At 49.9% G+C, this 55257-nt stretch carries 61 protein-coding genes, 1 pseudogene and 2 riboswitches; of the genes and pseudogenes, 24 read left to right on the top strand and 38 right to left on the bottom strand.

What is annotated here, in order from left to right; translation table 11 throughout:
• The first annotated feature begins 180 nt into the window (after positions 1–180).
• A complete protein-coding gene (locus ACTRXG_RS08570) occupies positions 181–609 on the top strand; it encodes an Arm DNA-binding domain-containing protein (RefSeq protein WP_474284651.1) in 429 nt (142 codons plus the stop codon).
• Positions 587–1300: a tyrosine-type recombinase/integrase gene (locus ACTRXG_RS08565; RefSeq protein WP_474284650.1), complete on the top strand. Its 714-nt coding sequence runs from the start codon at positions 587–589 to the stop codon at positions 1298–1300. The genes ACTRXG_RS08570 and ACTRXG_RS08565 overlap by 23 nt, the downstream gene beginning before the upstream one ends.
• A 109-nt stretch (positions 1301–1409) precedes the next feature.
• Here the strand turns inward: ACTRXG_RS08565 and glnA are convergent, their stop codons facing one another.
• From glnA to hflX, 4 genes are all read right to left on the bottom strand, one after another.
• Complete coding sequence (gene glnA, locus ACTRXG_RS08560) at positions 1410–2756, bottom strand: type I glutamate--ammonia ligase (protein ID WP_322524915.1); 1347 nt, start codon at positions 2754–2756, stop codon at positions 1410–1412.
• Positions 2757–2844: 88 nt separating this feature from the next.
• Positions 2845–3240, bottom strand: a complete 396-nt coding sequence (locus ACTRXG_RS08555; protein ID WP_474284649.1) for a MerR family transcriptional regulator — start codon at positions 3238–3240, stop codon at positions 2845–2847.
• A 179-nt stretch (positions 3241–3419) separates the two neighbouring features.
• Positions 3420–4658, bottom strand: a complete 1239-nt coding sequence (locus ACTRXG_RS08550) for a methionine gamma-lyase family protein (protein ID WP_474284648.1) — start codon at positions 4656–4658, stop codon at positions 3420–3422.
• Positions 4655–5944, bottom strand: a complete 1290-nt coding sequence (hflX, locus tag ACTRXG_RS08545) for a GTPase HflX (protein ID WP_474284647.1) — start codon at positions 5942–5944, stop codon at positions 4655–4657. The genes ACTRXG_RS08550 and hflX overlap by 4 nt, the downstream gene beginning before the upstream one ends.
• 106 nt (positions 5945–6050) lie before the next feature.
• On the opposite strand from hflX, the gene ACTRXG_RS08540 reads away from it, so the two are divergent.
• The 5 genes from ACTRXG_RS08540 to ACTRXG_RS08520 all read left to right on the top strand — a co-directional run bounded on the left by ACTRXG_RS08540 (position 6051) and on the right by ACTRXG_RS08520 (position 10767).
• Positions 6051–7016 (top strand): tyrosine-type recombinase/integrase, encoded by a 966-nt coding sequence (locus ACTRXG_RS08540; RefSeq protein WP_474284646.1) that lies wholly within the window; start codon positions 6051–6053, stop codon positions 7014–7016.
• A gap of 856 nt (positions 7017–7872) precedes the next feature.
• Positions 7873–8373 (top strand): hypothetical protein, encoded by a 501-nt coding sequence (locus tag ACTRXG_RS08535; protein WP_474284645.1) that lies wholly within the window; start codon positions 7873–7875, stop codon positions 8371–8373.
• A 167-nt stretch (positions 8374–8540) separates the two neighbouring features.
• A complete protein-coding gene (locus ACTRXG_RS08530; protein ID WP_474284644.1) occupies positions 8541–8789 on the top strand; it encodes a hypothetical protein in 249 nt (82 codons plus the stop codon).
• 154 nt (positions 8790–8943) lie between these two features.
• Positions 8944–9849 carry a universal stress protein gene (locus ACTRXG_RS08525; protein WP_474284643.1) on the top strand — a complete coding sequence of 302 codons (906 nt, stop codon included), beginning with the start codon at positions 8944–8946 and terminating at the stop codon, positions 9847–9849.
• Between the two features lie 36 nt (positions 9850–9885).
• Positions 9886–10767: a glycosyltransferase family 8 protein gene (locus ACTRXG_RS08520; protein ID WP_474284642.1), complete on the top strand. Its 882-nt coding sequence runs from the start codon at positions 9886–9888 to the stop codon at positions 10765–10767.
• Between the two features lie 137 nt (positions 10768–10904).
• Here ACTRXG_RS08520 and ACTRXG_RS08515 read toward each other — a convergent pair whose 3' ends face one another.
• Positions 10905–11813: a universal stress protein gene (locus tag ACTRXG_RS08515; RefSeq protein ID WP_474284641.1), complete on the bottom strand. Its 909-nt coding sequence runs from the start codon at positions 11811–11813 to the stop codon at positions 10905–10907.
• 64 nt (positions 11814–11877) lie between these two features.
• On the opposite strand from ACTRXG_RS08515, the pseudogene ACTRXG_RS08510 reads away from it, so the two are divergent.
• A pseudogene (locus tag ACTRXG_RS08510) lies at positions 11878–12279 on the top strand (YrhK family protein); the annotation flags it as partial.
• Between the two features lie 24 nt (positions 12280–12303).
• On the opposite strand, the gene ACTRXG_RS08505 reads toward ACTRXG_RS08510, so the two are convergent.
• Positions 12304–12711, bottom strand: a complete 408-nt coding sequence (locus ACTRXG_RS08505; RefSeq protein WP_474284661.1) for a hypothetical protein — start codon at positions 12709–12711, stop codon at positions 12304–12306.
• Positions 12712–13160: 449 nt separating this feature from the next.
• Between ACTRXG_RS08505 and ACTRXG_RS08500 the strand changes: the two genes are divergently transcribed.
• The 7 genes from ACTRXG_RS08500 (at position 13161) to ACTRXG_RS08470 (ending at position 18683) form a co-directional block, all read left to right on the top strand.
• Positions 13161–13619 (top strand): hypothetical protein, encoded by a 459-nt coding sequence (locus ACTRXG_RS08500; RefSeq protein WP_474284640.1) that lies wholly within the window; start codon positions 13161–13163, stop codon positions 13617–13619.
• 21 nt (positions 13620–13640) lie between these two features.
• A complete protein-coding gene (locus ACTRXG_RS08495; RefSeq protein ID WP_474284639.1) occupies positions 13641–13964 on the top strand; it encodes a hypothetical protein in 324 nt (107 codons plus the stop codon).
• Between the two features lie 51 nt (positions 13965–14015).
• Positions 14016–14246, top strand: coding sequence for a hypothetical protein (locus ACTRXG_RS08490; RefSeq protein ID WP_474284638.1), 231 nt, complete (start codon positions 14016–14018; stop codon positions 14244–14246).
• Positions 14247–14303: 57 nt separating this feature from the next.
• Positions 14304–15212, top strand: a complete 909-nt coding sequence (locus tag ACTRXG_RS08485; protein ID WP_474284637.1) for a universal stress protein — start codon at positions 14304–14306, stop codon at positions 15210–15212.
• A 206-nt stretch (positions 15213–15418) separates the two neighbouring features.
• Entirely contained in the window at positions 15419–16645 is a 1227-nt protein-coding gene (locus ACTRXG_RS08480) for a GTP-binding protein (protein WP_474284636.1), read from the top strand.
• A 69-nt stretch (positions 16646–16714) separates the two neighbouring features.
• Positions 16715–17557: a ZinT family metal-binding protein gene (locus tag ACTRXG_RS08475; protein WP_474284635.1), complete on the top strand. Its 843-nt coding sequence runs from the start codon at positions 16715–16717 to the stop codon at positions 17555–17557.
• A gap of 43 nt (positions 17558–17600) precedes the next feature.
• Positions 17601–18683 carry a metal ABC transporter solute-binding protein, Zn/Mn family gene (locus ACTRXG_RS08470; protein ID WP_474284634.1) on the top strand — a complete coding sequence of 361 codons (1083 nt, stop codon included), beginning with the start codon at positions 17601–17603 and terminating at the stop codon, positions 18681–18683.
• A 56-nt stretch (positions 18684–18739) separates the two neighbouring features.
• On the opposite strand, the gene ACTRXG_RS08465 is transcribed toward ACTRXG_RS08470, so the two are convergent.
• Positions 18740–21289 carry a heavy metal translocating P-type ATPase gene (locus ACTRXG_RS08465; protein WP_474284633.1) on the bottom strand — a complete coding sequence of 850 codons (2550 nt, stop codon included), beginning with the start codon at positions 21287–21289 and terminating at the stop codon, positions 18740–18742.
• Positions 21279–21650 (bottom strand): ArsR/SmtB family transcription factor, encoded by a 372-nt coding sequence (locus ACTRXG_RS08460; protein ID WP_474260766.1) that lies wholly within the window; start codon positions 21648–21650, stop codon positions 21279–21281. Before ACTRXG_RS08460 ends, ACTRXG_RS08465 begins: the two co-directional genes overlap by 11 nt.
• A gap of 240 nt (positions 21651–21890) precedes the next feature.
• Between ACTRXG_RS08460 and ACTRXG_RS08455 the strand changes: the two genes are divergently transcribed.
• Positions 21891–23228 (top strand): alkaline phosphatase, encoded by a 1338-nt coding sequence (locus ACTRXG_RS08455; protein ID WP_474284631.1) that lies wholly within the window; start codon positions 21891–21893, stop codon positions 23226–23228.
• A gap of 131 nt (positions 23229–23359) precedes the next feature.
• Here the strand turns inward: ACTRXG_RS08455 and ACTRXG_RS08450 are convergent, their stop codons facing one another.
• From ACTRXG_RS08450 to ACTRXG_RS08405, 10 genes are all read right to left on the bottom strand, one after another.
• Entirely contained in the window at positions 23360–23644 is a 285-nt protein-coding gene (locus tag ACTRXG_RS08450) for a hypothetical protein (protein ID WP_474260764.1), read from the bottom strand.
• Between the two features lie 567 nt (positions 23645–24211).
• The gene (locus ACTRXG_RS08445) at positions 24212–24424 is read right to left on the bottom strand and encodes a hypothetical protein (RefSeq protein WP_474284630.1); all 213 of its coding nucleotides are present in this window, start codon (positions 24422–24424) and stop codon (positions 24212–24214) included.
• Between the two features lie 54 nt (positions 24425–24478).
• Positions 24479–24910, bottom strand: a complete 432-nt coding sequence (locus ACTRXG_RS08440) for a hypothetical protein (RefSeq protein WP_474284629.1) — start codon at positions 24908–24910, stop codon at positions 24479–24481.
• 113 nt (positions 24911–25023) lie between these two features.
• The gene (locus ACTRXG_RS08435; RefSeq protein WP_474284628.1) at positions 25024–26058 is read right to left on the bottom strand and encodes a zinc-binding dehydrogenase; all 1035 of its coding nucleotides are present in this window, start codon (positions 26056–26058) and stop codon (positions 25024–25026) included.
• A gap of 246 nt (positions 26059–26304) precedes the next feature.
• Complete coding sequence (locus ACTRXG_RS08430) at positions 26305–28035, bottom strand: PrpR N-terminal domain-containing protein (RefSeq protein WP_474284627.1); 1731 nt, start codon at positions 28033–28035, stop codon at positions 26305–26307.
• Between the two features lie 65 nt (positions 28036–28100).
• Positions 28101–29096 (bottom strand): 4-hydroxythreonine-4-phosphate dehydrogenase PdxA, encoded by a 996-nt coding sequence (gene pdxA, locus ACTRXG_RS08425; RefSeq protein WP_474284626.1) that lies wholly within the window; start codon positions 29094–29096, stop codon positions 28101–28103.
• A complete protein-coding gene (locus ACTRXG_RS08420; protein WP_474284624.1) occupies positions 29093–30382 on the bottom strand; it encodes a four-carbon acid sugar kinase family protein in 1290 nt (429 codons plus the stop codon). The genes pdxA and ACTRXG_RS08420 overlap by 4 nt, the downstream gene beginning before the upstream one ends.
• Before the next feature lie 71 nt (positions 30383–30453).
• The gene (locus ACTRXG_RS08415; RefSeq protein WP_474260748.1) at positions 30454–31428 is read right to left on the bottom strand and encodes a 2-keto-3-deoxygluconate permease; all 975 of its coding nucleotides are present in this window, start codon (positions 31426–31428) and stop codon (positions 30454–30456) included.
• A gap of 334 nt (positions 31429–31762) precedes the next feature.
• Complete coding sequence (locus ACTRXG_RS08410) at positions 31763–32035, bottom strand: hypothetical protein (protein WP_474284623.1); 273 nt, start codon at positions 32033–32035, stop codon at positions 31763–31765.
• A gap of 80 nt (positions 32036–32115) precedes the next feature.
• Complete coding sequence (locus ACTRXG_RS08405; RefSeq protein ID WP_474284622.1) at positions 32116–32865, bottom strand: helix-turn-helix transcriptional regulator; 750 nt, start codon at positions 32863–32865, stop codon at positions 32116–32118.
• A gap of 414 nt (positions 32866–33279) precedes the next feature.
• Here ACTRXG_RS08405 and ACTRXG_RS08400 point away from each other — a divergent pair, with 414 nt between their 5' ends.
• The gene (locus ACTRXG_RS08400; RefSeq protein WP_474260745.1) at positions 33280–34602 is read left to right on the top strand and encodes an endo-1,4-beta-xylanase; all 1323 of its coding nucleotides are present in this window, start codon (positions 33280–33282) and stop codon (positions 34600–34602) included.
• 123 nt (positions 34603–34725) lie between these two features.
• On the opposite strand, the gene ACTRXG_RS08395 is transcribed toward ACTRXG_RS08400, so the two are convergent.
• Entirely contained in the window at positions 34726–35796 is a 1071-nt protein-coding gene (locus ACTRXG_RS08395) for an aldo/keto reductase (RefSeq protein ID WP_474284620.1), read from the bottom strand.
• A 248-nt stretch (positions 35797–36044) separates the two neighbouring features.
• Here ACTRXG_RS08395 and ACTRXG_RS08390 point away from each other — a divergent pair, with 248 nt between their 5' ends.
• Both ACTRXG_RS08390 and ACTRXG_RS08385 read left to right on the top strand, forming a co-directional pair.
• Positions 36045–36587 (top strand): GNAT family N-acetyltransferase, encoded by a 543-nt coding sequence (locus tag ACTRXG_RS08390; protein WP_474284619.1) that lies wholly within the window; start codon positions 36045–36047, stop codon positions 36585–36587.
• A gap of 243 nt (positions 36588–36830) precedes the next feature.
• Positions 36831–37121: a hypothetical protein gene (locus ACTRXG_RS08385; protein WP_474284618.1), complete on the top strand. Its 291-nt coding sequence runs from the start codon at positions 36831–36833 to the stop codon at positions 37119–37121.
• Positions 37122–37200: 79 nt separating this feature from the next.
• Here the strand turns inward: ACTRXG_RS08385 and ACTRXG_RS08380 are convergent, their stop codons facing one another.
• The 6 genes from ACTRXG_RS08380 to ACTRXG_RS08355 all read right to left on the bottom strand — a co-directional run bounded on the left by ACTRXG_RS08380 (position 37201) and on the right by ACTRXG_RS08355 (position 42798).
• A complete protein-coding gene (locus ACTRXG_RS08380) occupies positions 37201–38844 on the bottom strand; it encodes a catalase (protein ID WP_474284617.1) in 1644 nt (547 codons plus the stop codon).
• 192 nt (positions 38845–39036) lie between these two features.
• Positions 39037–40770 (bottom strand): SulP family inorganic anion transporter, encoded by a 1734-nt coding sequence (locus ACTRXG_RS08375; RefSeq protein ID WP_474284616.1) that lies wholly within the window; start codon positions 40768–40770, stop codon positions 39037–39039.
• Positions 40771–40930: 160 nt separating this feature from the next.
• Entirely contained in the window at positions 40931–41104 is a 174-nt protein-coding gene (locus ACTRXG_RS08370; RefSeq protein ID WP_474260737.1) for a hypothetical protein, read from the bottom strand.
• A gap of 34 nt (positions 41105–41138) precedes the next feature.
• Positions 41139–41705: a hypothetical protein gene (locus ACTRXG_RS08365; RefSeq protein WP_474260735.1), complete on the bottom strand. Its 567-nt coding sequence runs from the start codon at positions 41703–41705 to the stop codon at positions 41139–41141.
• Between the two features lie 47 nt (positions 41706–41752).
• A complete protein-coding gene (locus ACTRXG_RS08360; protein WP_474284615.1) occupies positions 41753–42172 on the bottom strand; it encodes an RDD family protein in 420 nt (139 codons plus the stop codon).
• 113 nt (positions 42173–42285) lie between these two features.
• Complete coding sequence (locus tag ACTRXG_RS08355; protein ID WP_474284614.1) at positions 42286–42798, bottom strand: GNAT family N-acetyltransferase; 513 nt, start codon at positions 42796–42798, stop codon at positions 42286–42288.
• Positions 42799–42953: 155 nt separating this feature from the next.
• A riboswitch (glycine riboswitch) is annotated at positions 42954–43058 on the top strand.
• 3 nt (positions 43059–43061) lie between these two features.
• Positions 43062–43139, top strand: a riboswitch (glycine riboswitch).
• A gap of 78 nt (positions 43140–43217) precedes the next feature.
• Here ACTRXG_RS08355 and ACTRXG_RS08350 point away from each other — a divergent pair.
• From ACTRXG_RS08350 to ACTRXG_RS08340, 3 genes are read left to right on the top strand one after another with little or no spacing between them, the layout of a single operon-like run.
• Positions 43218–43715: a serine dehydratase beta chain gene (locus ACTRXG_RS08350; RefSeq protein WP_474284612.1), complete on the top strand. Its 498-nt coding sequence runs from the start codon at positions 43218–43220 to the stop codon at positions 43713–43715.
• Positions 43712–44596, top strand: coding sequence for an L-serine ammonia-lyase, iron-sulfur-dependent, subunit alpha (gene sdaAA / locus ACTRXG_RS08345; protein WP_474284610.1), 885 nt, complete (start codon positions 43712–43714; stop codon positions 44594–44596). The genes ACTRXG_RS08350 and sdaAA overlap by 4 nt, the downstream gene beginning before the upstream one ends.
• 36 nt (positions 44597–44632) lie before the next feature.
• Complete coding sequence (locus ACTRXG_RS08340; RefSeq protein ID WP_474284609.1) at positions 44633–44773, top strand: hypothetical protein; 141 nt, start codon at positions 44633–44635, stop codon at positions 44771–44773.
• A 440-nt stretch (positions 44774–45213) separates the two neighbouring features.
• Here ACTRXG_RS08340 and ACTRXG_RS08335 read toward each other — a convergent pair whose 3' ends face one another.
• On the bottom strand, positions 45214–45696 hold the full coding sequence (locus tag ACTRXG_RS08335) for a universal stress protein (protein ID WP_474284608.1): 483 nt from the start codon (positions 45694–45696) through the stop codon (positions 45214–45216).
• 271 nt (positions 45697–45967) lie between these two features.
• Between ACTRXG_RS08335 and ACTRXG_RS08330 the strand changes: the two genes are divergently transcribed.
• A complete protein-coding gene (locus ACTRXG_RS08330) occupies positions 45968–46105 on the top strand; it encodes a hypothetical protein (protein WP_474260726.1) in 138 nt (45 codons plus the stop codon).
• A gap of 51 nt (positions 46106–46156) precedes the next feature.
• Here the strand turns inward: ACTRXG_RS08330 and ACTRXG_RS08325 are convergent, their stop codons facing one another.
• The 5 genes from ACTRXG_RS08325 to ACTRXG_RS08305 form a co-directional block, all read right to left on the bottom strand.
• On the bottom strand, positions 46157–46729 hold the full coding sequence (locus tag ACTRXG_RS08325; protein ID WP_474284607.1) for a nitroreductase family protein: 573 nt from the start codon (positions 46727–46729) through the stop codon (positions 46157–46159).
• Positions 46730–46770: 41 nt separating this feature from the next.
• Entirely contained in the window at positions 46771–47637 is an 867-nt protein-coding gene (locus ACTRXG_RS08320; protein ID WP_474284606.1) for a pirin family protein, read from the bottom strand.
• 131 nt (positions 47638–47768) lie between these two features.
• Positions 47769–48206: a MarR family winged helix-turn-helix transcriptional regulator gene (locus ACTRXG_RS08315; protein ID WP_474260723.1), complete on the bottom strand. Its 438-nt coding sequence runs from the start codon at positions 48204–48206 to the stop codon at positions 47769–47771.
• Between the two features lie 69 nt (positions 48207–48275).
• Positions 48276–49181 (bottom strand): aminoglycoside phosphotransferase family protein, encoded by a 906-nt coding sequence (locus ACTRXG_RS08310; protein WP_474284605.1) that lies wholly within the window; start codon positions 49179–49181, stop codon positions 48276–48278.
• Positions 49182–49308: 127 nt separating this feature from the next.
• Entirely contained in the window at positions 49309–49764 is a 456-nt protein-coding gene (locus ACTRXG_RS08305; RefSeq protein ID WP_474284604.1) for an Lrp/AsnC family transcriptional regulator, read from the bottom strand.
• Between the two features lie 184 nt (positions 49765–49948).
• Between ACTRXG_RS08305 and ACTRXG_RS08300 the strand changes: the two genes are divergently transcribed.
• Positions 49949–50851: a DMT family transporter gene (locus ACTRXG_RS08300; protein WP_474284603.1), complete on the top strand. Its 903-nt coding sequence runs from the start codon at positions 49949–49951 to the stop codon at positions 50849–50851.
• Between the two features lie 13 nt (positions 50852–50864).
• Here ACTRXG_RS08300 and ACTRXG_RS08295 read toward each other — a convergent pair whose 3' ends face one another.
• From ACTRXG_RS08295 to ACTRXG_RS08265, 7 genes are all read right to left on the bottom strand, one after another.
• Positions 50865–51737 carry an SDR family oxidoreductase gene (locus tag ACTRXG_RS08295; RefSeq protein WP_474284602.1) on the bottom strand — a complete coding sequence of 291 codons (873 nt, stop codon included), beginning with the start codon at positions 51735–51737 and terminating at the stop codon, positions 50865–50867.
• An 89-nt stretch (positions 51738–51826) separates the two neighbouring features.
• Positions 51827–51970 carry a hypothetical protein gene (locus ACTRXG_RS08290; protein ID WP_474260715.1) on the bottom strand — a complete coding sequence of 48 codons (144 nt, stop codon included), beginning with the start codon at positions 51968–51970 and terminating at the stop codon, positions 51827–51829.
• Positions 51971–52016: 46 nt separating this feature from the next.
• Complete coding sequence (locus ACTRXG_RS08285; protein ID WP_474284601.1) at positions 52017–52523, bottom strand: GNAT family N-acetyltransferase; 507 nt, start codon at positions 52521–52523, stop codon at positions 52017–52019.
• 186 nt (positions 52524–52709) lie between these two features.
• Positions 52710–52874: a hypothetical protein gene (locus tag ACTRXG_RS08280; protein WP_474284599.1), complete on the bottom strand. Its 165-nt coding sequence runs from the start codon at positions 52872–52874 to the stop codon at positions 52710–52712.
• Between the two features lie 91 nt (positions 52875–52965).
• On the bottom strand, positions 52966–53631 hold the full coding sequence (locus ACTRXG_RS08275) for a 3D domain-containing protein (RefSeq protein WP_474284598.1): 666 nt from the start codon (positions 53629–53631) through the stop codon (positions 52966–52968).
• Between the two features lie 469 nt (positions 53632–54100).
• Complete coding sequence (locus tag ACTRXG_RS08270; protein ID WP_474284597.1) at positions 54101–54541, bottom strand: Hsp20/alpha crystallin family protein; 441 nt, start codon at positions 54539–54541, stop codon at positions 54101–54103.
• A gap of 136 nt (positions 54542–54677) precedes the next feature.
• Complete coding sequence (locus ACTRXG_RS08265; RefSeq protein ID WP_474260707.1) at positions 54678–54959, bottom strand: hypothetical protein; 282 nt, start codon at positions 54957–54959, stop codon at positions 54678–54680.
• Between the last annotated feature and the right edge of the window lie 298 nt (positions 54960–55257).

Genomic DNA, 55257 nt, shown 5'->3' with positions numbered 1-55257 from the left:
TACACAGACTTAGAAACCATCGTTGATAAAAAGCATCGCTCATTGAATCATACTTGCATTAGTGATATCGCTCTAGCTATGATAGCGCTAAAGACCGGGCTTTGATGTAACGTTCCGTACGTTACGTAAAGGCCCATACCGCTGCAATAAAATTGATTTAATATTACCAAGAGGGATAGTATGATTACATACCGCAAACGAGGCAAGACCTGGGAGTACCGCATCCGTGTCAAGAATCCCATCACCGGTAAACGTCAGGAAACCATGAAAGGTGGGTTTCGCACCAAACAGGAAGCCGTTGTGGCAGCAAATAAGCAGGAATTAGACTTTCTCCAGCAACCGCAGGCAGACCTGAGCCTTCACCATTGGCTCGAGGAATACATGAAGTTGTACCGGGAAGACAAGGTCGCTCTCAATACCTACCTGGTGGATCTAGAGTTCATCAAACGGATCCTTCCTTACTTTCAACAGATCACCCTGAAAAAAACTGACGCCGGAGCTCTATCAGCATTTCCTCAACGATCTGCAGAAACGTGGCTATGCCCGCTCCACGATTCGGAATACCCATACTCTCATGCACGGGGCGATGCAGCAGGCGAAGATCAATAACCGTATTTCTCAGACTCCCTGTATGGATGCGAAGCTCCCGCCGAAGCAATTCCAGGACAAACTGCAGTATCTTCCCTCGGCTGCCATTGCACCGTTTTTGGACTTCATCAAACAGCTGAACCTGAAACAGTATTTCTTCTTCAAAGCCCTGCTGGAGACCGGCATGCGGAAAGGCGAAGCGTTGGCGCTAACTTGGGAAGACGTGGATCTCGACAACCAAAGTCTTCATATTAATAAATCGTATACGGTAAAAACCAAACGGATCGGCCCGACGAAGAACGGCAAGTACCGAACGATCCGATTTAGCAGCGCTCTGAAACAGGACCTGCTCGCCCTCTCCAACCATCATAATCAGCAAAAATTCATGCTGGGAGAGTTCTATAACAAAAAGAGCAATCTCGTTTTCGCTGCGAAAGACGGCACGCCTTTGAAAAACTCGACCCTGTTCAACACCATGAAGCAAGCCTGTGCGTTTTTGGAGATCGAGCCCCTTCCTATCCACAGCCTGCGTCATACCCATGCCGTAATGCAACTCGAAGCCGGCACCAACATGAAAGTCATTCAGGAACGGCAGGGACACGGCAGCTTAGAGATCGCCTCGAACATTTATGCCCGCGTCTCTGAGACGCTAGAAACCGAATCCATGACTCGCTACGAAGAAGCCACCAAACGATACTTTGAATCGTCCTAAAAATTTTTGGGGCAGTCAGGGTAAATTCGTTGGGGCAGTACTTCAATAACCTATGTTCTTCAAACACAAAAAACCCTCCAGCCATTGCGGCTGAAGGGTTTTCTTCATTTTAGTACGTGGAGAGATACTGTTCGCGTTCCCAAGGGTGAACCTGGCTGCGGAACATGTCCCACTCGATTTCTTTGGCTTCGGCGAAGTGCTCGATGGCGTGAGGCCCGATCGCGTTGACGAGAACTTCGTCGTTCAGCAGGTGCTGAAGCGCTTCGTTCAAGTCCGCTGGAAGGTCCTCGATGCCGAGTTCTTCACGTTCTGCTTTTTCCATCACGTAGATGTTGCGGTCTGTCGGCTCTGGAGCGTCGAGCTTCCGCTTGATGCCGTCCAGGCCAGCTGCAAGCATTGCTGCGATAGCAAGGTACGGGTTCGCAGATGGATCCGGGCTGCGCGTTTCAATACGCGTGCTCATGCCACGGGAGGACGGAATACGTACGAGCGGGCTGCGGTTACGCAGGGACCATGCAACGTATACTGGTGCTTCGTAGCCTGGCACAAGACGCTTGTAGGAGTTGATGATTGGGTTAGTGAGCGCTGTGAACGCCTTCGCGTGCTCGAGTGTACCTGCTAAGAACTGCATCGCCGTTGTGCTCAGCTGAGAATCGGTCTTCTTGTCGTAGAACGCGTTCTCTTTGCCTTTGAACAGGGACATGTTGCAGTGCATACCGGAGCCGTTTACACCGAACAATGGCTTCGGCATAAAGGTGGCGTGCAGACCGTGCTTACGCGCGATTGTTTTAACAACGAGCTTAAACGTCTGAATGTTGTCGCACGCCGTTACAGCGTCTGCGTATTTGAAGTCGATTTCGTGCTGTCCCGGCGCCACTTCGTGGTGGGAAGCTTCGATTTCAAATCCCATGTCTTCAAGCTCAAGCACGATGTCGCGGCGGCAGTTTTCACCGAGGTCTGTCGGCGCAAGGTCAAAGTAACCGCCTTTGTCGTTCAGGGTTGTGGTCGGCTCGCCTTTTTCATCGTTTTTGAAAAGGAAGAACTCAGGCTCAGGCCCGATATTGAAGGCGTTGAAGCCTAATTTCTCTGCGTCTTTAAGTACACGCTTCAAAATGCCGCGCGGGTCACCCGCAAATGGTGTTGGATCTTCGCCAGGCTTGCCCGGCTCATATATGTCACAAATTAAACGTGCGACTTTGCCCTTTTCCGGGGTCCATGGGAATACGATCCAGGTATCAAGATCCGGAAAGAGGTACATGTCGGATTCTTCAATACGAACAAAGCCTTCGATGGAAGAACCGTCGAACATCATCAGGTTGTCCAGGGCTTTATCAAGCTGGTCCACCGGAATCTCTACGTTTTTAATAATTCCTTGCAAGTCAGTAAACTGAAGACGGATAAACTTAACGTTTTCCTCTTCTGCAAACTTTAAAATGTCTTTTCTCGTGTTTGCCATGTTAATTGTGACTCCTCTCTAAAAAACTAGAATAGTGAATTATTATATCTTTCCCCCGGCCGCAGCCGGGAAAAAGTTAATCCTGCTGTTAGTCGAAAAACCGCGACAGCTGTCCCTGAATCATGGACGGCCGTGAGTATTTGCCTGCCATCATCACTTCCTTGCGGAGGTGCTTGCGCAGTTCACGGTCGGTCATATCGTGATTTCTGGGTGCTCTTGGCTGCTTCGGTTCCTCTGAATACGTTTTTAACTCATAGATTTCCTTGATGCCTGAAAGGTTTACGCCCCGCTCCATCATCGCTTTGATTTCAAGCAGACGGTCCACGTCGCGGAAGGAAAACAACCGCTGGTTGCCTTCGGTCCGTGTCGGAAACACCAGGCCATGCTCTTCGTAGTAACGAATCTGCCTTGGGGTGAGTTCCGTCAGTTTCTGGACGATACCAATCGGAAATAAAGGGGTATTTCGGCGTACATGATCATTCATGCGTTACGCCCCCTTTCATTGAAACTAAGTATATCCTACATGATGTAAGCTTTTCCGTCAAGTTCATGTAAGCTATTTTTACATCAAAATTTTCAGAACTTATTGTATCTTTTATATTTTCGTCTATTTTCCAGCAAATGTACAGAAAAAACAGGCCCTCTCACGGAGAACCTGTCCTTCTATCGTTCTTGTATCGCTTTTAATGCTTCGCTTACGGCAATTTTCACGTGCGTATACGTTAATCCGCCCTGAACGAAGGCCGTATACGGCGGCCGGATTGGGCCATCGGCAGAAAGCTCGATGCTTGAGCCCTGGATGAACGCACCGGCAGCCATGATCACTTCATCGCTGTAGCCGGGCATGGCACTCGGCTGCGGCGTTACGCCGGAGTCGACCGGGGAATACTTTTGCACCGCCTGGCAGAACCGGATCATTTTCTCCCGGTCGCCAAACTGCACGGACTGGATCAGATCGGTCCGCTCCTGTCCGGAGGCAGGGGAAGCCTGCAGACCGGCGTCCTCCATCAGCGCTGCGGTCAGCACCGCTCCCTTATGAGCCTCCGCCACGACGTGCGGTGCAAGAAACAGCCCCTGAAACATTTCCTGGAGCATGCCGAGCGTCGCGCCGCCTTCCAGGCCGATGCCGGGGGCGGCAAAGCTTGCGCCCGCCCTTTCAATCAGGTCGCTTCTGCCGGCAATGTAGCCGCCGGTACGGGTAATGCCGCCGCCCGGGTTTTTAATGAGCGAGCCCGCCATCAGGTCCGCGCCGATATGGCCCGGCTCGGTCGTTTCCACGAACTCGCCGTAGCAGTTGTCCACAAACAGCACAACGTCAGGGTACGCCGCTTTAAGCTCCGCCATGTACTTCTTCATTTCCCCGAGGCCAATCGACGGACGATCGTCGTAGCCGCGCGAGCGCTGAAACGCAATCACCTGCGTGTCCGGCGTCACCGCCTCGTGCACGGCGCCCATGTCCACTCGGCCGCCGTCGAGCGGCACCACGTCACAGCCGATGCCCCATTCGTTCATCGTCCCTGCTTCGCTGCCGTCGAGGCCGATCACCGTGTTCAGCGTGTCATACGGCGTGCCGGTTGCGTATGAAAGCCGTCCACCCGGACGGAGCGCCGCAAACAGCGCCGTACTGATCGCATGCGTACCGGAAATAAACTGCTGGCGCACCATAGCTGCTTCGGTGCCGAACACATCGGCATACACCCGGTCGAGCACCTCGCGCCCGGTGTCGTCATAGCCGTACCCGGTCGAATGCTGAAAATGAAACGCCGACACGTTGTGTGTGCGGAAAATATCGAGCACCCGCTGCTGGTTCACAAGCTCGCGTTCCGCAATTGCTTCAAGCTGCGGCGCAATCCGGCGCTCGGCCTGCTGCAGCTGCTTTTGTTCCATCGTATCGCGTGTCATTTCGCCCCGGCATCTCCTTTAGCATACTGCTTGATCTCCCGGTGGATCGCCTGGTCGCTCTGCACGTACCCGGAGAGAATCCAGCTTTCGTTTTCTTCATCGAGCGTTTCCTCACGCACGACGGTTTCATGCTTGAACCGCTGCATTACGTGGCCATCAGCGAGCGGAATTTCCACGTGGTACGGCTGCAGCTGCTCGAGCAGCACGTTCTTCATCGACTCCCGCAAAAGCTCCACGTCTTCGTCCTTACGGGCCGAAATGGAGATCGACGGCTTGTCTACCGCCACAACCGGGCCGTCTTCCACGGCGTCGCGCTTGTTGACGACCGTGAGCGCCGGAATGTGGCTTGCCTCGAGCTCCTTTAACAGCCGGCGCACCGTGGCGGCCTGTTCGGCCGCCCTCGGGTGCGAGCCGTCAATCACGTGAAGCAGCACGTCTGCTTCCTTTACTTCCTCAAGGGTCGCCTGAAACGCCGCAATCAGCGCCGTCGGCAGATCCTGAATGAACCCGACCGTATCGGTGACGAGCACCTCCAGGCCGGACGGCAGCTCCACCCGGCGCGTTAATGGGTCAAGTGTGGCAAACAGCGCGTTTTCCTCGAGCGTATCCGCTTCGGTGAGCGCGTTTAAAATCGTGGATTTGCCGGCGTTCGTGTAGCCGACGAGCGCAAACTGCAGCACGTTCTTTTCCTTGCGCCGTTCACGGTACTGCTCGCGGCGGTTTTTCACCTGCTTGAGCTTGCTGCGCACGTCATCCATCCGCTTCTGGATGTGACGACGGTCGGTCTCAAGCTTCGTCTCCCCCGGTCCGCGTGTACCGATGCCGCCGCCGAGCCGGGAGAGCGATTCGCCCTGCCCGCGGATGCGCGGCAGCATGTAGTTCAGCTGGGCAAGCTCCACCTGCATTTTCCCTTCGTTCGACGCCGCACGTCCGGCGAAAATATCAAGTATCAGCTGGGTGCGGTCAATAATGTATAATCCGGTCTGGTTTGTAATCGTGGAAATCTGGCCGGGCGAGAGCTCATCGTTAAAAATCAGGAGATCCGCCTCCTGCTCTTCAGCGGTTGCCACCGCTTCCTCGAGCTTGCCTTTGCCGACGTACGTTTTCGAATCGAGTGAACGCCGGTTCTGCGTCAGCACAGCCGTGACCGTCCCCCCTGCCGTTTCCACGAGCTGTTCAAGCTCGGTAAGGGACGCTTCAAATGTTTCCTGATCGGTATCATCCTTATGGACGGCAGTTAGTACAACCCGTTCTTTATCTACCTGTTGGTTCTCAAATTCCTGCAATAGTTTAGATCCTCCTGTTTTTCCTGTCCTCTACATACTATAATATGGGTTAAGTGCCAAACAAACAAGCCGCGATGCTTGATCGACAGACAAAGCAGGAGGAATAATGATGAATTTGCAACCCGAACTTCTTCCGGACGGCATGCAGGCCTTTCTTTCCTTCCTGCAGTCCCGGGGGCGCAAGCCGAGCACGCTGAAGCGCTACGAATACGACCTGGCCGACTTTCACCGGTTCATCGATGTGGTGCTCGACGGCGAGGAAGCGGCCGTCAAACCCGACGACATTACCACCTATTTTCATATACTGGTCGAGGAGCGCCACTACCAGCTCCGGACGCTGAAGCGCCTCCAGACCGTGCTTGTCCGCTACTTCCGCTTTCTCCGTGATACGAAACGGATCGCCTCCAACCCGATGGCAGAGCTTCCGGTCGATGACAGCGTCTGGAACGTGTTAAAGGAGGAGGAGCTGATTGCCCCGAAGGAAATGAAGCGGCTCATGGATACGCTCGAGTCCGATTCCGGGCTGTCGGATAAGCAGCAGGCCGTGCGCCCTATGCTTGCTCCGCGAAACATCGTGATTTTAAGGCTGTTTTACGACTACGGCCTCCGCATGCACGAGCTGGCCTCGATCCGGATCGAGCACCTGCACCTGACCCGCGGGGAGCTCGACATTACCGAGGGTAACCCGCGGACGCTCAAGCTGACGAAGGAGCTGCAGAAGCAGCTGTACTATTACCTCGACGTGATTCCGCAGGCGGTGCGGCCGTCCTTTGACGGGGAGCCGCTGTTTGTCGCGTTCGACTTTCAGCGCCAGACGTACCGCTGGAGCTATGAAAACGACCAGCCGAAAAATTTAACCGAGGTCGCGATCCAGAAAATGATCCGCGAGGAGCGTAAGCGTGCCGGCATCGAACGGGCGATTTCCGCCACTCATTTCCGCAACAGCTACATCGCGCGCGAACTCGAAAACGGTGTCACGCCGGAAGCGCTCATGGACCGGCTCGGGCTGCAGTCGATGCTTACGCTCACCAAATACATCCGCTATGTGAATGAAAAAGAAGCTGCCGGCTGAGCTGGCGCTTCTTTTTTACCGTGGCTTAAGTTAATGAGCCAGACGAAAATAATTGTTTTTTCATCAATTCCTAAATTAATTTTAACTAATGTGCCTCTTTTTTATCCAGCCGTCGAGCGGGCGAAGCGCTTTATCATTTTTTTGCTTCTGCGGCGCCAACCATTCCACCTTGCAAACGTATGCTCGTAGGCATAAAGTAATTTTTTGACAAATAAAGACTCAGGGCCCAGGACAAAAAGCGATTTTTCTGTATAATAACAGTATCATCCTTACTCAACTGACGCTTGGCAGGTTTCTCCTTACTCCGATAAAGAGCGATTGGCTCCCCTGCATGGGCGCAGGGCTTTTTTTTGTTTTGTGCGCAATTCCAGTAATTCCAAGAGCCGGCGTTATAACCGACGAAAAATCCCGCCCGCTTCTATAAAGCTCCGCCAGCATCCTCCCCTTCTACGAACGCTCTCTTCTCAAGCTCCCATGAATTTTATTGATCTCGCAGATGAAATAGTCCGTCAATTTGATACAAGCCCCTCCCTCTTTCAGTCCAAATGAAACACTGTACATACTCCAGGTACCTTCTGCTGCCATTATTTTGATTCGTTGAAGTACACACTTCAATGCCTGAGTAGTGACTCATAATTCAAGAAAACCACTCCTCCTATGTGCCTCAAGTCTTCGCCCAATTTTCTTCCTTCTGGCGAAATAAAAATATATGCGTCGTTAGTACTTATTTTTAATATATCCATATATCCCAACTTTTGGCTGATGAAATAAATGGATATTTTTATATAATAAAACCAAATCGGACCTAAAGACCTCGTTATTATCTCACATTCACTAATGGACCATGAGAAAAATCATGAAAAACGCAAAGAACAGGAAGGAGCATATCATGCCCCGCACCATGCGCTATGTTGTTTGGAACGAGATCACTCAGGCCCTTGAAGACTATCAGCCGGCAAGCATTGAACGGTTTGTCCAGCTCGCCTACGCCCACCGGCCGGCAGCTCTGCTGCTGCCATTCTATATGTACCACTGGCATCCCCATGAATGGCAGGAGTATACCCTATGGGTGGCCGATCCGTTACCATCCTTGCTTAACCATGCCACGTACATCGCGGTGGATGCGCCCGCGCTGAACGCCTCCCCATCCATTAAACGCTATTTTTACAGTGCCTCCTTGATTGCACCGCTGCCCGAGACCAATCCCACGGCGAGCCCCGTGGAATACTGGGTCTACCACCTGTCCCGTCAATACTATCGCCTGCAGAAGAAAGCCAGGTTAATCGACACGCATCACCGGGTACCCTCCACCTGGATTTCCCGCCGGCGGGCCGACCTGAAGCACAGGGAGGGCTGAATACATGGACGAGGGCTCCTTTGCCATTACATGCGACACCCGGATTCGCTTTCTCATTTCGCATATTTAGAACCGCTTATGCAGCAGGCTAGAGCGGCTGCCATCACATCCTGGCCGGCGGAGCGGTAAATATTTTTTAACATCACTTATGGAAGGAAGGGGCTGTGTTGTCTATGATCCGCCTGCACCGCCAGAGCCGCGGCATTTGTTTTATCCGAAACGATCAGGGTGACCTTCTTGCATACCGGACTTCTCCCAGTGGCTTCGGAACGATCGTTCATGTATGGAATCTTTCCGTCCCTTCCCAGTCACCAGTTTCGACGTACGTACCTCACAATCAACGAACCGTCACGATCCATCAAATAACCTATGACCTGGGAGAAAATAAGATACCCCCGGCACGAATCGACTTCTAAAGAATGCTTCCCGTGACAACGAAAAGCACGCAGAACACGTGGAGTATTGACAGTCATTATGCCCAAACCAGTGACAGATCATGATAGCGCTATTTGCCATCAGCTTCCCACCGATGATTGATTTTTTTAAAAACCGGGACCGAAAGGAACGACCATGATGCCCTATCGCTACCGCCGGATTCTTGTTGCCTTCGACGGCTCGGACGAAGCTTCAGCTGCCCTGGCCCGCGGCACCGAGACAGCCCTGGCGCATGACAGCGTACTCGCCCTCTGCCACGTTTTGGATAACCAGAGCTTTCGGGAATTGCAGACCGGGGTTTCGGATGACCTGACAGAAGCACTGGCCCAGCAGGGAGACAATGTGGTGCTTCAAGGGAAAGCCCAGGCCAAAGAGGCAGGTGTCCGGGATGTTCGTATATTTATCCGGCGCGGCATACCGAAAATGACCATCCCGGAAGAAGTGGCCGAACAGTTTCAGGCAGACCTTATTATTGCCGGGGGCTCCGGAGCCGGCACCATCGAAAAAAAACATCTGGGGCGCGTGGCTGTTGGCATCGTCCGCCGGGCCCCCTGCGACGTCTGGATCATCAAAAATGAACGCCGCCCAGCCGCTTCTTATCGATCAATTTTCATTGCCGTAGACGGCTCTGACGCTTCCGTCAACGCTTTTTACGCCGGTCTTCATCTGGCGCACCGTCACCGCAGCCGCGTTCAGGTGGCCTATGTGTTAAATACCCCGGCTCTCGCATCCATGGAACCGTTTGCCTCGGATATGATCCGCACGTATCAGAAACGGGCCATGATGCTGCTGGACCGTTACCGGGCCCTAAACGACACAAGCGGTCTGTCACCGGGTTCTGTTCATTTTTCCGTAGAGCGGGGCGCACCAAAAACCGTGATACCCCTCAGTGCGCCAAAAAAATACCAGGCTCACCTGGTCATTCTGGGAGCATCTGGTATAGACCGGATCCCCCGGTTCCTGCTGGGAAGCATTGCAGAAAACACGGTGCGCCATGCCCGGAGGGATGTGCTTGTAATAAGGAATTCTCATCGACCATAACGATTCATTGCCTGGCTTTACAGGAAAGGAGCGCCTATGAAAACCCATCAACCCTATGTAATCGCTTCCGTCGCCGATCATCATTATGCTGATTCGCTGGGGGTCGCTATGATGTCCCTGCTGGCTAATACCACGCAGCCGGAGCGCCTGGTCTTTTGTATTGTGGACGGAGGCCTTTCGCTCAAGAACAAATGCTACCTGGAGCAGCTCGCGCAGCATTTTCATACCACCATCCGTCTGATCCCGGATGAATGGGATTTTTACTCCGACCGGTACTGGGCCGACCTGGAGCATTACCGCCACGTCCCCCGGGCGGCCGCCTACCGGCTGCTGCTTCCATACCTGATCGAGGGAGGGGTCGACCGGGTCCTGTATCTGGACAGCGACACCCTGATTCGCACGGACATCACCGCCCTGTGGGACGAGCCCCTGGGGGACTGGGCGGTGGCCGTGGCAGAACCACGGCCTGACGCCGAACGGGCAGCAGTCCTGGGGCTGCCGCGGGTGCACGGCGGTCTCGATCCGGGCCTGATGATGATCAATGTGCCGCAATGGAAGGCCCGGCACCTGTCCACCGCTGTCTTTACGCAGATGACCCGCCGGGGGCATTCCTTCGCCGACAGCCTGCATGCCGTGACGTACCCGGAGCAGTGGTGGTGGCATCCCCGGTGGAACACCACCACCGAGATGTTTACGCAGCCTCTCCCCTCCCAGGCCTATGGGGAACGGGTGGTGGAGGCCCTCAAGGCCCCGGCCGCTGTTCATTTTAACGGCCCGGTCAAGCCGTGGCACGCCTACTGTCCGCACCCGTACAAGTATGAATACACCTATTACCGGTACCAGTGGCTGTCGCTGGTCACCCTGACATCGCCTGTGTGGGAGCCGTCCTCGTCCCAGGGAAGTGAGCGACGGGCTTGAGTCTTTTTAGAGCTGCTCATCCGCTGTTTCATGTTTATGCAGGAGTAATTTTTTTCCGGCTTGAACCGTTTTTCTAAAACACCTCCCGCGAATGAGCGCAGCCCGCTTTTCCTGTATGGAAAAGCGGGCTTTTTGCGTCAGCTGAAAGCCTTTTTCTGCGCCGGCCCGCGATGACGGATAAGAAGCACATCACAGTCGGCTTTTCGGACCACTGCCTCCGATAAACGGTTCAGATGCTCCTTTCGCTCTGTACCGAAGCCAATGGAGCCAATAACCAGAAGATCCGCCTTGTATTCCCGGGCCGCTTCTTCGGGAAGCATTTGCTGGGGTGCCCCGTACCTTATGTCCATCCGAAAATGCTGTATGCCTCCCTCCTTCGCCAGGCGTTGATAACGCTGCACCAGCGGATCTTCCTGTACCCCTTTCTCCTTTTGGGAATCGACCAGCTCTTCCTCGGCGGCGAGTGCCTTCCGTGGTGGAATGACCCGGACAGCCGCCAGGCTGGAGCCGTGCTCTTGAGCTATCGCCATGGCCACTTCATAAGCTTCCATCGCCAGTGACGAGGAATTGATACCCACCAATATGCTGCGGTACCGTTCCTCGAAGGAACGATTTTTCACTACCAGCACATCGCATCCGACAGCATGAGCAATGCCGGCGGATACACTGCCGAGCATACGCCGGTCGCCTCTTCCTGCACCCGATGCACCGGCGATGACCATGTCTGTATTGTATAATGGCGCAATTTCTCTGGCGATATGTCGGGCTGGAGCATCTCCGTGATTCATAATGATCGCGACTTTTTCGACCCCGGCTTCTTCCGCTGCTTTTTTGCCTGCTTCCAAAAGACTTATTCCATTATCTACTGCCGCCTGCCGGATAGCATTCCGATACACCCGCACCCGGCTGTAATCATCGCTGGTGATGATATGGCAAAGTAAAAGCTCTCCTTCCATCTGCTTGGCCAGGGAGATGCCGCGCTCCAGGGCATGGCGGGCTTCTTCAGAGCCGTCTACCGCTATCATGATGCGTTGATACCGTTTCATCCTTGCTTATCTCCTTTCGTCAGGTATCCGCCTTCAGCAACAGTGAAACTTTTTTAACCAGCCGATGGACGTCTTCCATAAAGGACTTTTAAGCAGTGATTCGCAAACTATTATCACGATTTTTCACCTTTATTATATCATGATTTTACGAAGGAACAGCCAAACGATAAGTGACCAATTTCATCCCTGCTTCGACTTAAGTTTTAACACTTTTAAATTTGTTAATACATGTATGGAATACTGTAAAAAAGAAAGGAGACTTAGCATGCGTACTGAAGCACGCGATCAAAGCAACCAGGAGACCGCCTCCAGGAATGCTTATATAGAAAGCCGGATGCAGAGCCACACTCTTTTCTTTAAGAAAATTTACAACACGCTGTATACGCTTAACGATTTTTTATTAGGGTTGTGGTTTTTTATCGGAAGCATCTGCTTTTACTTTGAAGGCCCGTGGCGGATTCTCGGAGTAACGCTGTTTGGTTTCTTCCATTTACTCCAGCCACAGCAGGGTCGCGGTAATTCCTGCTGCGATCACAAGCAGCGTCCCTCCCTGCACGAACCACTCATACCGGTAATCTTCGGGATTGCCGCTTTCCTTTTTCCACAGATGCACACTTATTACCGTATATAAGGCGTAAAACGGTAACAAACCAGCCAAAACGGAGGGCCCTAAAAATTTCTGAAAGGCATTTACCAGAATAATTCCTGCTAAAAACAAACCGGAGAATATGTATCGGATGATAAGATGCCCCCTGTTTGCATAGCCTTTCGTTCGAGGACCGCCGTTTCGTTTGATATACCATTTCCTGCTCAGCCAGTGGATGGCGAAAATGGCGGCAATCATTACGACCACTGTTAGAACCAGCAACCGTAAACCCAATGCAGCTTCGGACGGCATCGCCTCACCCCTTTCCATACAATTCCATTTTCCACCGTCATTTTACCACACAATACTGCCCCCCCCCCCTTAATTTAACCTTTCACCCTTTCTCAAATGATATTATTTTTACACAATGTCTCCTGGTTTTTGATAGCCTGCTCCTGCTTTTGCTTTTTTATCTCCTTAAAACAGATGCTTTCAGGCAAAAGCGTTTCTTCCTCACCTCCGGTTTTAAAAAGGTAATTATTTTTCTATGTATTTAGTTGCAAGTCATGACTAAAGGACTTATTGACGGTGTAATTACCTTTTTTACGTGTATAATGGTAATTATAAAGGTAGTAAGGCCCTGGCATTTGTTCCTTAATTTAATCTAATCATTGTTTTCGACTTCTAGACTGTCTCAGCATTTTTATTCCATTGATCCCGTTTCCCCCTTGTAAAAAGCCGTTTATAAAAGGAGGAGGATTATGAAATATGAAATGAAGCACGCCGCGTTTGAAGAAATGTTTCAGGCCATGGGTGGACGGATTCCGGAAAGCATGGAAGAACTAATAGATGCAGCACATCAAAATATCAAAACGGCGGTTCTTCTGCCCTTTTACGTGTACTGCTTTCATCCCCTTGAATGGCAGGAATACACCCTTTCGACGGATGACCCGCTGCCCTCCACTTTAAATCACGCGGCCCGGCTTGCGCTGGACGCCCCCGCCCTGCATGCAGACCGTGAGGCCAAACGTTATTTCTGCAAGCTCTCGGCTCTTGTCCGTTATCCCAACCATACCTTTTCGCGCCCTTCTCTTGAAGAATGGACCTATTATCTATGCCTTCAATACTGTCGGCTGTACCAAAAAACAAGCTTTTTTGAAAACCGCGTGACGGTCAAAAGCCGTAATCCGAAAGACTGGCTGGTTAAAATTACTTTATAAACCTTAAAAGGAGTGGACCGAATGGAGGTGTCGGAACAAAAGCTACCAGAGAATCCGTTTTACGTGGGACGGCATTCCCTCATTCGCATTGTTTTTTTGGCTGCTGATGACACGCAGGCTAACGAATTGTGGTTTCTCGGCAGTGCTATAGAGCTTCAGGAGGAATTGTTTCTGGACCACTGCCGCCAGGTTCGTTTCGATCTGGGAGACGAAATTCATTTCCGCCAGCTGGCAATGAAGATCGTAGCCATCGAGTCCGCCCCCTTTTCCTTCGCTCCGGCTTGTTATCCGGAAGAGACATTGATCACCTACTACGTTGCCTCGTCAGACTTTCCATTAATGTAAGGGGCATTTAGCATTGTAATAAATAATGGAGACCACTCAGAAAGGAGCTTTATGATGAAGGATTTTATCAATCGCTTGTATGAAGCTGCCCGAGCGTATTCCATTGCAGATTTTGGGGTTTTGAAGCTCTGTTTATTTGCCATAGGTGTCTGGACCGGCGTTTCCAATGCCCGGATTCTCCGGCCTGAACTTCGGCTGGTCCGGCTTGTGGCTATTACTTCCTACGCATATATTATGTATACCACCTTCAGAAAAATGTGCCGGGACTCCGGGAAGAAATAATTACCCTATCTCACGCCTCCCATGCTGTTAACCACCATAGGAGCAGGAAAGGAATGAATGCCAATGCCTCTTTCGTACCGACGGATACTCGTAGCGCTGGATGGATCGGAGGAAGCTGAAGCTGCTTTAGCCAAAGGCATCGATACCGCATTGGCTCATGAGAGCGACCTGGGGCTTTGCCATATTGTTGATTACCATAATATTAAAGAGCTGCGGAAGCAGCAGCCGGATTTAATGCTTCATGCCCTGAATAAAAAAGGCAGTGACATCATCACCCGGGGAAAGGAACAAGCCGAGAACGCCGGTATCTACCACGTGCGCGTGTTCATTAAAGAAGGCATTCCAAAGACAGCTGTTGCAGATGATATTGCAAGATCCTTCGGGCCGGACCTGATCGTAACGGGCGGCTCCGGCGCCGGCACAGGCGAAAGGAAGCGGCTTGGCAGTGTTTCCGCTGGTATCGTCCGACGCGCCTCCTGCGACGTCTGGGTGGTGAAAAACAGCGCGCCGAAAGCTTACCGGTCGATACTAATCGCTGTCGATGGCTCAGATGCATCCAGAAATGCCTTCTATGCCGGCTTAAATATGGCCAAAAGAAACCACAGCGCGGCCCGGGTGATTTACGTGCTGAACACGCAGTCCCTTTCCTCGCTCGAGCCCTACACCAAAGACATCATCAGCGTATATCAAAAGCGGGCGGATGAGCTGCTTGCCGAATACAAAGCCTGGAGTGAGGCAGAAAATCACGGGCCGGAGCCTCTTCATTTTTCCATAGAACGCGGCACGCCCAAAACGGCTATTCCGGTGGAGGCCGCCCAAAAATACGGAGCTGACCTGATTGTTGCCGGGGCGTCCGGAATGGGCCGGACGCAGCGGTTTATTCTCGGTAGTGTATCTGAGAGCATCATGCGCCGGGCTTCCTGCGATGTGCTGGTGGTTCGGAACCAGCACCAGCCAAAGGCCTGACATTTGCTTCACGTATTAAAAAATTATGTTGATCCAAATTCTGATAAAACCCTTTTCGCCAAAGGGTTTTTCTTTTTGAGTCGATTTGTTTTTGTTAAAAAAATACATAAACAGACGTTGACATTATAAAAAATGTTTTATAAAGTAGTTGAAGCACACAAATCGTAACGTTTACGATTTACATTTTACATAAGGAGGAGTCAAACATGTCTTCAGCCATTCCGGTTACTGTCCTGAGCGGATATTTGGGTTCCGGCAAAACGACACTGCTGAATCACCTGCTCCATGAGCAGGCCGACTGGAAGGTGGCAGTGATCGTTAACGATATGAGCGAAATCAATATCGATGCCGGTCTGATTGAACGCGGCAGCTCTCTTTCCCGTACGGAGGAGAATCTGGTGGAAATGTCGAACGGCTGCATCTGCTATACGCTGCGGGATGACCTGCTTCAGGAGGTGCAGAAAATTACTGAGCGCGGCGGCGTGGATTATATTTTAATCGAATCCACCGGCATCAGCGAACCCATTCCCGTCGCCCAGACATTCACCTATGAGGACGAGGAATCGGGAATCGATCTTACCGGCATCTGCCGGCTCGATACCATGGTCACGATGGTTGACGCAGCCCGGTTTTGGACCGATTATATCTCAGGCGAAACGCTGCAGGAGCGCAGACAAAGTGCAGGAGACGACGATGAGCGTGAAATTGCCGATCTGCTGATTGAGCAGATTGAGTTTTGCGATGTGCTGGTTTTAAACAAAACAGATTTGCTCACCCAGGAGCAGATCCAGCATTTAACAAGCATCCTGCGGGCTCTTCAGCCGAAAGCTGAAATCATTGAAACATCGTATGGCCGCGTCGCTCCTTCCAGGGTACTTGGAACCGGCAGATTTTCATTTGATGAAGCTCTCCAGGCGCCCGGCTGGCTGCAGGAGCTTGACCAGGAGCACGAGCCTGAAACGGAGGAATACCATATTTCTTCGTTCGTTTTCCGGAGCCGGGTCCCCTTTCATTCCGAACGGCTGCTCGAATACTTAGAGGAATTCCCCAAGCAGGTGCTCCGGGCGAAGGGCATTATCTGGTGCGTCACCCGTAATGATACGGCGCTTTTATTGTCTCAGGCCGGTACATCCATTCAGCTGGAACCGGTGTCCTACTGGGTCTCCTCCCTCCCTGCCGGCGAGCAGCAGCGTATGCTCGAGGAACAGCCCGAGTTAAAGGACAGCTGGGACCCGGCAGTCGGCGACAAGGCCACCGAGCTGGTGATTATCGGCCAGCATCTGGATCAGCAGAAGGTAACCAGGAAACTGACGGCGTGCCTGTTGACCGAAGAGGAACAGCAGCTGGGCGAAAATGACTTTCATGACCCTTTCCCGTGGCTTGTTCCTGCGCACGATTACGCGCATGCCGGGGACGAACATCCTCATGCTTGAATGGTACGTGCATTTTTTTAACCAATAAATCGTAATAATTACGATTAACTACAAAAAGGAGTGGTATTCATGAGAAAATTTCCATTAAAAGGGTTAAGTGCCCTCACGGTCAGTGCAATGATTATGACAGGGTGCGGCAACGACTCGGAGGAAAACTCGGGAAGCGAAAATGCTTCGGAGGCCGAGGAGCAGAACCAGGAACATTCGGATGAAGAATTCCAAAGCGATGAACAGGAACAGGCTGACGAAAATGACAGTGATAATAACGAGGAGCATGATCACGATCACAGTCATAACGAAGAAAGCCACGACCACAGCCATGATGAGGATGAAAGCCACAGCCATGATCACAGCCATGGCCAGGACACCGAATCCGAGCGCATTTATAATGGCTTTTTCTATAATGATGAAGTAGAAGATCGCCCGCTTTCCGATTGGGCCGGCGACTGGCAGTCCGTTTACCCTTATCTGGAAGACGGCACGCTCGATGAAGTGTTCGCCCATAAGGCGGAGGAAGACAAAGAAATGTCGGAGGAAGAATATAAGGAATACTACGAGGAAGGCTATCAGACAAATGTGGACCGAATCACGATTGAGGACGGCACCGTTACCTTCTTCCAGGACGGAGAAGAAATGAGCGGCGAATACGTTTCGGGCGGCCATGAAATTTTAGAGTATGAAGCAGGCAACCGCGGGGTCCGTTACATCTTTGAACTCGAGCAAGGAGACGAAGGCATGCCGCAGTACATTCAGTTCAGCGACCATGATATCAATCCGACCGATGCCGGGCACTACCACCTCTACTGGGGCAATGACAGCGACGAGCTGCTCGAGGAAGTGGAAAACTGGCCAACCTACTACCCGTCAGACATGGACGGTGAAGAAATCACCCATGAAATGATCGCGCATTAAGCATTTCCCAAACATCAAGCTACTGACGAAAGGAACGAATACAATGAAAAAACAAACTGCTTTAGGCGTCTCATTAGTTGCCGGTGCTCTCATGCTCCAGGCCTGCAGCACCAGTGACAATAATCAGCAAAACGCCTCCGGTGACAGTAATGAAGATCAGCAGACACAAAACGAAAAGCTGGATGTCTACACTACCCTGTTTGCCTGGGAGGATTTTGCCAAACAGATCGGCGGCGATTACGTGAATGTTGAAAACGTTGTTCCGCCCGGCTCCAATGCCCATTCCTTTGACCCAACCCCTCAGACCCTGACCGATATTGCCGAGAGCGACATGTTTATTATGACCGGCAGTGGTATGGAAGGCTTCGCGGATGAAGCAAAAAGTACGGTAAATGGCGAAAATGTGAAGGTGCTGGAGCTGACAAATAACATGGACCTGCTGGAATCGTCAGAGGAGCACGACCACAGCCATGAAGACAGTCATGAACACAGCGACGGCGAAGAGAGCCACAGCCATGAGGAAGAAGAGCACGATCATGACCACGGCCATGATGAAGAAGAACATGATCACAGCCACGGTGAAGAAGGCCACAGCCACGGCGGCGTGGACCCTCACGTATGGCTTGATCCGGTCCGGGCCCAGCAGGCTGCTGAAAGTATTAAAAACGAGTTGGTCGAACAAATGCCGGAGCAGCAGGAAACGTTTGAGGAAAACTATGAGGCACTCGTGTCTGACCTTGAAGACATTGACCAGGGATTCACAGACGTTGCCGAAAATAGCGATCAAAATCAGTTTATTGTTTCTCACGCGGCTTACGGCTACTGGGAGGAGCGGTACGGCTTCGAACAGATCCCGGTCAGCGGCATTAATGCTCAGGATGAGCCTTCCGTTCAGGAAATCAATGATATAGTGGCCACGGCAGAAGAAAATGATATTAACACGGTGCTGCTTGAGCAAAACATCCCATCGAAAACAGCAGAAACCGTCCAGGACGAAATTGGCGCAGATGTTGCCTATCTGCATAACCTTTCGAGCGTCATGAAGGAAGATGTCGAAAATGATGCCACCTACGTTTCGTTAATGGAAGATAACATTAAAAGCCTCGAGCAGGCGTTAAATCAGTAAACAGCAAAAAGCCAGACGGGCGGCCCGTCTGGCTTTTACGTTTATATCACAATCGTTTATCCCCGCAGCCGGAACAGCCTCAGGCTGTTGGCGACAACAATGAGTGCCGCTCCGGTATCGCTCAGCACCGCCATCCACAGCGTCAACAGGTCCGGCACGATCAGCGCCAGTGCGGCCACTTTAATCAGCACCGCAAACCAGATGTTCTGCTTAATGATGCCAAGCGCCTTCCGGCTGAGCCGGATTGTATACGGAAGCTTGTCAAGATTATCCGCCATCAGAACGATGTCGGCGGCCTCCATCGACGTGTCTGCCCCGGCTCCTCCCATCGCAATACCAATATCCGCGGTGGCAAGCGCCGGCGCGTCATTGATGCCATCGCCTATCATGCCGACACGGCGGCCCTCTTGCTGGAGGGTGCGCACGGCTTTAGCTTTATCCTCCGGCAGCAGCCCGGCCATGTACCGGTCAATGTTCGCCTGGCCCGCAATTTTCGCAGCGGTGCCCTCATTGTCACCGGTAAGCACGGTCAATTCACGGATGCCGTTGTTATGAAGCGACTGTACCGCTTCCGAGGACATCGGCCGGATTTTGTCAGCAACGCCTACATAGCCCAGAACGCTCTCCCCGTCGCCGATCAACACCACGGTCATGCCTTCGTTTTGAAGCTTTTCGACTTCTTCTTCGAACTCTTGCGTCTGAGCGCCCTGCTCCTTCAGCCACTCCGGCTTTCCGGCAGCATACGCTCTGCCTTCGATGGTACCGGCGACGCCTTTCCCCGGTTCCGCGTAAAAATTCGTTCCATTCAGGGAGGACACCTTCTGTTCCCCAGCATACGCTGTAATTGCGCGGGCGATCGGGTGGCTGGAGTATGCCTCCAGGGTCGACGCAATCGACAGCAGCCGGTCCTCGTCGCCGTTTGCCGCGTAAACCTTTTCCACAACGGGTCTGCCTTCGGTGAGCGTGCCCGTCTTATCAAAGGCCAGGGCATTCAGGGTGCCAGCGGCTTCAAGAAAGGCTCCGCCTTTAATCAGCACGCCCTGCTTGGCCGCATTGCCGATAGCCGACACGATGGCGACCGGTGTCGAAATGACGAGCGCACACGGACAGGCCACCACGAGCAGTGCCAGCCCCCGGTACACCCAGTCCGCCCAGCCGCCAAAACCAATGACCGGCGGTACGACAATAACGGCGATCGCAGCGGCAAACACAATCGGCGTGTACACGGCGGCAAACCGGTCCACGAAGCTCTGGGTCGGTGCCTGCTGCTCCTGCGCCTCTTCGACTAAATGAATAATCCGTGCAAGCGTCGTATCCTCCGGACGTGCAGTCACCTCGACCTCCAGGCTGCCGAAGTCATTCAGCGTGCCGGCATATACTTTATCTCCGGATGCTTTATCAATCGGAAGCGATTCCCCGGTAATCGGGGACTGGTCGACCATCGATTGTCCTCCGCGAATCGTGCCGTCCAGAGGAATCTTTTCTCCCGGCTTAATAAGCATCGTCTCGCCAAGCCGGACCTCCTCCACCGGGCGCCGGATCCATGTGTCCCCAGCCTTCACCCAGGCCTCCGCCGGCGCCAGATCCATCAGATGGCTGATGGATTTGCGCGTTTTAGCCACCGAATACTGCTGGAGGGCGTTGCCAAGCGCAAACAGCCAGACGACGAGCGCCCCTTCAAAGTATTCCCCGATGAGCGGAGCACCGATCGCAGCTCCCATCATGAGCACGTTCATATCAAGCGACCGGCTTTTAATGGCAAAATAAGCACTATTCGCCGGCTTGTAGCCTCCGACGACAATAACAGAAAGATACAGCATGATTGAAATGATCGCCGGGACCGGCATCAGCGAGCCCGCAATACCGGCCAGCAGGAGCACGCCGGAGACGATCGTATTCGTCATTCCGCGCAGCGGAGAGGCTTCCGGCCGGCTCGCAGACGAACTGCGATCGTTGACTGGCTCCGCTTCAAACCCGAGCCGGCGGACCTCCTCTTTCACCGTTTCCTGCGGCAGCTCGTGATCGAGCGTCATTTTTCCCGTCGCGAACTGCACCTGCACGTCCCTCACACCGTCGAGCTGCGCAAAGTGTTTGCTGACGGTCGCGGCGCACGAGCCGCAGTCCATGCCGTAAATGTTATAGGCCTCTCCGGTATCTGCTGCCGGCAGCTGGGTATCATATCCGAGCCGCTGCACTGTTTGCCTGATCATTGCCGGAGCCAGCGTCCCGTCGGTGGACACCTGCATGCTGCCGGTCGTGTACTGAACCCTTGCCTCCTGCACCCCGGGCAGACGGTACACGCCCTTTTGAAGCGTAGACGCACATGAAGGACAGTCCATACCCTCCACCTGAAAGGTGTATTCGTTTGCTGGAGCATTTTTGCCTGGCTCCCTCTGGTCTGCGGGCGCCTCCGGGGCGCAGCAGCTTCCCTCTTCGTTTGCATCATCCGAACTGCAGCAGGACGTTTCTTCGACCGGGGTTAAATTGATCGAAAAGCTGCGGGAGCCAGTGCCCGTTACTGATGAAGAACTCGTATTTTCTTCGCTGCAGCACGAGCATCCTTTCTCCTCTGATTTTCGTTCAAGGGTTTCCTCTTTAGATGCCAAGGGGCTTCTCCTCCATTCCCGGTGCCATGCCTCCGAGCAGGTGAGTAATCTGATTTCCGGCGAGTGTGTAGAACACCAGCTTACCCTCCCGGCGGTAGGTGACGGCGCCTGCCTGGCGGAGGATTCGCAAATGATGAGAGACCGTGGCCGTCGAGGTTCCCAGAATATTGGCCAGATCACAGCCGCAAAGCTCGCCTTCGACGCTGAGGGCGTAGGCTACCTTGTACCGGGTTTCGTCGGCAAGTACTTTAAACCACTGCGAAGCGCTGCGCGCATCCACCTGCCCGACCTGATTCTGGACGCGGGCCACCTTTTCCGGGTCAAAGCAGTATATTTCACACTGATCGTTAGTTTTAGCCATACAAATCTTCCTTTCATTCTTACAATTAAATGTTTGTTTAATTGAATCTTATACTTCTTTGATCAAACAGTCAAACATCTGTTTAATTGAAGCAATAAATTTCAAATGTAAATTATTTAACACATTTCCATTATTTCCTTTACAGGAAGTTTAAACACCGCTAACACCTGCTTCATAAAATAACCCTATAGTGGGGGACGTGGAGTTATCCACGGCTAAAACTATTTAGGGGGTCATTGAATGATGAAGTGGAAGCGTCCGACGAAAGCAGCCTTACTGCTGGGGGCAAGCGGACTGGTTGCAAGCACCGCGATGGCATCGGAAAACGACGAAAAAGACGATTCAGCCGGAAGCACGAAACCGGCTGCTGAAGAAGCGCAGGCACAAAACGTTATTCTCATGATTCCCGACGGATTCTCGGACAGCGTATCGAAAAATTACAGTCTTTATAAGGACGGCGAGCCGGTGTGGGAAGAGCGGGACATGACGACCGGCAAGGTGGACACTTCTTCTGCTGACGCTGTCGTGACGGACTCTGCGGCTGCCGGTACGGCTTATGCCATCGGCGAACGGACGAATAACGGAATGGTTGGCATGACACCGGACGGCGAATCCAAATCCTCAATTCTGGATGAGGCGGCCGACATGGGGAAATCCACCGGGCTCGTAGCGACCTCGACAATTACCCACGCAACTCCGGCTGTGTTTGCTTCCTCGGTGGATGACCGGAACAACTACACCGAAATCGCGAAGCAGATGACTGAAAATGATAACCTGGACTTAATGTACGGTGGCGGCCGGGAGCACTTCCTGCCGGAAGCGGAGGGCGGCATCCGGGAAGACGGCGAAAACTACATTGACCACGCCACGGACGCCGGTTTTGAATATGTGGAAACCGAGCTCGCCATGAATGATGCAGACGGTGACCGGATCCTCGGGCTGTTCGCCGATGATGCCATGAATACTTCCCTGGAGCAGAGCCCCGTTCAGCCATCCCTTTCAGAGATGACCTCCTCGGCGATTGACCACCTGTCCCAGGATGAAGACGGCTTCTTTCTTATGGTGGAGGGCAGCCAGATTGACTGGGCCGGGCATGCCAACGACCCGGCATGGATGATGTCTGATACCGAAGCTTTTGAACAGGCGGTCGAAGAAGCAACGGCTTACTCCGAGGAGCACGAGGACACGCTCGTGGTCGTCGCGAGTGACCACGACACAGGCGGAAGCGCCAGCAAGGCTACGGAGGATAACCATCCGTCGCTTCTGAATAACGTGGAGGCCACCGGCGCAGACATGCAGGAGCAGGTGCTTCTCGGTGAGGAGACTCCTTCCGAAGTATTTGAAGAGCATACCGGCATGACCTTGACCGGTGAGGAACAAACCATGGTGGAGGAAGCCGAAACGCTCGAGAGCGGATTTAACCACGTATTGAGCGAACGCGCCGGCTTCGACTGGACGAGCACGGACCATACCGCGGTGGATATTACCGTTTATGCTGAAGGCCCGGGCGAAGAAGCCTTCTCCGGAAATCTGCAGAACACGGAAGTATTTGACGCCATGCAGCAGGCAATGAAATAACTCACCTTTTCAGGAAGCGGCCTCCAAAACGGGGGCCGCTTTTTTGCGCATATAAAAAGCAGAGACCCCCCGGAAGGAAGCCTCTGCCTGTCTATCATTAATCTTCATTTAAATACTTCATTCTATTTTTATTAATTATCAAAAGCCCACTTCCACTTTTTAAGTCTCAGCTTCACCCGTTCGAGCAAATTGCTTCTATATGAAGCGGTTTGTGGTTTTTCAACAACGCTCAGGAAATTCCAGCCGCCCCGGCCGTTATCTGCATAAATCCATTGCGTTTTTTTATCGTAGTAATAGCGGAAGCCGTCATTGTCCTTCAAGTGCAGTGACCGCTCTCCTTCCATTACTACATGTAAGTATCCGTCACACGTTAACATAATGTCGTCCAGCGTGATATTTTCGCATTGCTCCTGCATAAAAAATACCCCTTTCCATAGCACAAAGCTATAGCACGATTCGCATGCTTCTTTGTTTCCCATTACTTTTTACGTAATGTCTTTTCCGCTCCCCCATTGTCATATTTGTATAATGCGCGCCTGCTTAATTTCCTTCGTCTTCCAGCTCCGTTGTCTGCTCACTTTAATATCTTTATATATAACCTCTGATGAATATAAGTAAACATGATAATTATGATGGCGTGTTTATTCAGTGACAGGCAGGGAGTTTACTGGAATAATATGCCGGGTGAGAAGCTTGGCTGCTTAGTATTTTTATATACTCTCACAGGTTTATTAGTGATTTCAACAATGCACATTTGAAAAATATCCGCAACCGATAAAAACTGGAAGAAGTCCGCCAGGAAATGGAATAATTAAATTTTTTATGCAGTAAACTGAACGTTTGTTATAGCTGGATATTTATCAGACATCTACTGCAGCATTTAGACTCCGAAGGTAATAAATGGCATGATAAGCAGTAAAAGCGTAAGCCAGCTTCTCCAGCATAATAACGCCCTCCTCTTTATTAAGTTTGAGGTATTGGCACTAACTACTCGATGCGCTCCCCGTCCAATAGAAAGCTCCTAACGCAATCAGCGGGGCCAGCGGCAGAAGCAGTCCGCCTCCGGCTAAGTACAGCAGCGGAGCTACTGTGCCCAGGGCTCCGACAAACACTCTCATCCGTGATCCTTTCTTTCGGCCGCGAACCCACAGCCCTGCTCCCGCAGACATGATACAGAGCAATATAATAGTAACCATATATACTCTCCTTTGCTGGTACGTGCTTCTGGATAATATACGTAAACAGCCACGTCAAAATATAAATACGGTCCATACCAGTATAAGCAGGCCTCCCCCGATCACTGATCCCCCGTTAACCAGCATCTCGTAGCGGTAATCGTCTTTATTGGCGCTCTCTTTTTTCCATAAATACGCGCTCCCTGTAATGTAAATGACCAAGCAGCCAAGAAACAGAATTAAAACCAAAACCCAGGGCAGCAAATCAGAGGCATTCGCAAATATCAAAATCACAAGGTTTGCTGTCACAACCCCAAATGTCAATTTTCGATGAGTATCATTGGCGTGCCTTTTCTCTCTTGGATGTCCGTTTCGCCTTATATACCATTTGCGGGCGAGCCAGGGAACCAATACTCCAATGACAATAAAAATTGATAAAAGCAGCAGCAAAAAGCGTAAAAATATAGTATCAGCAGTCAATAGATGCCCCTCCCCTTTATCCATCATTTCGTTTATCATCCCATAATATGGAATTTCTTCCAAGCGCATTTACAAACATTAATATAAAAAAGGGAAAACACAAATGAATGTGTCTTCCCTTTGGCGGTTATTCGCTTATCTTACGGCTTCACCAGTACTTTAAGTGCTTCACGGTCATTCATCGCCCGGTAGCCTTCCGGAACGTCTTCGATTCCCATGGTGACATCAAACACGCGGCCCGGATTAAGGGTGCCGTCGAGAATGTCCGGCAGCAGCTCGTCCATATATGCACGGGTCGGAGCTGGACCGCCCGTCAATGTAATATTGTGACGGAAAAGACTTGTAAACCCGACCGGCGCCTCCTCATACTGCGGCGCGCCCACACGGCTGATCACACCGCCCGGGCGGACAGCGCCCACGCTCATGTCATAGGCCGGCATCAGCCCGACACACTCAAGCACGACGTGGGTCCCTTCACCGTCTGTCAGTTCGCGGACTTTGGCAATGCCTTCCTCCCCGCGCTCTGAAACGACGTCAGTGGCACCGAATTCCACTCCAAGGTCGGTGCGTTCCTTATGGCGTCCCATTAAAATAATTTTCGGTGCGCCGAGCTTTTTCGCAGACAGCACAGCAAGCAGTCCGACGGCTCCATCACCCACCACGGTGACGGTCGTATTTTCGTTCACACCGCCCATAACGGCTGCATGGTAGCCGGTGCCGTAAACGTCCGAAATGGTCAACAGGGACGGAAGCAGCGGTGAATCGTCATCGATGTGGTCCGGCAGCTTAAACATGCTCCCCTGCGCCTGCGGGATGCGTACATATTCTGCCTGGCAGCCGTTCATAAATCCGCCGTTCACACACGACGTCTGCAGCCCTTCCTGGCAGTACGGGCACGTATTATCCCCATACGCGAATGGCACGACGACGAGATCTCCCTGCTTAAAATCGGTTACGCCGGAGCCCATTTCATCGATGCGGCCAATCACTTCGTGTCCCATCGGCTCGCCTTCCCCGTGATCATGGGCATGCATGTGACGGTACGGATGCAGGTCACTTCCGCAGATGCACGCAGCAACAACCTTCAACACGCTGTCCGTCGGCTCCTGCACCTCTGGCTTCGGTACGTCTTCCACACGGACATCGCCCGCTTCGTACATGATATTTGCTTTCATAGCTGATTCCCACCTTGTCATAAATATGTTTTCGCTTATTCTCACCTCTCTAAAATTTATAGATGAGTGATGCGTACAGTGTAACCCGGGAAGCGGGATTTAAAGCAAGAAAAAGGGGTTACCCTTCTTTACGTCATAATCTTCCTGTCATTTCATTTCCATAAAAAAACACCTCCATCTGCCGGTTTCACTTGGAAAACGACGTTAGAGGTGTTTTACTTATTCTTATTTCGTTCCATTTAATCTTCAGCTTTTGAGCTTACGCCATAATGTTGATCGGTTAATGTTCAATCGTTTGGCAGCCCGGGTCTGGTTCATGTTTTCTTCCTGAAGCACTAAGTTGATCACTTGTTTCTCAATGTTATCCAGTGGCTGATTCAGATCCAGCACTTCACCCCTTCCATCAGTGGATTCAGCATTAGTCAGAATGGCTTCTCTGGAAATATACGGACCGTCGGAGTTCCGTACACCCACTTCAACCAGTTCCTGCAGTTCATGCAGATTCCTCGGCCAGTGATAGGCTTTCCATTCTAACAAAAGGCCGCTTTCCACTCCCACAATCTGTTTCCCGTATTTTGAATTGTTTCTGGCAATGAATGTGCGTATATATTCCGGTAAGTGCTCGATTCTCTCACGTAAAGGAGGCAGTGAAAGCACCAGGCTTTCTTTTTGAAATTTCTCCTGAAGCAAAGGCAGCTCAGTTTGCCTGGCAGCAAATATAATTACAGAAGCGGAAGCAGAGGCAATTTGAAAAAGTTGTTCAAGCCTATCTTTTGAAAGAGCCTCCCAACTTTTAATGTAAAATGTGCCACTTCCCGATACAATCATAGCTTCGAGCCGCTTCATCGCAATTTCGCCGAAATCTTCGTCCAGTTTTACTTCCCATTGATTTTCAATATAGTTATTACGGTAATGATGCAGCGCGGTAGCAATGGAACGCTTACCCGTCCCATTTTCCCCCTGGATAAAATATACGGATTCAGTAAACTTTTTCGCCTTTTCCACAACGGAACGTACTCGTTCATCAGCTGTAGAAATTTGGCCAAAGGAAACAATGTCTGATTGTAACGGCTGAATGGATAAACCATCTTGTTCTATTTTGTATCTGTTTTCATCACTGATTTTCAAAAAATACAGTCGTTCTTTTCCTTCAACTAAAAATTCTCCTTCTACAATTACACTGCGTCCCTCAAAAACGAACGTCTCCTGAAGAAAAGAATAATTCAGCATTTTTTGATGCAAGCTCTGCAATGTATTGCTCTTCTCAGCATTTTGATTTACATACGAGGTCAATCGAAAGAGATTTAAAAATGACTGGTTAGCAAATATTAATTCCCCGGTATCTTTGATTAAAGCAATATTTTCCGGTAAATGCTCCAGTAAATGATGATAGCTTCTGTGCATCGAGTCCTGATAAAGCACTAGTCTTCCAACTTCTTTTGCCTGAAAGACAGCCTGTTCCACAGACTCCGGACCAGAGGTTATCATAATCCCCTCCAGCCCAAAACGCCGGGCTGTCGTCAAAGTTACTGTGTCTCCAATAATAACTTGAATGTTCCGGCTGATAGCATCCTCTACTGCCTGATGCACTTCTGAAGAGCTGTGAATAACCTGATAGGAAATGGATATACCCAATAGTTCCGCCACCTGATTCACCCCATGGCAGACGTTGGGAAACCCGATTAACTCTATAGGCTCTTTAGAGTCTTTGAAGAGCAGCAGCGTACGCAGTATATCGTAGCCGGAAACATCTATTTCCACTACTGGAAGAGAAGTTCGTTCACGCAAAATTTGTGCCGTTCCGCCCCGGCTGATCAATACATGGTAGTTTTGCTCCTCAAACTGGCGGGCAGGTTCTACAGCTTCTTCCAGATCAGCTAACTGTACGTCTATAATCACTTCCTGGTGAGCTTCACTGACCTTGTTTGCTACTTCTTTTAAGCCTTGATACGGAGCTATAATCCCTATTTTCAACATTTCCTTACTCCCTTTAATGCAATTTCTTCATATTTTACATGAAAATGCAAGGTTCGGAGAACAAGTTATTTAGGTGCCAGCTCCGCAGCGATAGTGAGCGCTTCAAGAAGACTCCGCTCATCCGCGATATTTTTTCCGGCTATATCAAAAGCTGTCCCATGATCGACCGAGGTTCGTATGACCCCGTAATTTAAACCAACCGTAATATTCACTCCAGCTTCAAGTCCAAGAACCTTCACCGGAGCGTGGCCCTGGTCATGATAGCATGCTACGACAACGTCAAAATCGCCCCGGCCTGCACGAAAAAACAGCGTATCTGCCGGATAAGGCCCTTCCACGTTGATATTTTCCTCCTGAGCCTTCTGAATGCCAGGGAGCAGTTGCTTTTCTTCTTCTCCATATCCAAACAAACCGTTCTCCCCGGCATGTGGGTTAATACCGCATACAGCAATTTTAGGATTGGAAAAGCCGGCCTTTGAGAGTGTGCTGTGAGCGAGACGAATGACGTTATACGTGCGTTCGGGCGTTATTGCTTCAATGGCATCCTTCAACCCCAGATGGGTTGTGAGATGAATAACCTTCAGATTGGGCGCAGAAAGCATCATGGAATAATCCTTCGTGCCTGTCAAATCAGCAAGAATTTCTGTATGTCCCGGATAATTGTATCCTGCTCCCTGAAGAGCTTCCTTATTTAACGGAGCCGTACAGATAGCATCAATACGCTTCTCCATAGCAAGCTGCACTGCTCTTTCCAAATATAAAAATGCATGCTTGCCTGCCTCGAAGGATAACTTACCAAAGGGAAGATCAGGGTCTAAATCACCTACCTGGAGGCAATTAATTACTGAAGGATCCACTTTCGCCTCTGAAGGATCTGATATGGACACTACTGTCTGGCCGGTGTTCGTAATTTTTATTACGTCTTCAAGACGTCCAGTGTCACCGATGACCACGGGCGTGCAATATTCATAAACAGAAGCACCTGCCAGAGCTTTCACAATAATTTCTGGTCCTACTCCTGCAGCATCTCCCATCGTAATTCCAATAACTGGCTTTGTCATTTTAAAATCTCTCCTCTCAGTGTTTCGACCGCATGAACGAACGTATTTTCTGTACCAAAAGCCCCTGCTTTCGTAATGGCAATAGGATTATAATACCCGCGCAGTCTGCCCAGGGGTATACCAGGCTCAAATTCCTGAAACAATTCAAATTCTATGCTTTCCAGTGAAATGCACACCGCTCTGGCTACGTCCCCGCCCGTCATTAAGACCGAATCGAACGTTTCAATATCGAAAATCAGGCGTGTTAACCTTCCCAATCCTTCAGCAATTTTTTTCGTAGCTTCTGCCATCGGGATGTTTATTTCTTCTGCTTTTTCCTTCACGTTCTTAACAGCCATTTGAGTTGTATCCGTGGAAATAAGCATTACTGGATGACTACGCTCTGAAACAGCCTGAAGAATTTCTTTGATGGAAGGATCATACTGCCATTCAGGATCCAAAAAAATTTCCGGCCGCACCGACCACCCGGGATAATCCGCCTCCAGGCGGGCTTTCTGCTTTTGAGTTATACTGCTGCGGCTTCCAGCTACAAGCAAAACGGACTCACACTCATTTAACCCTTCTGCTTTTTCGGGGGAGGGTTCGTTCCCGCTTAAACCGTAAACATCAGGTAAAAATTTCATGAGACCGGCAGAACCAGCCCAGATAAAATCGTTCCCGGTAGCTGCAAGCGCCCGGCTCTGGCTTAACATCAGCTCCTCCGTTTCCCCATCGAAGCTAAGATATACTACGCCTTCACTTTTTAAACGTTTAAGCAGCTCTGTAAGTTCACCGGAGTAAATTTCATCTTCCTTAAGGTGATAAGCTTTATAACTGCTTTGCAATTGAAGAAGAGCAGTAACTTTTGAAGAAATGACGCTCTGGTTCGGAAAAGTAGATATTCCGGTTTCTTTTAAAGCTTTGTCATTAACATATAAATCGCCGTTCACCACCGCTCTACCGTTCTCCGGATAAGCGGGATTAATCAGGATAAAATCCGGTGAAAACGCATCATACAGCGCGTCCAATTCACTTCCAATATTTCCCCTCATCGTAGAGTCAATTTTTTTATACATTAATGCCGGGGGGCTTACAGCAAATGGCCCAACAGCTTCCTTCACCGTCCGGTAGGCTTCATCGGAGGTTATTTCTCTTGAATCTGTGTCGATGATAAGTGCTTCTTTATTTACAAAAGCACTTGTATCACGTGCATTTACAGCTACCGAGGGCCGATAACCATATTGGGCGCACTGTACCCCGGAGTCATTTGCTCCCGTTAAATCGTCAGCCACAATACATATATCCATATTAAAGTCACCTCGTCTGGCAAAAATAAGAGGACTTCATGTTCTGAAATCCCCTCATTTTACGTTGAATGTCATTGAAGATACGTTTGAAGCTTTCCTTTTTTCTCCAAACGCTTTACAAGAAAGCCTACATAAATAGGCAATAGTATAGCAGTAGTCACGACACTGGCTGCCACCTGGACGGTAGCCACGGATTCCACACTGGCGAAGGCGGCATTGGCGGAAGCTATCGCTGCCGGAGTCGCAACTGAGTTACCTGCTGAGGAGCCCTCCGAAGCCCCTACAATCGGGTTCCAGTTGAACAGCTTGAACACCCAGTAGCCAGCGGTTCCGGTTAGAAATACAGTCATAAATCCAAGGACGATGCCGCCGAGTCCCCCCGCTAAAATGTCCGCAAAGTTAATTCCCATACCCAACGCGAAGGCGAAAAACGGAATCAGCATGTTGCTCCCAGAGTCCAGAAAGTCTCTCATTTCTTCATCCAGATTTCCTAAAACCGCCCCAATCACAATTGGCAAAAGCACCGCAACGAAATCAATGACCGAAAATAAACCGTCTACAAAGCCCATTGCACCAAAAATCGATAACGCCACCATCGTAAGAAAAGGGCCGTCATTAAGCGCCAGTATGGAGTAGGCCGCCCTGTCGTCTCCTTTGCCGTACTGCCCGACAAGCGCTACATACAATCCACCATTACTATTTGTCATGGCTGCGATAATAGCTAAAGGGGCAAGCCCTAGAAATAAACCATCCGTACCGGCAAAAGCATAAGCAATCAAGCCGAAAGCAGCCCCTACCGCCCATTTGACTGTCAATAACGTGACACCTTTACCTATCGTGGTTCCTACGTTCCTTACGTTTATTTGCGCTCCCGCACAAAGTAAAAATAATGCAATTAGCACTAACGCACCGTCAACAAAAAGTTCTTGAGTAAAACCTCCGATACGCAGCATACCAGGGAAAAAGGTGTTAATCAGGGCCCCAAGTAACAAAGGAACTACCATCATGCCTCCAGGAATTTTCTCCATATTCGCTTTAATACGCATTATACAACCTCCTTTTTATTTTTGCAATTTGCAACAGTATATATAATAGCGCTTACATGTTGAAATATAAAACATATCGACTATTTTTTCAACTGCAAATACAAAAATTCAAAAAACAGTTGCAAAATAAAACAAATCATATAGTGTAGTCAAGCGCAATGGAAAAATGGGCAAGCAATTCCTCGTCTGCTGCATGAATCTCGGATTCGTTCAAACCTGTGCCAATCCTTCTATATGAACCATGAGAAGCAAACCGACTTTATTAAGACGAAGGAACTTCCTTAGAAATTTAAATACTTAGATGACAATAATATAAAAAAGCCACCTCTATTAGTTAGAGACGGCTCTTATGTAGGCTTTCGATAAAATAACCAGCGATGCTGGATGCGTCTTTTCGTAAAACTACCGCTGCTGACCCTGACGAAGATCTCACCTTTTTGACAGCACCAGTCTGCTCTAATCCGTTGACACAATCGTCTAGTTCCTTGGCGTGTACGGGAAATGACAGCTTGCGGGTTACCTGCCTCACCAGCGCAGACATTTCCATTTCATCATCATTTGCTGCCAGGCAGGTGATGACCGCCTGTTTTAAATTTTGCGTGCGCATTCATTTTCCCTCTTTCTCTTTCTTTGCCAGGAGCGGCTGGCCGCTCCTATCTTTATCCTTGTTAGCTGCGTTAATCTTTTTTACCGCTGGGCTGCAAATATACGATACTGCCTTGGCGTGCAGCCATGAATGCTTTTAAAGCACACCCCAAAATAGCTGGCGCTCGAAAACCGCAGGCGCTCAGCGATTAATTTCACCGGTTGGGCGGTCGCCTGCAAAAGGTATGCCGCCTCCTTGGCCCGTTTATAAGTCACGTAGTTCGGAATGGACGTTCCCAGTTCTTCGTTGACCAGCCGGGAAATATGACTATGGGAGATGCCGAGCTGATTGGCCAGTATCTCCGTATTCAATTCCTGGTAGATCTGCTGATTTACGAGTGTAATAAACCTTGAAATGATCGGGTTATTGTAGGACTGGAAATCATCGTTCCAGGTCGTATCAAGCATACCATCTACCAGCACGTTGATTCCTTCATAAAAATCCTCTTCCCGCTCCCATTCTTCCATGACATTGATCAGGGCTACCGAAGCGGCAAGCGCCTTTTTATTATAAGAAAATGTCTGGGTGTACCGGTCCAGAAAGCCGCCAATCAGAAAGAAGTAATACTGTTTCAGCACCAGCAGGCGTTTGTCGTCCTCCGGCTCCAGCAAAATGATCCGGTAAATGGCTGCCAGTTCTTTTTTGGCCTCTTTTTTGCGGCTGCGGAAGATGCAGTCGAAAAAGCGGTTCTGTGCCATATACAGCTGCACCAGATCTTCGTTTTCGGCCTGTTCCATTTTCTTTATCTCCCGATCATACAGCGAACGGAACCGTTCATAATTCATGCTCATCGCAGATGTTCCTTTATCTTATGTATTAGGATATCCTTATAAACATACTACATTTTGCGTTCATTATCTATTAATTATAATTCATAAAATATCAATAATTCATCTTTTCTGTTAAAAATAGCGGATTTTTGGGTGGCTTTGTTTTGCGGTGGGGAGCTTTCTGCTTTTATTTTTCAATACATAATTTATCCGGTAATTAAAGAATAAAAACCAATTAATGATAATTTAACTAATATTAATTCAATATACTTATTATTTTCCTATTTTTCATATTTTTAAGAAAACTTTGTTTATTAGGTATACCAACTTATTATTCTATGGTAGTATGGCCTTGTATTGAAATCGCTTTCATTATTGAAGGGGGGTCAGCTTACATCACTTTGAATCTAGGGCTTCATAATTAAGGGGGATATTATGAAAAACAATAAACAATTTATCGCTTCCGGACTGGCTGTGGCTTTAATCAGCAGTGGCGCAGCTACTGCTTCCGCTGACGAAGGAGAAAATGTATCTGCACTGGATGTACCTGCATTAAAAGACAGCTATAATGATTCTTTTCCCATGGGTGCTGCCGTAGAGCCTGAGCATTTGACCGGCACGCAGGGAGAAATTCTTGAAAAGCATTATAATAGCCTCGTTGCTGAGAATGTGATGAAGCCTATCTCTTTACAGCCGGAGGAAGGGGAATTTGATTGGGAAGAAGCCGATCAGATCGTTGCTTTTTCCAAGGAACATAATATGGAGCTTCGTTTTCATACACTGCTTTGGCACGAACAGGTCCCGGATTGGTTTTTTATCGATGAAGATGGTAATGAAATGGTAGAAGAAACAGATCCGGAGCAGCAGGAAGCCAATAAAGAATTGCTTTTAGAGAGACTTGATACACACATTGAAGCTGTCATGACCCGTTATAAAGATGATATTGACGCCTGGGACGTTGTAAATGAAGTTATTGATCCGGAGGCTGAAAACGAGGAAGGGCTCCGCGAGTCCCCGTGGTATCAAATTACGGGCAAAGAATACATTAAAACCGCGTTTGAGTCGGCACGCGAACACGGCGGCGAAGATGCCAAGCTGTATATAAACGATTACAATACCAATGAATCTCCAAAAAAAGAGCACCTGTATGATCTTGTCACCGAATTGCAGGACGAAGGCGTACCAATTGACGGAGTCGGTCACCAAACACACATTAATGTTTCCTGGCCCGAAACGGAAAGCATCGAAGACTCTATAGAGCTGTTTTCGGACCTTGGCCTGGATAATCAGATCACCGAATTGGATATGAGCGTTTACCCGTATCCTCCAAGCGGCGAGTACAAAAGCTATGAGGAAATTCCGGATGACGTACTAGCCCAGCAGGCGGATCGCTATCAGGAGTTGTTTCAGTCATTTACAGATTTAGACGACCAAATCAGCAATGTCACCTTCTGGGGGATTGCCGATAACCATACCTGGCTCGACGATCAATTCGATGATCAGGAAACACCTGGCAAAGATGCACCATTTGTATTTGATGTCGATTATAACGTGAAGCCGGCATACTGGGCATTAGACGAAACGCCTTCCTCTCCGGCTGAGCTTGAAGATAATGCTGCAGCCGCAGAATCTGAGGATACGGAGGGCGGAGAACTTCCTGAAACGTCCACCAATCAGCTTGCTTATGTGCTTGCAGGAGGCCTTCTTACGATCGCTTCGATAACCGGACTTCTCTATCGGCGCAGGAAAGCAGTTTAACCCACCCTATTTATAACAGCAAATCAAACAAAACGAGTGCGGGAGCATGTCATTATTACTCCTGCACTCGTTTTTTCAGTTATTTTCGGAATAGCTCAAAAGCATGGCGCTGATTTTTTACCTTTATTCATCCATCCCCATCGACTTCTTGTATCCTTCCAGATACGGCATTTCGGAAGGGCTTCCCATCTCAAAGCCGCCCATTGTCCGGTGCCACAACGGGTAAATCGGTGCCGGACGCGCGACGGATTCGATCCGGTCATGCTCATCCTGCGTTAAATACATATCTGCCGACGCCAGATTTTCGCGCAGCTGCTCTTCGTTGCGGGCCGCGATCACGATCGGGCCGACATTCGGACGGTCCTTCACCCACGCGTAGGCGATTTGCGGCACGGTGGCGTTTCGTCCTTCGGCCACTTCCTCGAGCGCCTCAATCACCTGATACAGGCGTTCTTCATCCTGAATCCACGGCTCCGGCCACCCGCCGCCCTGGCGGGTATTCGCCGGTGCTTTTTTGTTCCGTCCGATTTTTCCCGTCAGCAGTCCTTCCCCAAGCGGGCTCCAGATCATTGAACTCACGCCAAGCTCCCCGCCTGCCGGCAGCAGCTCATATTCCGCTTCACGAGCCTCCGGCGTGTAGTAGATCTGCTGAGTGACCGGCGGAATGTAGCCCGGACGCTCTGCGACGGAAAACGTTCTTGCCAGCGCCCATCCGCTGTAGTTGGAAACGCCCCAGTACCGGATTTTTCCGGATTTCACGAGGTTGGTCATTGTTTCCACGGTTTCCTCCACCGGCGTGCGGCCGTCCCAGAGGTGGACAAAATATACATCCAGATGATCGGTGCCCAGCCGTTCCAGCGTCCGATCGATGGAAGCTTCAATGTTGCTTCGGGATGCACCGAAAGCGTTCGGATCATTATCAAAATGAAAGCCGGTTTTAGATGTCAGAAGCACTTCGTTCCGCCGGCCTTTAATGGCAGACCCCAAAACGCGCTCGGCATCGCCCTTCGAATACAGATTCGCGGTATCAAACATGTTCATGCCTGCCTCAAGCGATATATCCACGATACGGCGGGCGTCCTTTTCATCAATGCTTCCGGTCGCTTCAAAGCCGTTCGTGCCGCTGAAGGGAATGGTTCCGAGTATATACTTCGGCACGCGCAGGCCAGAGTTTCCAAGATAAATATATTCCATAGTTAAAGCCTCCTGTGTGTTAAATCATTCCTCTGACTGTCCGGTCACCTTCTGTACTTTCAATTACCTTGTTCTTATACCTTGAATGATTTTTCTGCAAACATTTGTAAACGAATACTTTTTAAATTCAGCCCAGGATAAAATGCTTAAGCTTGTGATGCTTTACAATCGCTTCTATGGTATGATTTTATTTAATTTCCTTTTATTGGATTAAAAGTTTGTATTACCGCGTTTTAGGAGGTGACATTATGAAGGAAAAACTGGAGACCGGACGGCTGCTGATGAGAATTCCGGATCCTTCCAGGGATACAGACACTGTTTTCCAGGGCATCCGGCAGTCCCATTCCAGTCTTAAAACCTGGATGAGCGCCTTTCAGGAGCCTCCAACGCCTGCGGGTACTGAAGCCTTTTTAACGGAAGCCTGCGCACAATTTTCCAAAAAGCAGAAGCTGCGCTATCTGTTATTTGAAAAACAGCACCTTTCCTTCGTCGGAAGCGTTGTTATTCAGGAAATTGACTGGCACATTCCGCGCTGTGAGCTTGGCTACTGGATCCTGGACCCTTATCAGCGCAGAGGATTTGCACTCGAGGCTGTCATGGAAGCTGTCCGTTACGCTTTGGAGGATCTGGGAATGAACCGGATTGAAGCCTGGACAGATGAGCGGAATTATCCAAGCACCGCCCTGCTTGAGAAGGCCGGCTTTCAGTTGGACGGCATATTTAAAAATGATGAACGGTCCGCTGACGGTACGTCTTTAATAAATTCTGCAGTGTATTCGATTACTACTTAGGACAAAGCTTACAGCCTACGGTGTTCTAAATTAGCACTTTTGGCATGAGTAATTATTATAAAAAGGGGTATTTATTCAGATATGGGGATTAACCCCTGTATAGAATTGTTTATATTTACAGCTGACTGAATAATATTCATTTTTCTCTGCACCTGATTCAGGTAAAAGAAAAAATGCTTTTTAGGGTTTCCATTCTATGGATTGGAACACCCTTTTCACTGCATTAAAGGAGTTATTTAAAATATGTCTTCCATCGTATTCGGTTATACTTTTTATGAACAGGAGCTGATCATCGGGACAGCGGTGAGCCTGGAACCTTACCTTCACGGACAGGAAGTATACATGTTTGAAAGCATCGACAAATTGTTTCAGGCGCTCCATCCATTCGCGGTGAACGGGACTCCTGTATGTTTTCTGTCTGATGCCCGTGTGTTGAAAGCCCCGTGGGCCTCATATGATCTAAGCCACAACACGAAGACACCGCAATGCTTTCATACGTTTGACGGTAATAACGACCAGCCGCTTTTCGAATAAACAGCGGAAAATTAATAAAGAGCTGAAGCCGGAGAATAATCTCCAGCTTCAGCTCTTTTATTGTTTTCAGGCTTCCCTTTTAATAAGGATCGGACGGAATACCATGCTCTTCAGCCTGCTTGACGCCTTCTTCTGTTCTCGTGGCGCCTGCCGGTCCTCCGTGCGTGGCGTCCTGGTCAGCGCCGTCAGAGGAGCTGCTGTTTTTCAGCCCTTCTTCGACCCGGCGGCCGTATTCCTCATCGCACTTTTTAAAGTGGGCAATCATTTCCTCCTGAATTTCCTTTTTACAAGGAATCAGGTTATCAACGAGGTTTTTGATTAATTCATCTTTTTCCCATTCCTTAAACTTACGGAATGTTTCTCCCGCCTGCCGGTAAGGATTCTGGCGGTCGATGGCTTCTTTTTTCACTTCTCCTTCGGTATAAGGAGTGTGCGGCTTGCCGCTCATCTCCGCTTCCTTCAGATTATTCAGCGTGGAAGGCTCGTAGTTCACGTGCGGATTCTGTCCTTCGTCATTATCGACTTTATACGACATTTGTCCGCCGCGCTGGTTGGTGGCGACTTTTTTCTTCGCCTGGTTGATCGGCAGCTGCAGATAGTTCGCACCGACGCGGTACCGCTGCGTATCGGAGTATGAGAACGTACGTCCCTGCAGCATTTTGTCATCGGAGAAATCCATGCCGTCGACAAGGACGCCGGTACCAAATGCCACCTGTTCCACTTCGTTGAAATAGTCTTCCGGATTGCGGTCAAGCACGAGCTTGCCGACAGGGATCCATGGGAACTGCTCCTTCGGCCACAGCTTCGTATCGTCGAGCGGGTCAAAGTCGAGCTCCGGATGATCGTCGTCGCTCATTACCTGCACGCGAAGCTCCCATTCCGGATAATTGCCTTCCTCGATCGCTTCGTACAGATCCTGGGTGGCGTGGTTGAAGTTTTTGCTCTGGATGCTGTCCGCTTCTTCCTGGGTCAGGTTGCGGATGCCCTGAACCGGTTCAAAGTGATATTTCACGAGCACCGCTTCTCCGTCTTCGTTCACCCATTTGTACGTGTTCACCCCGGAGCCCTGCATCTGCCGGTAGTTGGCCGGAATGCCCCACGGGGAGAATAAAAACGTCAGCATGTGCATTGATTCCGGCGTCTGCGACATAAAGTCGAAGATCCGCTCGCTGTCCTGCACGTTCGTTACCGGATCGGGCTTTAATGCGTGAATGACGTCTGGAAATTTGATGGCGTCCCGGATAAAAAAGACCTTCAGGTTGTTGCCGACGAGATCCCAGTTGCCGTCCTCGGTATAAAATTTCACGGCAAATCCGCGTGGATCGCGGAGTGTTTCCGGGGAAGTCCCGCCGTGGATAACAGTGGAAAAGCGTACAAACGCAGGTGTCCGCTTGCCCTCCTCCTGAAAGATTTTCGCGCGTGTATATTTGGAAATCGGTTCATCGCCAAAGGAACCGTACACTTCAAAATAGCCGTGGGCGCCTGCGCCACGGGCGTGCACTACCCGCTCCGGTACACGTTCGCGGTCAAAATGGCTGATTTTTTCGAGGAATTCATAGTTTTCAAGCGTTGTTGGCCCGCGATTGCCGACGGTTTTCGAGTTTTGGTTGTCCCGGACAGGATGCCCCTGTCTGGTGGTGAGTGTTCCGTCTTCATTTTTATTCTGCTTATCGTTGTTTTTTTCTTCGTCGTGTTCGCGTTCATTATCGCGATCTTTACTCAATGTATATACCTCCTTTATAAATCTATTGATTTTTACCCGGGGTTATTATGATTCAAACGATTTTTTTGAATTTTTTAAATTCAAAGTATATAGCTATATACTCTAACACAGCAGTCATTCAAGGAGTATATAACATCCCTGAAACCAGAACGAGGCTGGCAGGATCCTCTTCCCTGCCAGCCTCGTTCTTTGTTAAATCATGTAGTCCCAGGAGTCCTGCTTCGGCTCTGTGGGTGTTTTAAACGGGACGTTGCCCTCGTGTTCCAGAAAGCCTTCGAGACTCTGGTATTTAATTGCTTCAGCGTATTTTTCATCCCATCCGGCCCGCAGCAGCAGATCCCGGACCGGACCCTTCAGCTCGACGAACCATACCTCCACGTCCGGGTCCCGGCGGAACATTTCAATGATCTGTTCGAGAGCGCCGATGCCGGTCGTGTCAATGTCATTCACCCCAGACATATCAATCGCGGCCTTCAGCCCGCCGGTTTCTGTTTTGCGGCGGTCCTGAATCGTTTTTTCCACCATTTTCACAAAATAGCCGACGTTCGAAAAATGAATGCGCGTGTCCGCCCGGACGAGCACCGTGCCCGGCACCCGCTTAGCATTCGGGAACCGCTGCAGGTCCAGATAGCTGTGGGTATCCTCCTCGTAGCCGATCTCCACAATATTCGGCCGGGAAATGTGGCGAAGCAGCAGCAGGATCGAAAAGCCAATTCCAATTAAAAGCCCCCACTGAATGCCAACGAGAAGCGTCGCAGCAAACGTTACAACCCATATCCATCCGTCCTCCGGCTTCACCCGGAAGGCGTCCTTTAGGGACCGGATGTTAATCAGCCCGGCGACCGAAACGAGAATAATGGCTGCAAGTACCGCGTACGGCAGAAAGTAGAATAAAGACGTGAAAAAGAGAAGCGTGACAAGCACCCCGGCAGCGGTAATAATCATCGCTGCCTGCGAAGCTGCTCCTGTACGGTAGCTGATGGCACTTCTTGAAAAGCTTCCGGTCACCGCGTAGGAGGAAAAAAACGGACCGGCAATATTGGCATACCCGATCGCCCGGATCTCTTTGTTCAGGTTCACACCAAAATCGTTTTTATCGCTCAGCGTTTTTGTGATCGCAAGCGTCTCCATCATCGCAATCAATGCAATCGTCAGGGCAGTCGGGATTAACACCTGCACATCCGCAAGGTTAAAGCCCGGCACGGTAAAATCTGGAAGGCCCTGGGGCACTTCCCCGACGACACTCACTCCCTGGTTGTCGAGGCGAAAAAGCCCGACTGCCGCAATGCTCAGTACGACGACAATCAGAGAAACCGGAAGATTGCGTTTTACTTTCCGGCCCCCGATCAACACCAGCAGGCTCAAGGTTCCAACGAGCAGGGTCGGGATATGTACCTGTGGCAGATGGACGATCACATCCCGTAAAAGCGGGATAATCTGCGTCTGGCTGCCGACACTGATGCCCATAAACTGCCCGAGCTGGCTCATGCCGATCGCAATTGCCACTGCCGACGTAAAGCCGCTGATTACGTTCGGCGAAATAAATTTCACAAACGCGGCGGCATTCAGCAGGCCGAGCGCCACCTGCATCACCCCGACCATGACTGTAAGCAGCAGCACGAGTGCCACGTAATCCGGCGTCGCCGGCTCCGCATACAGCGAGACGCCGGAAAAAACAAGAATCGACGCCATCGCCACCGGCCCGATAGCCAGATGCTTTGATCCGCCGAACAGGGCGTAGATTAAAAGCGGAAGCAGCGAGGCATACAGCCCCATCACCGGCGGCAGGCCGGCGAGAACGGCGTAGGCCATTCCCTGCGGCACAATCATAATAAAAATCGTAAAGCCCACAGCCATATCCTTTTTCAGCGACTGATTATTGTATTCCTGCGACATGCTTAATATGTTTTTTGTCCTCCGGCGCATAAATCCTTCCTTCTTTCTCCGTGAACTTGCAAAGTGTTCAATCTCTCTCTTATAAATCATGAACCATAACTGCTTAAAAGAAAAGCCCGCGCCGTACCTTTTTGTAAAAACAGACTAACGCCGCCAGCAACACAAAGGCAGACACCCGGAGGTCCCTGCCTTATTTTTCCCATTCGTTTTTCAGCTCTTCTTTGATTTCGGCTTTCAACTGCTCATATGCGGCTTCATCCATCTGTTTCTTCTTTGCACGAAGCAAACGTTCACCAAATGCTTTTATGTTGAAAGCAATCATCAGCAGAGCGCCAACGATCAGCATATCCATAAGCAAGTCCACGGCTCTTCCCTCCTCAAGACAACGTGACTTCAACCTAGCCGCTGTTCTGTAAAAAGGCTTTAATTTGTTCACGGTGCGCGTCGGTGTCCGCCCTGGCCTCTTCTGAATAGGAGAGGGAATAGGTGCCTCCCTTCGCGTAAAACGTGTACGTAATCGGCCCACTCTGGATATCCCGGCCCACCGGACGTCCCCCAATACTGAGCACGTCATCGTGAGCGCCGAATACCATCTGATCGCCCGCTTCGTAATTTAAAATAATGTGAATGTCGTTGCTGTTGATGCCGTACACAAGCCGTGTACTGTAGTCCTCTTCATACCGGTGCCGGTTGCCCGCGTCCTGAAAATAAGGAAGAAGCTCGTCCTCTTCTTCCTCGCTGTACCAAATCTCCACTTCCTCGGGCTCCCCCTCTTCATTCTCGTTAATCTGCGCCCTCGAAACCGGTGCATCGTTCAACAACGGAAGCGGCACTTCTTCTCCCCATTCCGTTTCTATATTTCCAGGGACATCTTCCTCTTCCTCCGTATAGTAAGAAGGCACGGAACAGGCGCTTAAAAGAATGAATATGCCGGCTGCCCCGGCAGAAAAGATCTTTTTCATCATGTATTTCCTCCGCTCGCATGATTGGCGTTACCATCCCGATAGTAAAGCTACCGGCTTTTTTTCACCACCCGGGTGCCCGCAAGAAAATCATGCACTGCCCGTTTGTCCTTACGGACAAGCACCATAATTATACTCGTGATCATCAGTATGTATAGAGTAATTCCGTACAAAATATTAGCTACGAACACGCGCATCAGCATTGCCCCGATGCCAAGCTTCTTTCCGTCCATTTTCACAATCTGAATGCCCATGGCATACTTCCCGACCGTCTGGCCTTGCCATAATATCGGCAGAATCATGGAATATAGAAGCGATCCGGCACCGGAAAATATATCGACATTCACTTCATCGGGGTTGATCCATAGCATGGCCAGCATACTAATGAGAAGAATGGGGAGAGAAAGCAGGAGGCCGTCAATAACAATAGCGAGCAGCCTGCTGCCAAAACCGGCAGATTCCTGTTGCATACATACACTCCTTTAATCACTCTTGTTGTAAGCTCTTCTTTTCTATTTTTTCATAATAAGCTAATTTTTGGAAGTGACAATCTCCCTGGTTCCTTAATTTTCCAACGAAGTGCTCAGTCTGCCGGGAACAACGCGGTGTTCAGCCGGCCCATCACCAGCACATTGTAAAACGAACCACGGGAAAAATGGGCTTTACGGAGCGTACCTTCTGGTTCAAACCCGCGGCTTTTATACAGCTGTACTGCGCGCGTGTTTTCTTCCACCACATCGAGCTCCAGCCGGAATAAGCCTAAATAATTATCGGCGATATCCAGCAGATGATCAAGCAGACGGCTGCCGATCCCCCGGTTCTGAAACTCATCGTGCACCGCCATGGCAGTCATGCCGTAGTAATGCAGCTTACCGCTCAGCACCTCCAGAGAGCCGATACCGACGACCCGGCCGCCGTACTCGGCAACAATCACATGATCGTTCGCCGTCAGCCCTTCGATAAATGACTGGTTGGAGGCTCTTCGCTCCGAAGGGAGTCCCAGCGTATAATGCATGACAGAAGGCTGGCGCCGGAGAATATTAATGTCTTTTTCATCTTCTGCCGTGACGGGGCGCAGAATAATTTGTTCGCTCATAGTCGCATCCCTTCATTTCTTTCGGTAAATTGGTTTATTATTCCAAGCTAACAGGCTGCATCCAGTATATCGCTCTCATGCCAGCTGTCAAAAAATAGGTTTACTTTTCCAGACCGGATGTTTACACTAAAAGTAACAAAATATTGGTTTTGCAGATGAATGTATTGGGAGAGCCTGTAGAATATTACAGCACCGAAGGAGCAATTCTTCCCACCAGCCGGGAAGAAAAAACTCTCAGGTACCAGGACCAGTACAGGATGCACCTCTGGAGAAGGTATGCGTACCTGCCGAAGAAGAAAATTCTTGCCAAAGAATGAAATCTTTCAGGCACACAGACAGAGAAACGGCGATTCAGGCCGTTTCTCTGTCTTTTTTTGTATTAATGTAATCGTTTTCAATTCAGATATGGAGGAATCGTTATGGAGTTTGACAGCTGTTTTGATATTATCGGCCCGATTATGGTCGGTCCCTCGAGCTCTCACACAGCGGGGGTCGTATCGATCGGGAAATTTGTGCACGACTGGCTGGGAGAGGTCACAGATGTGACAATCACGTTCTACGGCTCTCTCGCCTCCACCTATCAGGGACACGGCTCGGACAAAGCCATAATCGGCGGCCTGCTCGGATTATCCGCCCACGACATCAACGTCCGGAGTGCGTATGCGCTGGCCAAAGACGCAGGCCTTCGTTACGACTTCCAGTTCTGTCCGGGCACTCCGGGCGGATGCCACCCGAACACTGTACATCTTCAGGCATCGTCCGGCATAGAAACCGTCCGCGTATCCGGCGCCTCCATCGGCGGCGGAGTGGCCTGCATTTATGGAATTAACGGTCATGACACCAGCATTAATTTGGGAACGGGTACGGATATTTTAACGATTGCAGCCCGCACGAAAAAGGAGGCATCATTTATATGAACGATACCATTGAAAGTATTGTACAGGAATGCATGGCTCAGGACATTTCCATTGGCGAGTGGATGCTGCGCCGTGAGGTTCGCCGCTCCGATTTTTCCCGGGAGCAGATTTTCGGACGCATGCAGGAGCGGCTGCAGGTAATGAAGCAGGCGGTCCGGGACGGATTGAGTGACATTACGGAAACAGAGAGCAGGCTCTCGGGCGGTGATGCTTACCGGATGCATCAGTATAATCAAAACACCGACCCGTTATCCGGACCGGTCATCAGCACGGCGATGGAAGCAGCGATGGCCACGTCGGAAAGCAACGCAAAAATGGGCCTTATCGTCGCAACTCCCACGGCCGGGTCCGCAGGTATACTACCGGGCATTCTGGTCTCTCTCCAGGATAACCGCAGCATCGATGATGACACCCTGACGATGGGGCTGTTCACAGCAAGTGCCATCGGTTACGTATTTGCGAATCACGCCTTTATTTCCGGCGCGGCCGGCGGCTGTCAGGCGGAAATTGGCTCAGCGACGGCCATGGCTGCGGGCACGATTACGGAGCTGCAGCATGGCTCCCCGGAGCAGGCAGCCCACGCTACCGCAATAGCGATGAAGTCCCTTCTCGGACTCGTATGTGATCCGGTTGCCGGGCTCGTCGAAGTGCCGTGCGTGAAAAGAAACGTCATCGGCACCTCCATCGCTTTTTCAGCGGCCGATATGGCTTTAGCAGGCATAACCAGCCGCATCCCCTGCGATGAAGTTATTCAGACGATGCATACGATCGGCCGCGACATGCCGGGCAGCCTGAAAGAGACTGCTGAAGGAGGGCTTGCCCAGACCCCGACGGGAAAAGAAGCCGCCCGGAGGCTGTTTCAGCGGCCCTGCAGCTTATGACTCCCGGGCTCTAAATTCCACATAAGAGGTGAAGCTATGAACGAACGCCGTTTTTTTCAAATCTGGTTCGGCACTCTCACTCTCGTCAGCTTATTGTTTATGTACTGGGCTATAGCGGTTTCCGCCCTTCTTTTAGGCATTTTCTGCTTTATTTCTCCAAGGCCCGATGAAACGTAAATCCCTGAAACAAATCAAAAACGGCTTGAATATGGCTCCCGCCAGGCTCAAGCCGTTTTCTTTACTGTTCATATTTTATTCAAATTCCATGCATTCTGCTTTCTGTTTCACCCCTGACGTGCTATTCTTACTATAAGTCCCTATAAAGGAGGTCATTGCCATCGACCATTTTGCATATGTACTTCAACGTCCCAAAAACCAGGTATACATAGGAACAGCCGCCGATATCCGCTCACGCTTCGGCAGCTCGGAACCCGTTTATTTTTGTTCCGAGGATGAACTGCTCGCCAGCTTAAACGCCTTTCGCGATGAAGAGCTTATCATCACCACCGTTAGTGACCTTCCAGTGATTAAACAAAAATGGGACGATAAAAACCACTACACACTTTAACGGCGCATATAGATCCCCGGCGGGATTACTCCACCGGGGATCTTTTGATTTACTGAAGCGGTGCGGTGTGCGCCCTCTGGATCGAAGCGATCGCCGGGTCAACGACATGAACGTCGCAGGGAGCTTGCTTCACCACCGTTTTTGTGGTGGTGTTTCCCTGTATCGCCTGACCGAGGGCATTGCCGCCGGACTGCCCGAGAATGATAAGATCCGGGTCAACCCTTTCACAGAGCTGGTTCACGAGACGTTTTTTCGGCACTCCATTGTCCAGGACGGTCTTTACCCGCGGTACGCCTTTTTCTTCGGCGTTTTTCCGGTACGCTTCAAGCCGGTATTCTGCTTCTGCGTGCAGCCGCCTGATACCGATCGGGTCCATCCATCCGAGCGAGGAATATTCATTATAATGAAACACATAGGCGAGCGTCAGGTCGGCATCGTGTTTAACCGCGACACGGCACGCTTCGTCAAAGGCATCAACATTAGGGTTACTGAGCACATCAAGCGCTGCCAGGATATGGCTGTATTGTTTCAATCCATTTCACCTCTTAAATTTTTATAAAATAAAAGCCAAAAAGCACAGAGGTCTCCCTTTAGTACTTTTTGGCTTATGTTGCAGGCTTATGGATTCCCGACATTTCCGCCGCTATGGCTTGTATTTATTACCATATTCCCAGGCGGTTTCAATACTCAAACTAAAAATATTGTGTTTTTATAATTTTCATTCATTTTCACATAATATTCGAGGTTTTAAATAATTGTTAAGCGGATACAATATAATTGAAATATGGTTGCAGGAGGATCGTATGAACAAACATCATCTTTTAAACCAGCTTAATGCTCTAAAACAGCAATGGGTCCAAAAAGAAATTTCTCTTCGGGAATACTTACAGCAGCGTTTGAATCTGCGTCAGCAGCTGAACAAAAGGCACGATGAAAAATAACAAAAAGCAGGCAGCGGCTTCCTCCCGCTGCCTGCTTTTTCTATGCCGCTATTATTCCGTTATCCAGGTGGTCACCTGTTCCACCGGCTTCCGGTGCCCTTCCTTCATCTCCCGCATCGGATAGCCGATATAAATCAGTCCGAGTACTTTTCCCCGCCGCCCCAGGCCGAACAGATCGTTCATGTTCGGATGATAGCAGTGCGCCCCGGTGCGCCAGAAGGCCGCCAGCCCGAGGGCATGCGCAGCGAGCAGCATGTTCTGGATGGAAGCGTATACTGCGCCGTACTCTTCAAGCGTATCCACCCGCTCTTCCTCAGACGGCTCGGCCGCCACTGCAATCACGACCGGTGCACGCATCGGCTTTTCCTTCTGCTTTTCGAGATTCTTTTGCTTTTCCATTTTTTCTTCCGGCGTCATACCTTCCGCGGCAATGGCGGCCATCACTTCCCCGAGCTGCCTGCGCCCGTCACCGGTCATGACGAAATACCGCCACGGCTCCGTTTTGTGGTGCGACGGCGCCCAGGTGCCGGCTTCGAGCACCTGCGCGATGATATCCTCCGGTACTTCAGTTTCTTCTACGAGTCCGTTACTGCGGCGTGAATGAATTGCTTTCAGTACATCCATTCTGCTCCATCTCCTTCATATTGAATGACACTCTGTTCAGCTTACTCTGCGGGCGGGCCGAACTTTCCCTCGTGAAAGTCCCGGTACGCCTCCCTGATTTCTTCCATACTGCTCATCACAAACGGTCCGTACGGTACAATTTCTTCACGGATAGGTTCACCGGAGTACACGAGCACTCTCGTCCGGCGCTTATGGGCTTTAATGCGGAGCGTCGAGAGCGCTTCCGGATCTCCGTTATCCTCGAAGGTGAGCGTCGCCACGTCATGCTTGTTGACGGTACCATCCGCCACATCGGCACTGCCGGAGAGCGTGTATAAAAAGGCATTATGGTTTTCCGGCAGGTGATGCACGTATTCCGCCCCCTCCGATAAATTAATTTCGGTCAGCGTGATTGGGACGAGCGAGTTCAGCGGCCCTTCTTCCCCGGCGACGGTCCCGGAAAAAACCTTTAAATATCCGCCGTCAATTTGTACGGTTGGAGCCTCTTCTCCGTATACATTCTGGTAGATGGTATCGGTATTTCGCTGGTCCTTCGGCAGGTTCAGCCACAGCTGCAGGGTATGGGCGATATCATTTTCCACCCCGTCCTCGGCATGGCGGGCCGCCCAGCCGGCATTCATATACTGCACGTCGCCGGGCTCGAGAATGTCGCGTCCGCCGCCGTTGTCAATGTGCTCAAGTCGTCCGTCCACCACATACGTAACGGTTTGAAAGCCACGGTGCGGATGATCCGGGAACGTGCCCTTCTTGAACCAGTCCTCGGCCATTAAAATGAACGGATCAAACTCCTTCCACCGGTCCACCGGCAACACCCACCCCTTCTGAATGGAAGGAAAACCGAATTCCTCGTACTGTACCGTCCATTTATCACGGATCCGGCGCTGAAACAAATGCTGTTGATGCGCCATGAATAATCCCTCACTTTCAATTTAGTATGCATAGCAACTATTTGCTCAAAAAATATATTCAATTCATTTAATCTGCATCTTTAGTACAACATATTTTTCCGGCTCCTGCAAAGAATCTACTCCGAGAGCCCCTACTCCCCCCAGAGACTCCCCGAAACATTTTTATTTATTTTGGCAAGCGTCTGTTCAAGCGCTTTGAGCTCTTCTGTGCTAATTCCCTTCGTCACGGCAGCGTTGAAACGCTCGGCCGCCGGGCGTACCTTTTCCTGAAGATGCCTTCCTTCTTCTGTCACAAACAGCTGCATGGCCCGCTGGTCCTCAGTCCCCGCCGCCCGCCGCACGAACTGCTTTTTTTCAAGCTGGGCGGCCATCCGGGCAACGTTGGTTTTATCCTTCTGCAGCTTGCGGGCTATATCGTTCTGGGTGCGGCCGTCTTCTTCCCATAAAAGCATCATGATAAGGTTCTGCTCCGGAGTAAGATTAAACGCCTGCAGTTCTTCTTTAATAAAGCTCGTTAATTTCAAATCGGTCTGATGGATCATAATGCTGATAAAATCTTCGGTATGCATCTGAATTCCTCCGTTGACTGATGGATTTAAAAAGAACAGTTAAAGCGAGTAACTTTATAAGCTCTATTTCTAATACCATTCCGGTATATTTCTATCAAAATAATGGTGGTCCTGAATAACTTCTTTACTGTACCTGAGCAGCTTGTCATGCTGCACGTTACTTTCCCGGTATGCCCATACTATCGCTGATACGACATGAACAGCTGAATACAATGCATACAGCCTCCAAAAAAGGTTTTCATCAAATTCTGTTGCTTGAATATAACCATCGATACTTCCCCTACTGAACGCATGACTTACATTTTTCGTGAAAAAGCCGGTTTTTTGCAGATCATGCACCGGGTCTCCCCAATCCATCCGGTCGAAATCTATAATTCCCTGGAACCGTCCTCCTGCTATCAACAGATTGGAGGGATGAAAATCATCGTGCTGGAATCTATTTGGGCGGTCTGCCATTAAATGTTCGTGCTTTTTGATATAAGTATACAGCAGATGCACCGTTTCCTGATCCACCACTGTTTTATTCAACTGCTCGAAGTACCGGTCGATCTTTTTTGTTTTCACCGTTTTCCAATCAGGATATTCAGGTGGTGCTTCAAGCTCATGCAGCCTTGCAAGCTCTTTGGATGCTTCAAAACCTGCTTTGTACTGATCTTTTTGGGAAAGAGAAGAAAGCACTGCTTCTGCATCAACTCCCGGCAGATATGTCATCAGCATAAACGCCTGTTCATTTCCATCATCTAACTTCCGTTTTCCGATATCTATTGCACGTGGAATAAAGGAAGAATAATTTTCAAGCGTATTCAACACTTTGAACACATGCTTTCGTTCTCCAAGCCTCCCGACTGGAAAAGTCTTCAGCAAATATTTATCATTCAGAATAAATTTCCCGTTTCCTGAAAAGCCTTTTTGAATTGGTCGAATTGTTGAAGCGTATTTAATCGGGTCATACTCTCGAAAACCATCCGGTATCATTGCTATTCTCCTCCGCTCTACGCAGCCCCACTACGATAACATATCCGCTTTTTTTAAAGGCATTTTAACGTATTATTGCTCGGTTTTGGCTATTCCGTTTTTTCTATATTAATCTCTGAATCTATTTTTATTTCCTGAGCGGCAGCACCGTCGAAGCCTTGACCTCCCGGAGCACGATGCTCGTCTGCAGCTGGGAGACGCCTAGCTGGTTCAGCTCCCGGATAAACGCCTCCAGCTCCTTGCGGCTGCGGTGGATCGTTTTCAGCATATAATCAAACGAGCCGGTCATGCAGTAGCAATCCATCACCTCCGGCATTTCCGATAAACGATGTTCGAGTTCGTTTAATTCCTGCGTCTGGTGAATGCTCGTACTCATAAATACCGTGCACAAAAGATCATACCCGAGCTTTTCCTGGTTGAGGACCGCCGTATACGAATCAATATATCCTTCCTGCTCCAGCCGTTTGACCCGGGCGTGAGTCGCTGGCGCCGAAAGGTTCACCCGCTGGGACAGCTCCAGGTTGCTGAGCCTCGTTTCCGTCTGCAGTAAATCAAGAATATGTACATCCACATCGTCTAACATGCGTTTTCCTCCCTAATAATATTCGTTTATCAAGTGCTTTCTTCTCCTTAAACAAAATAAATTCTTTTTCACGATCGTTTTATTAATAAATATTTTGTATTTATCAATTTATACAAAATAATATTTTATACAATCATTTTACATGATACATTTATTTCGTACAATATTACGGGAGGGAACAATCATGAAATACACCGCACTGCTGCTGCTCGCAAGCCTATGCTGGGGGAGCAATTTCATCGTTGGCGAAGGCTTGACCGCCTACGCTTCTCCCGTGACGCTGACGATTCTGCGCTACGGTATCGCCGTTCTCTGCCTTCTGCCAATCATTGCGATCACAGAAAAACGCCTGCTTTCCGACAAAAAAGCGATTGTACCGCTGCTTCTGATGGGAATCACAGGCGTTGCCCTTTTTAATATTCTGCAGTTTACCGCGCTTGATTCATCCAATGCCACCAGCGTAAGTATTATCTCGACAATGAATACGCTGTCGATCGCCCTGTTTTCGGCGCTTCTTCTTCGTGAACGGCTGCGCGGCGCACAGATCACAGCCATGCTCATTTCCACCGCCGGCGTACTGCTCGTCGTGAGCGGCGGAAGTCTCACTGGCTTCTCTTTTGCCTCCGGCGATGCGTGGATGCTTGCGGCAGTGCTGGTTTTTGGGCTCTACTCAATCTGCAGCCGCTGGGCGACCACCATGGTGTCTCCGATGATGTCGGTCTGCTACTCCGGATTGTTCGGCGTACTCCTGCTGCTTCCAGTCAACGGCTTTCAGATTCCCGTCCATCAGATCGATGCCGCATTTATCGGATCGATGCTGTTTTTAAGCATCATTGCCACGATTGTCTGTATGGTGCTGTGGGGAATAGGTGTGAAGCATCTGGGAGCGACAACCTCCGGGCTGTTTTTAAACTTTAATCCGCTGTTTACCGCCCTGCTTGCCTTTGTCCTTTTTGGTGAACACCTCACCTGGGCGCAGGCTGTAGGCAGCGCCATCGTCATCGGCGGATGCACCGCGTTTTCCCTCTTCACGAAAAAACGCGGGAGGCTGCTATCAGCTCCCGCGCTCCAAAAGCGTACAGCTTGAGGCGTTGTCGTAATTAAGACTCGGCTGGAAGTGTCCGCACGAGATGTTCAAGCGCGTCATGCATCGGCGTGGCCGGACGGCCGAGCAGCTTTTCAAAATCATTGCTTTCAATGTCGAGCGATCCGCTGCGGATGCCCTGCTGGATGCTTACAAGCATTGGCACAACCGCCTCCGGCATCCCGGCTTCCTTCATGATCTCCGCGTATTCATCATCATTCACATGCTGCACTGGAATTTCTTTTCCGAGCACGTCTCCGAGTACGCTTACGAGCTCGTCCTGGGTGTGCGGGCGGCCGGAAAGCTCGTAAACAGACTGCTGTACACCCTCTCCAGCGAGAGCCGCGGCCGCTGCTTCTGCGTAATCGAGCTGCAGCGCCCATCCTGTCCGGCCGGTCCCGGCAGCAGTAACCCACGGCGCCCCATTCATGGCTCCCTGTATACCCGGCACTTCATTCTCAAGGTACCAGTTGTTGCGCAGAAACGCATGCGGAATGCCGGTTTCAATGATTGCATTTTCGGCTGCTCGGTGCGGCGGAGCCAAAAACATCGTGCTGCTTTCTGCATGGCCGATGCTTGTGTAGGCAATAAAGGAAACACCTGCCCGCGCTGCAGCTTCCACCGCGTTCGTATGCTGTCGGATTCTTGTATCATTATCTCCGTCTGTTGAAATAATCAGCAGCCGGTCCACGCCGGCAAACGCTTCGTCCAGACTTTGCGGATCGTCAAAATCGCCGAGGCGCACGTCCACCCCTGCTTCCTTCAGATCTTGGGCCTTGTCCGGGTTCCGGACACTCACGGCCAGCTGATCAGCCGGCATCTTTTTCAGCAGCGACTGCATCACCTGGGATCCTAATTTGCCTGTTGCTCCGGTTACTAGTGCTTTCATTTGTCATTCCTCCATTTCTATTGTTAATTATAACCAAAACAGTTACATGCAGTACAACAAAACGACTGTCTTTTTAAATTTCGCCACAGCTATCCCAGCGTTAAAATCGCGAGCGCTGTAAGAAACAACGCATAGCTGCTGTAAACGGCAATTTTCCTCACCCGGCTGTTTGAAATGAAGCTGACCGCTGTCAATACACCGGCGAAGGCCAGCACCATGAGCATGATAAGCATTTTCTTCCTCCTTGGACCGCCCAGTTCGCAGCTGTTTTTCTTCTATTTAAATGGCACGCCTGTACCGGAGTGATACATAATCTTCGTCTTCCGTGTTCGCATACCCGATACGCTCTCCTTCGTACGTAAAGCCTCTGGCTTCATAAAAAGGAATCGCCAGCTGGTTGCCCTTCTGCACCGACACCCACTGCTCGGCCGACCCCCAGTTCTGCTGCTGGCGGGTTACCGCGCCGAGCAGTCTCGTGCCGATACCCTCATTCCGGCGGGCCGGATCCAGATACAGCACGTACAGTTCGGATTCCTTCTCCCCAGTCATGCCACCGCCCGCAGCTCCTAATACTGTTTCATATTCCACAGCTGTAAAATAGCCACCCCAGTCGAGGCTTTTATGCTTCACCTCATCGAGCACTCTGGCTTCATTATAAAACTCCTGGCACACCCGCTCGAGATAATCATCGCTGCACAGCTTTCGGTACGTTGCCCAGGTCGCTTTTGTACAGACAGAAATAATGCCGGAGACATGCGACGGTCCGGCCTGTTTGATATGTATCATCTTTTTCCTCCGGCATTACAATTTTATTAAAGCCTTTCCTTCGGTCTCTATCATATTCTAAACGTTTTTCCTGCTTTTTAATATATGTTACAAGGGAAAGATTAGCAGCAGGTGCCCTGAGTCATTACTAAAGATAAACCTCCGACGGTAAAGCATCCGTCAGAGGCAGTTGGTAATATTTTCTTTTTATCTACTGTCCTGTACCTGCTCCAGTCGTTCGAGCGCAATTGCTGCCAGCATGTAATCAAAAAAATGGGTATCCTCTGCTGGGCTTGAAGCCTCGTAAAGCTCTCTCAACGGCTCCTCCCATTTTTCTGCTTCCTGGATATTGCCATTATCAATTTCCTTCATTAACATAAATTTCTTATGATACAAACTTATTGAACTGTGACACAAAAAATCCCCTCCAGCTCTGGAGAGGATTTCTGCTTAGTGCTATTGATTAGTCGACTACTGTTACTTCAACGTCCTGACGGCCGAAGGAATAAGCGTCAGATTTAGTCGGAACGTGGATGTCAATGCGGTCGTTATTAATCGCACCGCCAGTGTCTGCTGCTTCATACGTACCCATGCCTTCGATTTTTACTGTAGAACCGAGTGGGATAACGTCTGGGTCCACAGCGATAACGTTCGCGTCACGGTCGTTGTTCAGGTTTTTGCCTGTTGCCGTGATGCCGCTGCAGCCTGCACATTCAGCCGTGTAAGCCGTAGCTTCCATCGTCATTGTGTCGCCGCCAGTGCTCTCAGAGGACTCGGAAGTCGAAGCGCCAGCTACTTCTTCGCTGGAGGAATCAGATGAGCTGGAGCCGCCAAGAGCTGCCTGCGTTTCCGGTCCTGCTACACCGAAGTAGTTGCCGGCAGAAGAAGAAATGCCGTTATCTGCCTGAAATTCTTTTACAGCACTTTCAGTTCTCGGTCCAAATGTAGAACCAGTATAGCCGTGGAAATAGCCTTTTTCCTTTAGCGTGTCCTGAAGCTCCGCAACAGAAGAGTTAACGTCTCCTCTTTCCATTTGGCCGTGGTCGCTGATGGATGCGTCCGCTGCCTGAGGTGCTCCGAATACTACGCCTGCTGTAATTGCTGTTCCAAATAATGTTTTTTTCATCATGTTGATTCAACCTCCGAGGTAAAAATATTTTTTTCGTCCCGATGACGATGCCCAATGAATTGTTTGCCTATATGATTACTTACCTTTACGTCACTATTGCATGAATTAAGTTGGTTGTTAAATGTAGTTGATTGCTGAATTACTTATGTGCTTTCTCTCAAACACAACGCTTCCGATTATGACGCGGGGTCCTGAAAATATCAACAGCATTAATTTAGTTGTAATCTCCTCTTAATAAAATTTCATTTTATGTAAAAAAAGCAGGCCTAAGGGCCTGCTTCGAAGCTTTGAGAAGATATAAACAGCGGTTTATCCACCAGAATTTGTAACAAAATATTACAATTAGATTACCGCCTTCAGAATGAAGGCAGGTAATTCTTCTTGATTCAAAGCATTTAACGCGTTTGTGCCAGTATTTTCATCACATTCAAGTACAAAAACGAATATTTACAGTTTGTCTGTAATATTTCTATTGAATATCGATTTGTTTTTTATTTACAGACCGTTTTTCTTCTTTTGGAAGCTGCAGCTTCAGTACGCCGTTTTCAAAAGAAGCCTGGATGTCGTCATCCTTAACATTCTCAAGTGTTATGCGCCGGCGGAATTCGCCGTAGCTGCGTTCTCTGTGCACGTAGTCGTCATGGTCAATGTCCTGCTTTTCCTCCCGCTTCGCGCTTATCGAAAGCACCGGTGCTTCATATTCCACCCGGATATTTTCCTTTCGAAAGCCAGGGAGCTCCGCTTCCACTACGTATTCTTTGTCTTCTTCACGAACATCCAGCTTAAACTTGTTCATATCCTGAAGCGGCTCCAAAAAGCGGTCATTCAGCAAATCTCCAAATCCAAAACCACGGGACAGGTCCGGGAAAAACCCACGATTACGGCGATTAGGTGTTAAATCTGCCATCATGCATTCCTCCTTATTCGAAGTAATGGTGTTTTCATTATTAATTATATACGCTCATTATGGATATTAAACTATTTTCCGAAAAAAAATTTTAGAAAAAACATCCCTCCCTGCGATAGGAAAGGATGCTTCAGAGTTACTATTTCTTCAGCTTTTTCGGCAGCTTGCCCTTTGCTTTTTTCTTCAGGAGCTTTTTCTGCTTCGCCAATTTTTTCGGTGTGCTCTTCTTTTTGTTTAAAATATAACGCGGTTTTTTCGATTTTTTCTTTTTGTCCTTTTTCTTGCCTTTATTATCGTCATCCGGCGTCAGGCCTTTTTTAATCTTACGTGTGATAAGCGGAAGGGATCCGCCGATCAGACTGCCTGTAGCCACCCAGCCGTAGCCTTTATTTTCCTTATTATTTTCGTTTTTCTCTGCCATGTAATCATCTCCTTTGATAGTTGAATTGGCTAGTAACGTTTGTACTTTATAAATGCTCCCGCTTAAAAAAGCAATTGCTCATACATATCTATTTTCCGAACTATTAATATTTCAAACAAATTTTCACGATAAAATGCCTTTTCCACCTCTATATTTGCACATAAATATGGATATTTCCCTTTATTTTTAAAAGCAGGAACGCTCCGTCATGTCTTCATTTTTCTTCGAATCAATTAATTATCTCCACGAGCACAAAGCTTATCGTGCTCATAAGCAGAAGCGCCGCCAATATTCTAAA

The organism is Marinococcus sp. LNSP9103-4 (genome assembly GCF_056034345.1).
Note: the sequence above shows the minus strand (reverse complement) of the source record. Positions and strands in the feature narration are given on the sequence as shown.

Bases quoted from the DNA above. Each gene is read 5' to 3' on its own strand.
- ACTRXG_RS08515 (WP_474284641.1), bottom strand. From the start codon at position 11,813: ATGAAACGGTATCAACGCATCATGATAGCGGTAGACGGCTCTGAAGAA.
- ACTRXG_RS08340 (WP_474284609.1), top strand. From the start codon at position 44,633: ATGAACGAACGCCGTTTTTTTCAAATCTGGTTCGGCACTCTCACTCTC.
- ACTRXG_RS08310 (WP_474284605.1), bottom strand. From the start codon at position 49,181: ATGATACCGGATGGTTTTCGAGAGTATGACCCGATTAAATACGCTTCA.
- ACTRXG_RS08265 (WP_474260707.1), bottom strand. From the start codon at position 54,959: ATGGCAGAGAAAAACGAAAATAATAAGGAAAATAAAGGCTACGGCTGG.
- ACTRXG_RS08435 (WP_474284628.1), bottom strand. From the start codon at position 26,058: ATGAAAGCAAATATCATGTACGAAGCGGGCGATGTCCGTGTGGAAGAC.
- ACTRXG_RS08280 (WP_474284599.1), bottom strand. From the start codon at position 52,874: ATGAAGGAAATTGATAATGGCAATATCCAGGAAGCAGAAAAATGGGAG.
- ACTRXG_RS08385 (WP_474284618.1), top strand. From the start codon at position 36,831: ATGTCTTCCATCGTATTCGGTTATACTTTTTATGAACAGGAGCTGATC.
- ACTRXG_RS08305 (WP_474284604.1), bottom strand. From the start codon at position 49,764: ATGTTAGACGATGTGGATGTACATATTCTTGATTTACTGCAGACGGAA.
- ACTRXG_RS08400 (WP_474260745.1), top strand. From the start codon at position 33,280: ATGAAAAACAATAAACAATTTATCGCTTCCGGACTGGCTGTGGCTTTA.
- ACTRXG_RS08455 (WP_474284631.1), top strand. From the start codon at position 21,891: ATGATGAAGTGGAAGCGTCCGACGAAAGCAGCCTTACTGCTGGGGGCA.
- ACTRXG_RS08375 (WP_474284616.1), bottom strand. From the start codon at position 40,770: ATGCGCCGGAGGACAAAAAACATATTAAGCATGTCGCAGGAATACAAT.
- ACTRXG_RS08325 (WP_474284607.1), bottom strand. From the start codon at position 46,729: ATGGATGTACTGAAAGCAATTCATTCACGCCGCAGTAACGGACTCGTA.
- ACTRXG_RS08555 (WP_474284649.1), bottom strand. From the start codon at position 3,240: ATGAATGATCATGTACGCCGAAATACCCCTTTATTTCCGATTGGTATC.
- ACTRXG_RS08535 (WP_474284645.1), top strand. From the start codon at position 7,873: ATGAAAAACGCAAAGAACAGGAAGGAGCATATCATGCCCCGCACCATG.
- ACTRXG_RS08495 (WP_474284639.1), top strand. From the start codon at position 13,641: ATGGAGGTGTCGGAACAAAAGCTACCAGAGAATCCGTTTTACGTGGGA.
- ACTRXG_RS08420 (WP_474284624.1), bottom strand. From the start codon at position 30,382: ATGGATATATGTATTGTGGCTGACGATTTAACGGGAGCAAATGACTCC.
- ACTRXG_RS08350 (WP_474284612.1), top strand. From the start codon at position 43,218: ATGGAGTTTGACAGCTGTTTTGATATTATCGGCCCGATTATGGTCGGT.
- ACTRXG_RS08490 (WP_474284638.1), top strand. From the start codon at position 14,016: ATGATGAAGGATTTTATCAATCGCTTGTATGAAGCTGCCCGAGCGTAT.
- ACTRXG_RS08330 (WP_474260726.1), top strand. From the start codon at position 45,968: ATGAACAAACATCATCTTTTAAACCAGCTTAATGCTCTAAAACAGCAA.
- ACTRXG_RS08500 (WP_474284640.1), top strand. From the start codon at position 13,161: ATGAAATATGAAATGAAGCACGCCGCGTTTGAAGAAATGTTTCAGGCC.
- ACTRXG_RS08415 (WP_474260748.1), bottom strand. From the start codon at position 31,428: ATGCGTATTAAAGCGAATATGGAGAAAATTCCTGGAGGCATGATGGTA.
- ACTRXG_RS08525 (WP_474284643.1), top strand. From the start codon at position 8,944: ATGATGCCCTATCGCTACCGCCGGATTCTTGTTGCCTTCGACGGCTCG.
- ACTRXG_RS08550 (WP_474284648.1), bottom strand. From the start codon at position 4,658: ATGACACGCGATACGATGGAACAAAAGCAGCTGCAGCAGGCCGAGCGC.
- ACTRXG_RS08485 (WP_474284637.1), top strand. From the start codon at position 14,304: ATGCCAATGCCTCTTTCGTACCGACGGATACTCGTAGCGCTGGATGGA.
- pdxA (WP_474284626.1), bottom strand. From the start codon at position 29,096: ATGACAAAGCCAGTTATTGGAATTACGATGGGAGATGCTGCAGGAGTA.
- ACTRXG_RS08290 (WP_474260715.1), bottom strand. From the start codon at position 51,970: ATGCTTATCATGCTCATGGTGCTGGCCTTCGCCGGTGTATTGACAGCG.
- ACTRXG_RS08360 (WP_474284615.1), bottom strand. From the start codon at position 42,172: ATGCAACAGGAATCTGCCGGTTTTGGCAGCAGGCTGCTCGCTATTGTT.
- ACTRXG_RS08275 (WP_474284598.1), bottom strand. From the start codon at position 53,631: ATGATGAAAAAAACATTATTTGGAACAGCAATTACAGCAGGCGTAGTA.
- ACTRXG_RS08270 (WP_474284597.1), bottom strand. From the start codon at position 54,541: ATGATGGCAGATTTAACACCTAATCGCCGTAATCGTGGGTTTTTCCCG.
- ACTRXG_RS08295 (WP_474284602.1), bottom strand. From the start codon at position 51,737: ATGAAAGCACTAGTAACCGGAGCAACAGGCAAATTAGGATCCCAGGTG.
- ACTRXG_RS08320 (WP_474284606.1), bottom strand. From the start codon at position 47,637: ATGGCGCATCAACAGCATTTGTTTCAGCGCCGGATCCGTGATAAATGG.
- ACTRXG_RS08480 (WP_474284636.1), top strand. From the start codon at position 15,419: ATGTCTTCAGCCATTCCGGTTACTGTCCTGAGCGGATATTTGGGTTCC.
- ACTRXG_RS08285 (WP_474284601.1), bottom strand. From the start codon at position 52,523: ATGATACATATCAAACAGGCCGGACCGTCGCATGTCTCCGGCATTATT.
- ACTRXG_RS08540 (WP_474284646.1), top strand. From the start codon at position 6,051: ATGATGAATTTGCAACCCGAACTTCTTCCGGACGGCATGCAGGCCTTT.
- ACTRXG_RS08475 (WP_474284635.1), top strand. From the start codon at position 16,715: ATGAGAAAATTTCCATTAAAAGGGTTAAGTGCCCTCACGGTCAGTGCA.
- ACTRXG_RS08520 (WP_474284642.1), top strand. From the start codon at position 9,886: ATGAAAACCCATCAACCCTATGTAATCGCTTCCGTCGCCGATCATCAT.
- sdaAA (WP_474284610.1), top strand. From the start codon at position 43,712: ATGAACGATACCATTGAAAGTATTGTACAGGAATGCATGGCTCAGGAC.
- ACTRXG_RS08440 (WP_474284629.1), bottom strand. From the start codon at position 24,910: ATGATGGATAAAGGGGAGGGGCATCTATTGACTGCTGATACTATATTT.
- ACTRXG_RS08565 (WP_474284650.1), top strand. From the start codon at position 587: ATGCAGCAGGCGAAGATCAATAACCGTATTTCTCAGACTCCCTGTATG.
- ACTRXG_RS08570 (WP_474284651.1), top strand. From the start codon at position 181: ATGATTACATACCGCAAACGAGGCAAGACCTGGGAGTACCGCATCCGT.
- ACTRXG_RS08410 (WP_474284623.1), bottom strand. From the start codon at position 32,035: ATGCGCACGCAAAATTTAAAACAGGCGGTCATCACCTGCCTGGCAGCA.
- ACTRXG_RS08470 (WP_474284634.1), top strand. From the start codon at position 17,601: ATGAAAAAACAAACTGCTTTAGGCGTCTCATTAGTTGCCGGTGCTCTC.
- ACTRXG_RS08390 (WP_474284619.1), top strand. From the start codon at position 36,045: ATGAAGGAAAAACTGGAGACCGGACGGCTGCTGATGAGAATTCCGGAT.
- glnA (WP_322524915.1), bottom strand. From the start codon at position 2,756: ATGGCAAACACGAGAAAAGACATTTTAAAGTTTGCAGAAGAGGAAAAC.
- ACTRXG_RS08405 (WP_474284622.1), bottom strand. From the start codon at position 32,865: ATGAGCATGAATTATGAACGGTTCCGTTCGCTGTATGATCGGGAGATA.
- ACTRXG_RS08355 (WP_474284614.1), bottom strand. From the start codon at position 42,798: ATGAGCGAACAAATTATTCTGCGCCCCGTCACGGCAGAAGATGAAAAA.
- ACTRXG_RS08300 (WP_474284603.1), top strand. From the start codon at position 49,949: ATGAAATACACCGCACTGCTGCTGCTCGCAAGCCTATGCTGGGGGAGC.
- ACTRXG_RS08450 (WP_474260764.1), bottom strand. From the start codon at position 23,644: ATGCAGGAGCAATGCGAAAATATCACGCTGGACGACATTATGTTAACG.
- ACTRXG_RS08365 (WP_474260735.1), bottom strand. From the start codon at position 41,705: ATGATGAAAAAGATCTTTTCTGCCGGGGCAGCCGGCATATTCATTCTT.
- ACTRXG_RS08460 (WP_474260766.1), bottom strand. From the start codon at position 21,650: ATGGCTAAAACTAACGATCAGTGTGAAATATACTGCTTTGACCCGGAA.
- ACTRXG_RS08395 (WP_474284620.1), bottom strand. From the start codon at position 35,796: ATGGAATATATTTATCTTGGAAACTCTGGCCTGCGCGTGCCGAAGTAT.
- ACTRXG_RS08430 (WP_474284627.1), bottom strand. From the start codon at position 28,035: ATGTTGAAAATAGGGATTATAGCTCCGTATCAAGGCTTAAAAGAAGTA.
- ACTRXG_RS08445 (WP_474284630.1), bottom strand. From the start codon at position 24,424: ATGGTTACTATTATATTGCTCTGTATCATGTCTGCGGGAGCAGGGCTG.
- ACTRXG_RS08505 (WP_474284661.1), bottom strand. From the start codon at position 12,711: ATGCCGTCCGAAGCTGCATTGGGTTTACGGTTGCTGGTTCTAACAGTG.
- ACTRXG_RS08315 (WP_474260723.1), bottom strand. From the start codon at position 48,206: ATGCATACCGAAGATTTTATCAGCATTATGATCCATCAGACCGATTTG.